This window comes from Flavobacterium sp. ZE23DGlu08 (assembly GCF_030505335.1).
Taxonomy (GTDB): Bacteria; Bacteroidota; Bacteroidia; order Flavobacteriales; family Flavobacteriaceae; genus Flavobacterium; species Flavobacterium algoritolerans.
In genome coordinates, this window is sequence record NZ_CP130045.1 from 2,191,517 (window position 1) to 2,249,187 (window position 57,671).

Here is a 57,671-nt window from a genome sequence, read left to right on the forward strand (position 1 = left end):
CTTCTAAAAAAGATTTTACTTCAAAAGACCGGAAAATTGCATTGTTTGCTTTAATAGCCATACACACTCAATTACTAGTTGGTTTTATTTTATATTTCGTCTCTCCTAACGGATTAGATATGATAAAAGCATTAGGAATGGGTGGGTTAACAACTGAAAGTAGGTTACTGGCTTTAGAACATCCTTTAATAAATATTATTGCAATTGTTTTAATCACTATAGGTTGGTCCAAGCATAAAAAATTATTAACTAGTGAATCAAAATTCAAAACTTTCTCTATTTTTTATGGTTTAGGATTAGTACTTATTTTAAGTAGGATTCCATGGAAAATTTGGTTTTAAAAACCAATTAAAGCTCTAGAAATAGGGCTTTTTTTATCTAGGTATGGTTTTTGTAAAATAGATTTAACTAATACGATATATATGAAAAAAGCAATAACATTATTTTTTTTACTTGCAATTATTAGCTTAGTCAGCAGCCAAAGTTCAATCATAGAAAAACAAAAAGCAGCAACTCAAAAAGATACCCTCAAGAAAGGTAAAGCAACTATTGAATTAGATGAAAACAAAATAGATTCTTTAATAACCTCATTAGGAAAATTTAAAATCTACAAAAAGGAAGCACATGCGTCTTATTATGCTGATAAATTTAATGGAAAACGGACTACAAGCGGTAGAAAATTTGATAATAATAAATATACTGCAGCACACAAAAAACTCCCTTTTGGCACAAAGGTAAAAGTGACTAATGAAAAGAATGGAAAATCCGTAATTGTGGAAATTACCGATAGAGGACCATTTGTAAAATCTAGAGAAATTGATCTTTCAAAACGAGCATTTATGGATATAGCCTCTAATAAAAGTAGTGGAGGAATGCAAGTGACAATAGCGGTATTAAGTAATTAAATCACCAATTTTTGTATGGATTAGTGCTTAAATAAGCATTATAATAGCGATTGATATTTGTCACTTCTTCACCTAGCCAACTTGGTTTCTCAAAAGTTTCCGTTTCAGAATCAAGCTCAATTTCAGCGACAATCAAGCCTTCATTTTCGCCATAAAATTCATCAACCTCAAAAATATGTTCGCCTCGTTTTATCTCAAAACGGGTTTTATCAATAACACCTTTCTCGCATAACAATAGTAATTCCTTTGCTTCAGCAACAGGAATTTCTTTTTCCCACTCAAAACGGGACATGCCGGAATCATTCGAAATACCTTTTATCGTCAAATATCCTTTGCTGCCTTTTATGCGTACTCGCACCGTACGTTCTGGTGCAGAACTCAAATACCCTTGCGCAATATGATTTTGTGCGAAAGCTTCAGCTTTGAATGAATCGTTTAAAACCAAAAATTTTCTTTCTATTTCAATCATTTTTTATAAATATTTTGGAGCTTTATCCAGCTATTCGTTTCAATTTCTCAATCATAAAACTTTTTTTCTATTTTTAAAAAAGAAGCTTCTTGGGTCGCTCTTTTTTAAAAAGAAAAATAGTTTTTTTCAATCGAAGATTTCCACTTCTATCTGGGCTAATCCAGAAACTCAAAGGTATCAAATATTTCTATTTCTCATGCTTTAATATCTTCCGTTAAGATTGTATAATCAAAAACAATAGTCTTAATTATACCATGAATTAGTTTTCGAGCGAATACATTTTAGTACCTTAATTGTGTATAAAGGATAGTTTGCATCTAGTTTAACAGTTATTTTATGAATAAGTTAATGGAAGTTATTGCGTCGATTTGTATTTTTACAAAAACCGAATGAATTTTAATATGCCAATTTTCAAAGTAAAATCTAAGCCAACACCTGCAACACTACTGATTAAGTTTTTTGGAGAAAGCCAATCCTGGCGTGAAACAGAGGATAACTTAGAACCTTTAATCGAATTAATCAGGCTGATTAGACCTTTGAAAATTAAAAATCTGGAAACGGTTGATTTACAGGAAATCATTTCTTTTTTCAACGAAAATGATTCTTGCAGAGAACAATTTTCAATCTATCTGAAAGAAATAGTAAAAGACAAAAAATTCAATAAAATACTTTCTGACGCAGCTATTCTGCAGGATGTAGACTTTATTTTTGAAGTCAAAAAAAGAATATTCGCTAAATTTTTACCCTACCAGCCTCAAAAAGATACTTTAGAATACATACTGAATCAGGTTTTCCATTTAGCCAATGATACCATTTGGATTAACAAAATTCCATCAAGTCAATTGGAAGAATTATACGGACTTTTAAAATTTAAATCAATTTATGAAAGTGTTGAACCGAATTCTGTTTTGTCGGAAGTATTAGTTGCAATGGATTTAATCACGCAACGCATTAGTGGCCGAGCCTTGGAAACGGATGTTATCAAAATGGTGCCAGAATTTGATGATTACGAAAGTCCTTTTACAGCTTTTGAAAAGGAATTATTCCTAATTGAAGACAGAATCAGAAATTCCGAAAACCATTTTATTAAGTCTGATGATTTATCCTATGCTCAGGTATTAGTTTTGCATAAGCAATGTGAAGACTTTGTGGAGAAAGCATTTCATAACAGTTCAAAATATGGCATTTCGCTTCGTGTAAATCAGAATTTATTAAAAATTAGACAGCAATTAGTTCGGCTTAAGTTTTTAATTTCGTTATTGATTATAGAAAAATGGACTGATAAAAAAAACAATGGAATTGCATTGGCTCTCCACTTAATTAAGTACAATTGCTATAAGAATAATGTCAGGAAGTTTATTGGCGAAAGCACCCAACTCATTTCCTATGAAATAACGCAACATACAGCTAAAACCGGTGAACATTATATTACTGAAAGCCGTAAGGAGTATTTTAAAATGTTTAGAACTGCTTTAGGAGGAGGATTTATAGTAGGGATTTTATGCATTATTAAAGTTTTGCTTTCTAAAGCTGATACCAGTTTTTTTGGGCATGCTTTTCTTTACAGCATGAATTATGCTTTTGGATTTATTGCCATTTATCTTTTAGGTTTTACGCTGGCGACAAAACAACCGGCCATGACAGCTTCAGCTTTAATAAAAGCATTGGAGGAAGGTGTTATAAAAAAAGGGAAAGATGCTGAAAAATATAAAGCTTTTGCTATTCTTTTTGCACGTGTATTTCGTTCTCAGTTTATCGCTTTTGTGGGGAATGTAATCATGGCTTTTCCGGTTTCGCTACTTGGAATCTGGGCTATTGATTATGCGTTTCAGTATAACATTGCTGCAACTAAATGGGAAGGGTTACTTATTGATTTGAGTCCTATTCACTCGTTAGCCATACTTCATGCAGCTATTGCCGGAGTGTTTTTATTTTTATCAGGAATCATCTCCGGAAGTATTGCAAACAGGGACAAACACAATCAAGTGTATTTCCGAATTACAGAACATCCTTTGCTGAAAAGGAGTTTTGGAAAAGAAAGAACGGTTAAATTAGCTAAATTATATAGAAAAAGATGGGCTGGGATTATTTCAAATTTCTGGTTTGGAATATTCATGGGAAGTACTGCCTCTATAGGTTTGTTTTTAGGATTGAATCTTGATATTCGACACATCACTTTTGGAAGCGGAAACTTGGCTTTGGCGCTTTATGGTGCGAATTATGCTGTGAGTAACTCTATGTTATTCTGGGGTATTTTTGGGATTGGTATTATAGGATTGGTTAACTTTATAGTAAGTTTTAGTCTTTCACTAGGGCTTGCATTTCGTTCTAGAGCTATTTCATTATTCGAATTGCGATTTGTCACAGTTTCCATTTGGAATCATTTCAAGTCAAGGCCCATTAGTTTCTTTTTTCCAACAGAAAAGAAAAATAAATCGGAAGTTGTAGAAAACTATTTACATGTGGAAGATCAAAAATAATTTTTAGCGTTACTAAATCATTCGAAAAAACAGTGCATATTCAACCAGTTTAGATGCAGGAATTAATTCCAAATAGAAAAATCATACACGTTGACATGGACGCTTTCTATGCTTCAGTAGAGCAAATGGATAATCCATTATTGCGTGGGAAGCCTATTGCTGTAGGTGGCTCAGAAAATCGTGGCGTTGTTGCTGCGGCAAGTTATGAAGCCAGAAAATTTGGAGTTCGAAGCGCTATTAGTGGCGTTATGGCCAAAAAAAATTGTCCGGAACTTATTTTTGTACGACCACGTTTTGACAGATACAAGGAAATTTCGAGTAAAATTCAAAAGATTTTTTATGAATATACGGACTTAGTTGAGCCATTGTCGCTTGACGAAGCGTATTTAGACGTAACCAATAATAAAAAAGGGAATCCCAGTGCTACGTTATTGGCACAGGAAATAAGACAGCGTATTTTTGACGAAGTGGGCTTGACAGCTTCGGCAGGAATATCAGTGAATAAGTTTGTGGCTAAAATTGCCAGTGATTACAACAAACCCAATGGTCAGAAAACCGTGAATCCGGATGAAGTTATTTCGTTCTTGGAAGAATTGCCTATTCGAAAATTTCATGGTGTTGGAAAAGTAACCACCGAAAAAATGTACCAACTGGGTATTTTTACGGGAGTGGAATTGAAAAGCAAAACATTGGAATTCCTGGAGAAGCATTTCGGGAAATCGGGAAGCTTTTATTACAATGTTGTAAGAGGAATTCATAACAGCGAAGTGAAATCAAACCGAATTACAAAATCAGTTGCTGCCGAACATACTTTTGACGTTAATCTGTCTTCAGAAATTTTCATGATTGAGAAATTAGAGGTTATTGCCGCTGCATTGGAAAAAAGATTAAAAAGATACAATGTAGCCGGTAAAACAATTACTTTAAAAATAAAATACAGTGATTTTACACAACAAACTCGAAGTAAAACGTTGCCTTATTTTATTTCAGATAAAGGTTTGATTGTAGAAATTGTAAAGGAGTTGTTGTATCAAGAACGCATGAAGGATTCTGTGCGATTACTTGGAATTTCACTCAGTAATTTAAACACTGAAGAGAAAAAGTTTGTTGTTGTGCAGTTAAAATTTGATTTTTGATAAGCTAATTCACTCGTTGAACAATGGTTAAAGTCTGGAATATGTTGTTTTCTTTTTATAAATAAAATTATATTTGGTTTTAAATACAAAAGGGTATGAATAATTTTAGACAATATGAAGAGGCTATTGCCAAGTATCACAACGGTTTAAGTGTAAAGACGGTTCCCGTTTCATCTTGGAATTTCCATAATGATTTTTTAGGATTGATGAAGAATATCTTTGTGGATTTAAGCAAGTTGCATGCGTTATCTTCTCAAAATAAATGGATTCAAAATAATTGGGATTTAAAAACTCGATTGAGGGAAGAGGTAATAATTTTGACAGATACTAAATTGAATATTGTTTTTGCATCGCATAATATGATAAAGATGAATGGTTATGTTGAAGCAGAAGTTTTAGGTAAAAACCCAAAGATTTTTCAAGGTGATGCAACCGATTTAACAGTTTCGAGCGAAATACGTACTGCTATATCGCTTCAAAAACCTTTTGAAAAAACGGTGATGAATTATAAAAAAAATGGAGATGTTTATGCCTGTTTGATAAAAGGATTTCCAGTCTTCAATACAAAAGGGCAATTAAGCCACTACATAGCTTTTGAGAAAGCGGCATAAAAGAGAAAACCTTTCCAATTTGGAAAGGTTTTCTCTTTTATAAACTTGTGATGATTTTAATTTTTACTGTTCAATTTAGACAGCAATCTTAAAAACTCGATATACAACCAAACTAGTGTAATCATTAATCCCATTGCGCCATACCATTCCATGTATTTTGGCATTTTCTGTTCGGCTCCTTTTTCTATTCGGTCAAAATCTAAAAACAAATTTAAAGCGGCAACCACAATAACAAAAATACTGATTCCAATGCTCATCATTGAGTTTCCATAATGCACGGGAACAAAGCTCGTAAACATAGAAAATACCCAAGATATAAGGTAATACGTTGCTATAGCAAGTGTCGCTGCCACAATAACCGATTTGAATTGCTCTGTTACTTTTACAATTTTATATTTATACAATCCCAAGCAAACCATAAAAGTAACAAAAGTTGCACCTACTGCCTGAATCACGATTCCAGGATACATTGCTTCAAATATTGCTGAAATTCCACCAATAAATAGTCCTTCGAACAGAGCATATCCCGGAGCTAAATATGGAGAGTATTGTGGTTTGAAAGCAGAAATAAGCACTAAAACTAATCCAACAATAGCACCGCCAATTGCAGGAACCATCGGATTCATTCCGTTGAAAGCCAACCACCAGATTACTGTTGCAGAAGCGGTAAGGAGTAAAAACAAGATTAAACTTTTATTGATGGTGCCAGACAAAGTCATCTCATCGTTATATTCAATGATAGTAGCTTGATGTACTTCGTCATTTTTTGAAACTGCAGTTGAAAAAGTTTTGTTGTTTAAAAATGGATTTTTAGAATTAAAACTCATAATTTGTAGGGTTATTTGTTGTTCAAATATAAATTTTATTTTGCAGATGATTGTTTAAATAGTCTTAAAATTTTTTCAAAGGAAAATCCTATTACATTGATTGATGCATAAAAAAATCCGTCTTATTTCGTTTTAAAACGAGACAAGACGGATAAGTATTTTAGGTAGTTTTAAACTATTCTATTTCGGATACTCTCAAGGTGTTAACCATTCCTTTATCTTTAATTGGCATTGCTGCTAAATTGATAAGGAAATCTCCTTTTTGTACAAAACCTTTTTGTTTTACAATTTCGTTTATGTCAGTTACGGTATCATCCGTGCTTACATCTTTAGAGTACATGAAAGATTTTACACCCCATAATAAATTAAGTTGTGTAAGGATTCTTTTATTAGAGGTAAAAACTAAAATATGTGCATTAGGTCTCCAAGCCGAAATTTGGAAAGCAGTATAACCACTATTTGTCAATGTACAGATAGCTTTTGCTTTGATAACGTTAGCCATAGTTGCAGCATGGTGACAAATTGTTTTAGTGATAAAACGTTTTGTTTTAATTTGTGGTGTGTTTTGTGGTACTTGAATTAGCGGAGAATCTTCTACTGCTTCAATGATTTGAGTCATTTTTTGGATAACTTGAACAGGATAATTTCCAGTAGCAGTTTCTCCAGAAAGCATTACAGCATCTGCACCATCCATAACTGAGTTCGCAACATCATTTACTTCTGCACGGGTTGGCGTCAAGCTTGTGATCATTGTTTCCATCATTTGCGTAGCAACGATAACAGGAATACGAGCTGTTTTAGCTCTACGAATCAATTCTTTTTGAACTAAAGGTACTTCGTGTGCAGGAAGTTCAACTCCTAAATCTCCACGAGCAACCATTAATGCATCACAATACGCAACAATTTTGTCAATATTTTCTAATGCTTCTGGCATTTCTATTTTGGCAACAATTGGAATTTTATATTCAGAATGTTGTGCAATTAATTCCTGTAAATCTTGTAAGTCTCTTGGTGTTTTCACAAAAGATAGTGCAATCCAATCAACGTTTTGTCCAATGGCAAAAATAGCATCTGCTATATCTTTCTCAGTCATTGCAGGAAGAGAAATTTTTGTATTAGGCAGATTTACTCCTTTTTTAGATTTCAATTCACCACCTTGAATCACTCTTGCTATAACTTCTGATTTTTTATCAGTTTCAACGATTTCAAAGATAAGTTTTCCATCATCAAGCAAAATTCTTTCTCCAGGATTTACATCATTTGGAAAGTTTTGGTATTTCATGAATACTTTCTTTGCTGTCCCAAGAATGTCTTCGGCAGTCGTAAATGTAATTAAATCACCATCATGTACTACTACACCTTCTTCCATAACTCCTACGCGAAGTTTAGGTCCTTGTAAATCACCTAGGATTGCAGTTGTATAGCCAAATTCTTCATTAAGACCTCGTATGATATTAATTTTTTCTTTTACATCATTGTAGTCAGCATGTGAAAAATTCACTCTAAATACATTTACACCGGCATCAATCATGTCTTTTATGATTTCTCTTGTACTACATGCGGGCCCAAGTGTGGCTACAATTTTTGTTTTTTTGTTTGTAAGCATTTGTATTAAAAAATTAAATTGTTTTTTGATTTTATTTGATTTGTATCTACTGTATAAACTGTTGATACGTTATCTATGGTATTTAATAGTATCTGTATTTTTGATACATTCATAGTATCCTCATTATTTTCTATTTTTAAAAAGTAATCTACTTTTTTAAATTCTGGAAGCAAAAAAACTTTTGTTGAAACTTCCATTGTTACATTTGAAAATAAATTTTGAGTACTTCCTTTTTTATATTGAATTACTTCATTTTTATTTTGAATCAAATTCCAAGAGATCTCTTTTTCGGCGTCATTATAATAGAATCTCGAAAAATTTGTTTCTCCTTCTTTTATATTAATTTGAATTTCATTTTTGCTTTTACTCAAATTTATAGGCAGCTTTTGATTAATAAAATAGGCCAATCTATAGTCTTCTAATGAAGTATGAATTGCGATGAGATAGTAATCTATTTCGTCAAATTCGCCAAGATCCAATTTATGAATTGCCATTTCATGAAAAAATAAGATGTAAATATAGTATTTCTATTGAAGCGTAGACCTCTCAAAATAAGATGTTTTTGTTAATTTATGAACGAAAACGTTATAGTTTTATGAAAATTGATATTATTTTCGGTCCATTTTTTCTTGAAATGCAAAATAAGCGCGTTGGGACGCTTTTTCTTCCGCCTTCTTCTTTGAGGTTGCTCTTGCTCTTGCAATCACTTTGTCATCAATACTTAGTTTTACGCCAAACAAACGTTGCCCGTCAATTGCGTTGTCTTCGAAAATATCATAATGAAATATTTTCTTTTCTTTTTGGCACCATTCTATTACCAAACTTTTATAACTAATTACTTTTCCTTCGAGTCTTGCGATATCTACGTAAGGAACAATAACTCTTTTTTGAATGAATTTTTCACAATAGATATAGCCTCTATCCAGGTAAATTGCTCCTACGAGTGATTCAAAGATATTGCCATGTATGTTTTCTCCAAAATGCTGTATCGGCACTTTGCTTTCAATATATTGTACTAAATTTAGGTCTTTTCCTAATTCGTTCAAATGTTCTCTGCTTACAATTTTTGAACGCATTTTGGTTAGGTAACCTTCATCTCCAGCAGGTGCTTTACTAAATAAATGTGCTGCAATTACAGAACTCAGCATCGCGTCACCTAAAAACTCTAATCGTTCGTAATTAATTGGATTTCCTAAAACATCCAAGCGATTTGAGGAGCGATGTGTGAAGGCTTTCTTGTAATAATCTAAGTTTATTGGGTTAAAACCCAAGATTTTCTGAATAGAATCAAAAAAAATCCCGTCTTCTGGAGAACGGGATTTTGAAAATATTTTTCTGATTATACGCATATATAACTATTAGATTTCTAATTTTTTTACCAATACACAAGCATTGTGACCGCCAAAACCAAAAGTATTACTCATAACAACATTCATTTCTCTTTTTTGAGCTTTGTTGAAAGTAAAATTTAATTTAGCATCAATGCTTTCATCATTTGTAAAATGATTTATTGTAGGTGGCACAATTCCATATTTCATGGAAAGAATAGAAGAAATTGTTTCAACAGCACCTGCTGCGCCAAGTAAATGACCCGTCATGGATTTAGTTGAATTTAGATTCATTGTATAAGCGTGATCGCCAAAAACATGAAGTATAGCTTTAGATTCTGCCATATCACCAAGTGGTGTTGATGTTCCGTGCATATTTACCCCGTCTACATCAGTTGGTTTTAAACCAGCGTCTCTCAAACAGTTCAACATTACGTTTTTAGCACCCAATCCATCAGGATGTGGAGCGGTTATATGATGAGCATCTGCTGACATACCACCACCACCAATTTCGCAATATATTTTTGCGCCACGAGCAATTGCATGTTCGTATTCTTCAAGAACAAGAGCACCAGCACCTTCTCCTAAAACAAATCCATCACGGTCTTTGTCCATAGGTCTAGAAGCTGTTTTTGGGTCGTCATTTCTTGTTGATAAAGCATGCATGGCATTAAATCCACCCATACCTGCTATAGTTACAGCCGCTTCAGATCCTCCAGTTACCATAGCATCTGCATGACCTAGTCGGATATAATTGAAAGCATCAATAATAGCATTTGTAGAAGAAGCACAAGCTGAAACAGTTGTAAAATTTGGTCCTCTAAAGCCATATTTTATTGAAATATGACCTCCAGCTATATCGGCAATCATTTTAGGAATGAAGAAAGGATTAAATTTTGGGGTACCGTCACCAGCAGCAAAATTAAGAACCTCTATTTGAAAAGTTTCTAATCCTCCAATTCCAGATCCCCATATTACACCAACTCTGTCTTTATCTAGTTTTTCAAAATTGAAACCGGCATCATTTACAGCTTCGTCTGATGATACCATTGCGTATTGTGCATAGCGGTCCATTTTTCTAGCCTCTTTTCTGTCTAAGAAATCTTCAGCATTAAAATTTTTCAATTCGCATGCAAATTGAGTTTTAAATTTTGAAGCGTCAAAATAAGTGATTGGAGCAGCTCCACTAACGCCGTTAATAAGTCCGTTCCAATACTCTTCAATGTTATTTCCAATGGGTGTAAGAGCGCCTAAACCTGTTACAACAACTCGTCTTAATACCATAAATTCTTTATTTTTGTTATCTTTAAACAAATAAAACCCATGCTTTCTTTACTGTATTACTATTACGAAAGAGCCATGGGTATTACAATAAATATAGTTTTGATTGAAATTCAATCTCGAATTTAATTTTAAAAAAAATAATAACACCCGTAAGCAAGATTGCAAACGGGTGTGTAATTTATTATTTTTTAGCTTCCTCGATGTAAGAGATTGCTTGACCTACAGTAGCGATGTTTTCTGCTTGATCGTCTGGAATTTGAATGTCAAATTCTTTTTCGAATTCCATAATAAGCTCAACAGTGTCTAATGAGTCAGCTCCTAAATCATTAGTGAAGCTTGCTTCTGTTACAACTTCGTTTTCGTCAACACCTAATTTGTCTACGATAATCGCTTTTACTCTTGATGCAATGTCTGACATAATCTTTAATTTTAGAATTTAATTTGTTGGCAAAAATAAAAAACTTTATTTTAAAACAACGAATAAGTTAATAAATGTGACATCTAATTTATGAAATTTATTTTAACAAAGCTGTCGCAATGTTATTTATTTTCAATTTTTATGCCTTTTTTTGTGCAATTAAAATAGGATAGGTTATGAAAAAAATTGTGGTTTTTGCTTCTGGATCGGGGACTAATGCTGAAAATATCATAAAGTATTTTACAAAAACAGAAATCGGAACTGTCGAAGCGGTGTTTACAAATAACCAAAGTGCTCAAGTGATTGAAAGAGCAAAAAACTATGGAGTTCCATCGGTTATTTTCTCAAAAGAAGAATTAATTGAGGGAATTGTATTACAAAAAATAAATGAAATCCAACCTGATATGATTGTTTTGGCAGGATTTTTATTAAAATTTCCTGAAAATATCATTACAGTCTACCCTCATAAGATCATAAATATTCATCCGGCATTACTGCCAAAATACGGTGGAAAAGGAATGTATGGTATGTATATTCATAGAGCAATTGTTGGGAATAAAGAAGTAGAAACTGGAATTACCATTCATTTCGTTAATGAAAATTATGATGAAGGGAATATTATTTTTCAAAAAAAGGTAGCCTTATCGGGTGATGAAACTCCAGAAGAAGTGGCCGGTAAAATACATGAATTAGAACAAAAATATTTCCCGGAAGTAATTGAGAGATTATTAGAAGGTAAGATGAGTTAGATTTTTCTGTTGTAAATAAAATAAAACATGTTCAATACTTAAAATTTTAGAAAAGCCTAAATCAATTATAGTTTATCTCTCTAACCAGTCTAAAATATCCAAAAATCTAAGAAATCTAAAATGGAACACGACGTACATATATATACTGATGGTGCTGCCAAGGGGAATCCTGGGAACGGTGGTTATGGTGTTGTTATGGAATGGGTAGGAAAACCGTATAAGAAAGAATTCTATGAGGGGTTTCGTCGTACGACTAATAATAGAATGGAACTGTTGGCGGTTATTGTAGGTCTCGAAAAATTAAAAAATCCAAACACTAGAGTTCTGGTTGTTTCGGATTCTAAATATGTGGTAGATTCAGTTGAGAAAAAATGGGTTTTAGGTTGGGAGAAAAAAGGATTTGTTGATAGGAAAAATTCCGACTTGTGGAAACGTTTTTTAGTGGTGTATAGAAAACATAAAGTTAATTTCAAATGGATAAAAGGACATAACAATCATGTCCAAAATGAAAGATGTGATGAATTAGCCGTTATGGCTTCGATGCAAAAGCAACTTTCAGTTGATGCTTTTTACGAAAAGGAAGAAGAAAAGTTGTTGTAAAACGATGTAATTCAGTGAAATAAATTGGCAAAACTTTACAATAAAGACCCTTTGCAACTTTACAAGTTATAAACTATCTTTGCGCCTTAATTCGAAACTCAGAAAATGAATAAATTATTGATTGTTGGAAGCGTTGCTTTTGATGCCATAGAAACGCCTTTTGGCAAAACTGATAAAATTTTAGGTGGAGCTGCACCTTATATAGGGCTTTCGGCTTCTTTTTTTAATTTACAATCTGCCATAGTTTCTGTAGTTGGCGATGATTTTCCACAAGAATATTTAGATTTATTAACAGCAAGAAATATTGACATTTCAGGACTTGAAGTTGTTAAAGGTGGGAAAACGTTTTTCTGGAGCGGTCTTTACCATAATGATTTAAATTCAAGAGATACATTGGCTACAGAACTTAATGTTTTGGGTGATTTTCAACCAAAAGTCCCTCAAAATTTTAAAAATGCTGATGTAGTGATGTTAGGTAACCTACATCCATTGGTACAAAGCAGTGTTTTGGATCAAATGGAAAGCAAACCAAAATTAGTAGTTTTAGACACTATGAATTTTTGGATGGATTGCGCTTTACCGGAATTACTTGATGTAATGAAACGTATTGATGTAATCACGATTAATGATGAAGAAGCAAGACAGCTTTCCGGAGAGTATTCTTTAGTAAAAGCAGCTGCTAAAATTCATGAAATGGGACCAGAATACGTGGTGATAAAAAAAGGAGAGCACGGAGCACTTTTGTTTCATAAAAAAGAAGTGTTTTTTGCGCCAGCATTACCATTAGAAGAAGTTTTTGATCCAACAGGAGCTGGAGATACTTTTGCAGGCGGATTTGCCGGATTTATAACGCAGAGTGAAAACATCTCTTTTGAGAACATGAAAAATGCCGTTATATACGGTTCGAATTTAGCTTCATTTAGCGTGGAGAAATTTGGAACAGAAAGGATGGTTAATTTAGATAAAGAGGAAGTTGTGTCCAGATTGCAACAATTCAAATCACTGACACAATTCGACATAGAATTATAATGCACTGAAACCTCGGAAACGAGGTTTTTTTGTTAAATAAAATTAGCAGGGAATTACATCTGATTTATCGATTTTTTTAAATCAGTTCAATTTATTTTTAGAATAACACAACAACACAAACAACCTTACAATGAGCGATGCTTTAAAACACGAGTGTGGTATAGCCTTAATTAGACTACTCAAACCGCTTGAATTTTATAAAGAGAAATACGGAACTGCTTTCTACGGAATACAAAAAATGTATCTTCTTATGGAAAAGCAGCACAATCGCGGGCAGGACGGAGCAGGTTTTGCAAGCATAAAATTAGATGTGGAGCCAGGAGAACGTTACATCAGTAGAGTACGTTCGAATCATGCACAACCTATTCAAGATGTTTTTGCCCAAATAAACGACAGAATAAATGAGGAAATGGCTTCTCATCCAGAATATGCTGACAATGTTGCTTTGCAAAAACAGAAGATTCCTTATTTAGGAGAATTGTTTTTAGGACACGTTCGTTATGGAACTTTTGGGAAAAACAGCATTGAAAGTGTTCATCCTTTTTTACGTCAAAATAACTGGATGCACAGAAACTTGATTTTGGCAGGAAACTTTAACATGACGAATGTTAAAGAACTTTTTCAAAGTTTAGTGGAACTAGGTCAGCATCCAAAAGAAATGGCGGATACAGTTACCGTAATGGAAAAAATTGGTCATTTTCTGGATGGTGCAGTAACTGATTTGTACCAAGAATGTAAAATTAATGGGTTGACAAAAAGAGAAGCTTCGCCAGTAATTGCTGAAAAGCTAGATGTTGCTAAAATTTTGACTCGTGCGTCTAAAAATTTAGATGGAGGTTATGCTATGGCAGGACTTCTGGGTCATGGTGATTCATTTGTATTTAGAGATCCGGCAGGAATTCGTCCCGCTTATTTTTATCAAGATGATGAAATAGTGGTAGTGGCTTCAGAAAGACCGGTAATCCAAACTGTTTTTAATGTTCCTTTCGAAAAAGTTCAAGAAATTGAACCTGGAAATGCATTAATCATCAAGAAAAACGGAACGGTTTCTATGCAGGAAATTCTTCCGCCAACGGTTAAAAAAGCATGTTCTTTTGAACGAATTTATTTCTCCAGAGGAAGTGATGCCGAAATATATCAAGAAAGAAAAAATTTAGGAAAACTTATTTTGCCTGCCGTTTTAGAGTCAATAGACGAAGATACAGACAATACCGTTTTCTCTTATATTCCAAATACAGCTGAAACTTCATTTTACGGATTGGTTGAAGCGGCACAAGATTTCTTGAATCAAAGAAAGAATAATTACATTCTTCAGAATAGAAATACCTTAACAAAGGAATCATTGCAAGAATTGCTTTCGGTGAAAATACGTACCGAAAAAGTAGCTATCAAAGATGCTAAATTAAGAACCTTTATTACAGAAGATAGTAGCCGTGATGATTTAGTGGCTCACGTATATGATGTGACGTATGGTGTTATAAAGCCAACGGATAATTTGGTAATTATAGATGATAGTATTGTTCGAGGTACTACCTTGAAAATGAGTATTATCAAAATGATGGATCGTTTGAATCCAAAGCGAATAGTTATCGTTTCATCAGCACCGCAAATACGCTACCCGGATTGTTACGGAATTGACATGGCTAAACTGGAAGGTTTAGTGGCTTTTAAAGCGGCATTAGAATTGCTTAAAGAAAGGAATTTATATCATATTGTTGATGAAGTATATCTGAAATGTAAAGCACAGGAAAACTTCAAAGACATCGAAGTTGTAAATTACGTAACTGCAATATATGCACCTTTTCAACCACAAGAGATTTCAGATAAAATAGCACAAATGTTGAGTTCTCCGGAGATAAAAGCCGAAGTGAAAATTATTTTTCAAACGGTAGAAGATTTGCATATTGCTTGTCCTAAAAATCTAGGAGATTGGTATTTTACCGGAGACTATCCAACACCTGGAGGTAACCGAGTAGTAAACCGAGCATTCATGAATTTCTATGAAGGAAAAGATGCTAGGGCATACTAATAATTGAGCCTATGGGTTTTTAATCGGTTTTCTAAGTTGTTCATCTAATTTATTTGGTGGCAACGAAGAACTAGCATAAATTTGAATCACCATAACATTAGTAGGTTAAGTTTATGGTAGATTTGGGGCAAAAAGGGTGGAAGAGATTCCACCTTTTTTATTGGAATAAAGTGAAAAAATGACATAACAAAAAGCGCCGATTTCTAAACGTAGAAATCGGCGCTTTTTGTTTTAAGATAAAAGAAATAAGAATAAAGACAACAGTAATTCTTGAAGTCTTTATTCTTTCATCTGACTCTCTTTTTATTTCTCTAAAGCGTATCTTCTTGCCACTTCAGTCCAGTTAATTACATTGAAAAAAGCTTCAATATAATCTGGTCTTCTGTTTTGATAATTTAAATAATAAGCATGTTCCCAAACATCCATTCCTAAAATTGGAGTTCCGCCACAGCCTACACCTGGCATTAATGGATTGTCTTGGTTTGGAGTACCGCAAACATCTACTTTTCCACCTTTATGAACACAAAGCCAAGCCCATCCAGAACCAAATTGTGTTGCTCCAGCTTTGCTGAAACTAGCTTTAAACTCTTCAAAAGTTCCAAAAGCAGCTTCAATCGCAGCCAGTAAATCTCCAGTTGGAAGTCCGCCACCGTTTGGTGTCATAACAGTCCAATACAAGTTGTGATTGTAAAAACCACCACCGTTGTTACGAACTGGCATGTTTTTCATATCAAGATTAATCAAAATATTTTCAATCGTCTTACCTTCCATATCCGTCCCTGCAATTGCAGCGTTCACGTTGGTAATGTAAGCGTTGTGATGTTTCGTATGATGAATTTCCATCGTGCGCGCATCAATATAAGGTTCTAATGCGTCGTACGCATAAGGTAATTGTGGTAATTCAAAAGCCATAATATGATTGTTTAATGATTTATAAATATTTATTCAAATTTAAACATTAAACTTTGGAAACGGAAATTCTATTTCGTTATAATTTCATTAAATTAATTGATAGTGTGCTCTTTGGGATTGTAACAGACTTGTTTTCAGGAGCTCTTTCCTGCTTTTCGTTATAATCTTTTTATCCGCCGAAAAGGCGCATAAAAAGGATTCCCACTTTAATCAGGGCTAAAAACGGCTGTGCTTTAAATTACCATTCTGTTTTAATTACCAGTTTTGTAGCCAAAATGTCCAAATTATGATTGCGCCATTGCCATACAAACAATACTAATTTTTGAACCGGGAATTTTTAGTAAAGCTCTGGAACAAGCTTCCAGTGTTGATCCTGTTGTGATAACATCATCTATTAAAAGGAAATGTTTGTTGTGGTCTTTTTCAGTAAAGGAAACATCAAAAGTGCTTTCAATTCCTTCTGTTCTTCCTAATAAATTTTTCTTGGATTGCGTTTTTGAATACACATTCCGAATCAAAAGCGAATCATTATAATCGATATTTAAACTGGAAGAAAGTGCAGTTCCAAAGGCAGTCACTTGATTGTATCCTCTTTCTTTTAGTTTTCTTAGGTGCAATGGAACCGGAATAATTTCATCTACAGACTCTAATAATTCGATTGTTTTTAAATCTTCGGCGTACCATTCGCCAAGAATTGCCCCTATTTCCTCATGTCCTTTGTATTTTAAATTATGGATGAGCTCCTGTACAATTCCCTTTTTATGAAAATAAAATAATGCTGAAGTATGGATTACAGGAATTTGTCCATAAAACTTTTTGAAAGCATCATTCTCTGGATTCAAGTGGTGGTTCGTCAATGGAATATCGTGTCTGCAAACCGTACAAATTACATTTTCATTAGACAATAAAAACGAGCTGCAACCGGAACAGACTTTTGGAAAAAAGAGATTAATAATGCTTTCAAACATGTAATCAGGGATTTATTTATAAAAATAGACAAATCAATGCTTCAATCTTTAACAATTTTCTTTTTTTTAAGTTCACTTTTTATATTTTTGCATCATTATGGCAAAACAAGAAGATTTATTTAAGAATGTAGTTTCGCACGCAAAAGAATACGGATTTATTTTTCCGTCAAGCGAAATATACGATGGTTTAAGTGCAGTCTATGATTATGCACAAAACGGAGTAGAATTAAAAAAGAACATACGCGAATATTGGTGGAAAGCAATGGTTCAAATGAACGATAACATTGTTGGTCTTGACGCGGCAATTTTGATGCATCCAACGACTTGGAAAGCATCGGGTCACGTAGATGCTTTCAATGATCCATTGATTGATAACAAAGATTCAAAAAGAAGATATAGAGCCGATGTTTTGATTGAAGATTATGCCGAAAAGCTAAATCAGAAAGCAATCAAAGAAATCGAAAAAGCCAGAGCTCGTTTTGGAGATGCGTTCAACGAACAGGAATTTGTAACAACAAATGCCCGTGTGATGGAGTACAAAGCCAAAGAAAGAGAAATTCTGGAAAGAATGGCTCGCTCTCTTGGTAACGAAGATTTGGAAGATGTAAAAGCATTAATTGAAGAATTAGAAATTGCTTGCCCGGAATCAGGTTCAAGAAACTGGACCGAAGTACGTCAATTTAATTTGATGTTTGGAACAAAACTTGGAGCTTCAGCGGATTCTGCAATGGATTTATATTTACGTCCGGAAACAGCTCAAGGTATTTTTGTTAACTTCTTGAATGTTCAAAAATCAGGAAGAATGAAAGTTCCTTTTGGAATTGCACAAACTGGAAAAGCCTTCAGAAATGAGATTGTTGCGAGACAATTTATTTTCCGAATGCGTGAGTTTGAACAAATGGAAATGCAATTTTTTGTACGTCCAGGCGATGAAATGAGATGGTACGAACATTGGAAAACAGCTAGACTTAATTGGCACTTGTCACTTGGTTTAGGAAAAGAAAATTACCGTTTTCACGATCACGAAAAATTAGCACATTATGCGAATGCAGCTGCTGATATTGAGTTTAATTTCCCTTTTGGGTTCAAAGAATTGGAAGGAATTCACTCAAGAACTGATTTTGATTTGAAAGCACATGAACAATTTTCAGGTAGAAAATTACAATATTTTGATGCCGAATTGAATCAGAATTACGTTCCTTATGTAGTGGAAACTTCAGTAGGATTGGATAGAATGTTTTTGGCTGTTTTTGCTACTTCATTAAAAGAAGAAACTTTAGAAGATGGATCTACAAGAACAGTACTGAAATTACCAGCAGTTTTAGCGCCAACAAAAGCAGCAATTTTACCATTGGTAAAAAAAGATGGATTGCCAGAAATAGCACATAAAATCATTGATGATTTGCGTTGGGATTTCAATGTTTCGTATGATGAAAAAGATGCGGTAGGAAGACGTTATAGAAGGCAAGATGCACTAGGAACTCCGTTTTGTATTACAGTCGATCATCAAACAATAGAAGATCAAACGGTAACAATTCGTCATAGAGATACGATGAAACAAGATCGTGTAAATATTAGTGATTTGAAATCAATAATAGAGAATGAAGTTTCGATGAAAAATTGGTTGATGAAAATGTAATTAAAAATTTTTTATATAAGAAAAGCTTTCCGAATAGGAAGGCTTTTTGTTTTTAGGATAGTATCAAATGATTTTTTTGATACGCAATTAATTAGAATAAACGGAGTTATTAGTTTCTTTTGCGCTATAGATTTGCGCTCTTTATCGGATTTATTTGCACTTCATCTTAACATGTCAACATTTGTTAAGAACATATTAACAACATATATGGAAAAAAGGTTAAATGCTTATTTTTAGAATGTTAAATAAGCATTTTTTGTTTAATTAGTTTCCCAAAACTACCATTGTTACTTAATAATTTGAAGTATGTTTTACTTTGGACGTATAATGTAATGCCTAACAATTCCACGAAAAACCATTGATGAATTATTCGTACATTATTATTGACGACGATCAAGAAAGTGTTTTGAAAACTAAAGCCATAGCTGATAGTTTTTCAGAACTTGATTTTGTAGCATCGGCTAATAATTATGAAGAGGGTTTGAATCTAATATTAGAACATACTCCACAAATAGTTTTTCTGGAAATTGACCCAGTTAATCCGGCTAGTAATTTGTCGTTGACTCTAATTAATGAGTTATACAGGTATTTGAACGTGATTCCTAAAATTATCATCACAACGGCTAGGAAAGATTTAGCTTTTGATGCTATAAAATATGAGGTTTTCGATTATTTAATAAAACCACTGACACGAATCGATGTTGTAAAATCAGTTTTAAAATTAAATAAATCAATTGTTCCGAAAGAAATTTTTTTAGAGCAGTCATCAGTTGCTGATAGAGAACCGGAAGTTTTTCCCAGACAAGAAACACCAAATCAAGATCAATCTCTAATCCTGTGTGTCAAATCCTATGGTGATTACAGATATATTGATGCTAAAGATATTTGTTATTTCCAAGCCGATAATAATTCTACGGATATATATCTAAATAATGGTGAGATGATAACTGCTTTCAAAACATTGAAGCATTTTGAAGGCGTCTTATCGTTTCCTTTTATTAGAATTCATAACAGTTATATAGTCAATCGTAATTATATTTCTAGGATTCATAGTGGGAATTCAGTGTGTTATATTAAGAACAGTGCTGTGAAACTTCCTTTCTCCAAATCATATAAAGTAAATATCGACCTAATTATTTCTGATTTTTCCAATGGAAATTATCTGGAAATTTAAAAAATAGTCATTCACTTTAATTTGACAGTCATTCACTATCAAACGGCTACATTCTACCATAAACGCCTTTTTTTGTAGGAATTTTTGAAGTTGTCTCTGTAGTTTTACAAAAGAATCCAATGTAAATGTGGTTCCAAGATAAGACAAAACAAAACAACAACATAAAAACCCCAAATTATGAAAAAAGCAATCTTAACAATCGGATTATTCTCTTTAGTAATGATATTAACATCTTTTACAACACCAGAGACTACTAATGTGTCCAAAGCAGAGAATAACGCAACAGTTGATTTAGTTGGTGGAGGATCAGCAGGAGGAAATAAAAAAGTAGACCTAGTTGGTGGAGGATCAGCAGGAGGAAATAAAAAAGTTGATTTAGTTGGTGGAGGATCAGCAGGAGGAAATAAAAAAGTAGACCTAGTTGGTGGAGGATCAGCAGGGGGTAACAAGAAAGTTGACTAATAAAATATTTTAAAATAAAAAAAAGGTTGTCATTTTATGACAGCCTTTTTTTATGTCAATAGTTTTAGTATTTTTGGTAAAAATGAACTATTGAAATTTTTTCGTAACATATTTTTATTAATACTGTTTCCCTTTTTTAGTTGTACTAACAGAGATGGTTTAAATCCAGCTGATAATTCATCTGAAGATAGTCTTTCTATTTATCTAACTTTAGCTAATGATTTTAATTTGCCTAAAATGGAAAGGCAAAAGTATAACCAAAAGGCATTTTTAATTATTAGTGATAAACCCAACGATTCAATAAATAGAGCTAATCTTTTCAAAATAGCTAATCGCTATTATAATATGGATAATTGGGAAGATTACAAAAAAACAGTGAAAGTAGTTTTAGAAAGATCAAAAACTATAAACGACACAGTAAATATTTTAAAATCTTTCATCTATTTAGGTGATTATTATGGGGCGCAAGGAGAATCAGATACCGCTTTTATGTATTATTTTAAAGCTGAAAAGATTTATTTAAATCGACAAGATAATTATAATCTAGCTAGAACTCGCTTGAATAAGGCATTACTGAAGTATAATGAAAGTGATTTTTTAGGGACAGAAATAGAAGTTTTTAAAGCTTTAAGCGCTATAAAGGGTGAAAAAGCTAATGATTTAATATATGAATCTTATAATCTTTTAGGATTAATATATAATGAGCAGGGTGATTATGATAAAGCAATTGGTTATCAAAATAAGGCATTGGCTAGTATAGATAATAAAGTTATCCCATTAGTGTTTCAGTCAAAAGCTACGTCATTAAATAATATAGGGTTTGTTTATCAGAATTTGAATAAACATAAAGAAGCAAAAGCATATTTTATTCAAGGCTTAGAACAAAAGGACTTAATTACCGACAAACCTTCTTTATATGCTATATTGTTAGATAATTTGGCATATTCAAAATTTAAATTGAAAGAATCTGAGGGACTTCCTGAGTTGTTTTATAAATCACTTAAAATAAGAGATAGTTTACAGTTGACCGCAGGTGTAATTTTGAATAAAATTCATTTATCGGAATATTTTGCTTCCAAAAAAGATACCGTACAGGCAATCCGTTATTCAGATGAAGCATTAATGCTATCTCGTAAAACTAAAAATTATAGAAATGTTTTAGGAGCTCTAAAGCAATTAGCAGCTATAGAACCCAAAAAAGCATCATCTTATACGAAGGAGTATATTCATATAAATGATAGTCTCCAAAAGGTAGAGCGAAAAATTAGGGATAAATTCACCCGCATTGAATATGAAACAGATGAAATAAAGAGTGAGAATACAAGTTTAACAACCCAAAATAGGAATTTAGTTTTTATCTTCAGTGGATTAGCAATGTTAGGGTTGTTTACTTTTGTAATCAAAACTCAAAAAGCAAAAAATAGAGAGTTGTTATTCAAACAACAGCAGCAAAAAGCAAATGAGGAAATCTATAATTTAATGATTTCACAACAGAATACTATTGAAGGGATTAGAATTAAGGAGAAAAAAAGAGTCGCTCGTGAATTACACGATGGAGTTTTAGGAAGGATGTTTGGTGTTCGAATTAACTTAGACAGCTTAAATAAAATTGATGATGGAACTGCTGTTGAAAAAAGAAATAACTACTTAACAGAGTTGAAAAGTATTGAGCAGGATATTCGTGAAATTTCTCATGATTTAAATAGAGAAAAATCAGAATTAATTAATAACTTCGTTGCTATTGTTGACAATTTGTTTGAGGATCAAAAAAAGACATTTAAATCAAAATTAGTTTCAATTATTGATTCAGGTATTAAATGGGAATTAGTAAGTAATTCAGTCAAAATTAATTTATATCGAATTCTTCAGGAAGTACTTCAAAATGTCAATAAATATGCTATAGCAGATAATATTAAAATTGAACTTAAAAAAGAAGAAGATCATCTGATTTTAATGATGAGTGATGATGGAGTCGGTTTCAATGTTAAGACAGCTAAGAAAGGAATTGGCTTGCAAAATATACTTTTTCGAACTAATGAATGTGACGGAGTTGTTGATATAAAATCAAAAAAAGGAGAAGGCACAATTATAACAATTACAGTCCCAATAGAATAAATATAAAAAACTTATACAGAAATGATAATTGACCAATCAACAAAAAAAAATAATATATTAATCGTTGATGACCACCCTTTTATTATAGAAGGATACAAAAATGCAATTACTAGATATAATCCTGATGAGTTTGAGTTTTTCATAACACAAGCTAAAGACTGTGAATCGGCTTATGGTATTATTACAAATCCTGATGCTTTGTTGTTTGACATTGCCTTTTTAGATATTAGTATGCCTCCTTATGAAGAAAAAAATATTTATTCAGGGGAGGATTTGGCAAGATTAATATCGGAATTTATGCCAAACTGTAAAATAATTTTGCTTACAATGTATACAGAATTATTAAAAATAAAAACCATCATCAAAACTATAAATCCTAATGGATTGGTCATAAAAAATGATTTAACATTTGATGAATTACTTTTCGCTTTTGATAAAGTTATAAAAAATGAAAAATATTATAGTCAGTCTGTTCTAAAAATGTTATCTCAATCGGAAGAAGATAGTATAGAAATTGATCAATTTGACAAAGAAATTTTATTTCATATTTCAAAGGGAACGAAACTGAGTGATATCCCGCAATATATTCCAATTTCATTAGGAGCAATTGAGAGGCGAAAAATAAAATTAAAAGAATTATTAAAAATAGAAGAAGGTAGTGATATCGACTTAGTCCGAGAAGCTAAAAGCAAAGGATTACTTTTTTAATTTCTTAAACAAAAAAACGACACTTAATTGGTGTCGTTTTTTGTTTTATTTAAAGAAATTTTATTGTGTCAAAGCATCCCAGCCACGGGCTTTTAAAGCAATTTTTGTGTTAGCTCGAGTTACTAAATGAATGCCTTCACTTTCTTGTGTCATGTGACCAATAATAGTGAAATTTGGATTTGCTTTGATTTTTTCAAAATCTTCCATGGCAATAGTGAAGAGTAACTCGTAATCTTCTCCGCCATTTATGGCAACCGTTGTACTGTCAATATTAAATTCTTCACAAACATTAATAAATGTTGGATCGATTGGTAATTTGTCCTCATATAAATTACAACCCACTTTAGACTGCTTGCATAAATGCATAATTTCCGATGACAATCCATCTGAAATATCAATCATTGAAGTTGGTTTTATTTCTAAAGCGTGTAATAAAGTGCGGACATCTTTGCGTGCTTCCGGCTTCAATTGACGTTCAATTAAATAGGTATACGCGTCTAAATCTGGTTGTGAATTTGGGTTCACCTGAAAAACTTGCTTTTCTCTTTCTAAAACTTGCAATCCCATATAAGCAGCTCCAATATCGCCAGTAACCACTAATAAATCAGTTTGTTTAGCGCCATTTCTATACACGATTTCCTCTTCATCAGCTTCTCCAATAGCAGTTATACTGATGATTAATCCTTTTTGTGATGAGGTAGTGTCGCCACCTATAACATCTACATTATATTCACGCGCTGCATGCGTAATTCCTGCAAATAATTCATCTAATGCTTCCAAAGGAAAACGATTTGATACAGCAACAGAAACCGTGATTTGCGTTGGTTTGGCATTCATGGCACAAATGTCAGAAACATTGACTACGACTGCTTTATAGCCTAAATGTTTTAAGGGCATGTAAGCCAAATCAAAATGTACGCCTTCAATCAACAAATCTGTAGAAACAACTACTTTTTTATCTTTGAAATCCAAAACGGCAGCATCGTCCCCAATTCCTTTTAAAGTCGAAGGTTGGTTGATTTCAAAGTTTTTTGTCAAATGGTCTATCAATCCAAATTCTCCTAATTGAGCAATACTTGTTCGTTGTGGGTTTTTATCTTCAATCATTATTTTAATTGTTTTTGAGGTTGCAAATATACGAAGAAATATTCGCCTTGATTTGTACCAATTTTTATGAATTTTATCCGACCTTTAGAGTAGTAAAATTTGTGAAAGATGAAATCATTTGATATAGTTACGCTTACAGTTAATCCTGCTTTAGATAAAAGCACGCATTTTAAAGGCTTAGTCCCGGAACAAAAAATACGATGTGATGAACCACGTTATGATGCGGGAGGAGGAGGAATCAATGTTTCTAAGGCAATCTCCCGTCTAGGAGGGTCATCTTTAGCGGTATTTACTTCAGGTGGACCAATGGGTAAAATGCTTGAGGAATTGGTTAGTAAAGAATCTGTTGAATTTAAAGCAATCGAAGTCAAAACTTGGACAAGAGAAAGTTTTGTCGCTGTGGATGATAATACCAATTCACAATACCGATTTGGATTTACAGGCGGAAAAATTTCAGAAGAAGAAAGCAAAAGAATATTAGAAACCATAGCTAATTTTGATCTAAAATTTCTAGTAGCCAGTGGAAGTTTGAATGACGGTTTGTCAATAGATTTTTATCAAAAAATTGCTGAAATAGCCAAAAAATCAAATGCTAAGTTAATTGTGGATACCTCTGGTGAATCATTAAAAAAAGCATTAGAAATTGGTGTTTATATGATCAAACCCAATGTTGGAGAATTGGCAAAATTAATAGGTGTGGAACGATTGGAACTGGAGGAGGTAAACGAAGCCGCAAAACAAATCATTGCAAAAGGCGGAGCCGAAATCGTAGTTGTTTCACTTGGTCCGCAAGGCGCAGTTTTGGTTACCAAAGACTCCTATGATTTTGTACCAGCTCCCAACGTTGCCAAAAAAAGCACAGTAGGTGCCGGTGACAGTATGGTAGGCGGAATGGTTTGGGCGCTTTCGCAAAATAAAAGCCTGAAAGAAGTTATTCGTTGGGGCGTTGCCTGTGGATCGGCAGCAACAATGAATGAAGGAACCCAATTGTTTAAGTCCGAAGATGCAGAACGATTGTTCGAATGGTTGAAGAATAAATAAAAACAAAAAAACCTGACAATTTTTACATCGTCAGGTTTTCTCTTTATTCTTTCTTCTATTCTCTAAAAAAATTAATCATTCAACTTCAAAACAGCCATAAACGCTTCTTGTGGAATCTCAACATTTCCAACTAGTCTCATACGTTTTTTACCCTTTTTCTGTTTTTCCAATAATTTACGTTTACGCGAAATATCTCCACCGTAACATTTTGCGGTAACGTCTTTACGTAACGCTTTTATCGTTTCACGAGAGATTACTTTTACCCCAATTGCTGCTTGTACAGGAATATCAAATTGCTGACGTGGTATTAATTCTTTCAACTTCTCACACATTTTTTTTCCAATAGAATACGCATTGTCGGCATGCATTAAGGATGACAAAGCATCAACAATCGTCGCGTTCAATAAGATATCCACTTTAACCAAATTAGAAGTTCGCATTCCAATAGGCGTATAATCAAAGGAAGCATATCCTTTAGAAACTGTTTTCAAACGGTCGTAAAAATCAAATACAATCTCGGCCAACGGCATGTCAAAAGTCAACTCTACACGTTCTGTAGTCAAATATGTTTGATTGGTAATCAATCCACGTTTTTCGATACACAAACTCATTACATTTCCAACATAATCAGATTTAGTAATGATTGTTGCTTTGATAAAAGGTTCTTCAACATGGTCTAAACGAGAAGGCTCCGGCAAGTCCGAAGGATTGTTTACGATAAGCGGTGTTGTAGGATCTTTTTTGGTGTAAGCCAAATACGAAACGTTTGGAACTGTAGTGATTACAGTCATGTTGAATTCTCTCTCCAAACGTTCTTGAATGATTTCCATGTGTAACATTCCTAAAAATCCGCAACGGAAACCAAATCCCAAAGCTGCTGAACTTTCCGGTAAAAACACTAATGATGCATCATTCAACTGCAGTTTTTCCATAGAGTTTCTCAACTCTTCGTAATCTTCAGTATCCACAGGATAAATTCCCGCAAAAACCATTGGTTTCACATCTTCAAAACCAGTAATTATATTTGTAGTCGGGTTTTTCGCATCTGTTAGCGTATCACCTACTTTTACTTCTTTCGCTTCTTTAATTCCAGAAATTAAATACCCAACATCACCAGCTGAAATTACTTGTTTCGGAACTTGATTTAGTTTCAAGGTACCAATTTCGTCTGCAAAATATTCGTTTCCGGTAGCCATGAATTTTATCTTCTGACCTTTTTTAATCTGTCCATTTTTCACACGAAAAATAACTTCGATTCCTCGAAACGGATTGTAGTGCGAGTCAAAAATCAACGCTTGTAAAGGCTCGTCAACATTTCCTGATGGAGGAGGAATTCTTTCAATAATGGCTGCCAAAATATTTTCTACACCCAAACCAGTTTTACCTGATGCATGAATAATTTCCTCTAATTTGCATCCCAATAAGTCCACTATATCATCGCTTACTTCTTCAGGATTGGCACTTGGTAAATCTACTTTATTCAAAACAGGAATAATTTCCAAGTCATTTTCAAGAGCCAAATATAAATTCGAAATCGTTTGTGCCTGGATACTTTGCGCTGCATCTACAATCAAAAGCGCGCCTTCACAAGCTGCAATCGAACGAGAAACTTCATACGAAAAATCCACGTGTCCCGGAGTATCAATCAAATTCAGGATGTATTCTTGTCCTTTATATGTGTATTCCATCTGAATCGCGTGACTCTTAATCGTAATCCCACGTTCACGTTCCAAGTCCATGTTGTCAAGCAATTGCGCCTTTTCTTCACGAGCGGTAACAGTTTGTGTTGCGCCAAGTAATCGGTCAGCAAGCGTACTTTTTCCGTGATCAATATGTGCAATAATGCAAAAATTCCTAATATGTTTCATGTTCTAAATAATATCAAATTTATTTGGGTTTACCCTGAATTTATTTCAGGGCGTGACCACAAGGGTCGGGCTTTTCGCTACAATCTTTTCCTTTTTAAAGAAAAAAGGAAAAGGATTTTCACTGCTATCCCTCACGCAATCGCCAAACAGCGACAATTAATCTGCAAATATAAGCTAAATTCAACAGTTTCAAAGTCCCGAATTCGCAAACTAATCGGTTTAATACTAAGTCTTTCTTCTTTCTTCTTTTATCCTTTCATCTAAAAAACGTAATTTTGCACCAAAATAAATGAAGATGGTCAAGATTGGCAACATAATATTACCCGAATTCCCTTTACTTCTCGCGCCTATGGAAGATGTGAGCGATCCGCCTTTCCGCAGATTGTGTAAAGCTCATGGTGCCGATTTGATGTATTCGGAATTTATTTCTTCCGAAGGATTAATTCGTGACGCCATCAAAAGCCGAATGAAATTAGACATCTTCGATTACGAACGCCCTGTAGGAATCCAAATTTTTGGTGGTGACGAAGAAGCAATGGCCATGTCCTCCAAAATTGTTTCCGCAGTAAACCCAGATTTAATAGATATTAATTTTGGTTGTCCCGTTAAGAAAGTCGTTTGCAAAGGCGCTGGTGCCGGTGTTTTGAAAGATGTAGATTTAATGATTCGTTTGACTCAGGCTGTTATAGATAGTACCCATTTGCCGGTTACGGTAAAAACGCGTTTAGGTTGGGACGATAATTCCATTAATATTGATGAGGTTGCTGAGCGTTTGCAAGACATTGGCGTAGCCGCTTTAAGCATCCACGCCAGAACCCGTGCCCAAATGTATAAAGGTCATTCCGACTGGTCGCACATTGCCCGAGTAAAAAACAATCCTAGAATCACAATGCCAATTTTTGGAAACGGCGATATCGATTCTCCGGAAAAAGCATTACAATACAAAAATGAATATGGCATTGACGGAATCATGATTGGTCGTGCAGCTATTGGTTACCCTTGGATTTTTAATGAAATCAAACATTACTTCAAAACTGGAGAACATTTGCCAAAACCCACCGTTGTCGATAGAGTTGAAGCGGTGCGCAACCACCTCACTTGGGCAATGGAATGGAAAGGAGAAAGACTAGGAATTGTTGAAACGCGTCCTCATTACACCAATTATTTTAAAGGAATTCATTCTTTTAAACCCTACAAACAAAAATTAGTAACGCTGGATCGTCCTGAAGAATTATTTGCTGCTTTGAATGAGATTGAAGAGGCATATGCAGGATACGAGGTTGTTTAAAATAAAAAAGGGCTTAACAATTTGTTAAGCCCTTTTTGTTATACTTCTATACGTTTCCACTTCCCCCTTTTGTAAAGAACGATACTTGCTAAAGTAATTGCGGTTTCGGCTATAGGAATCGCTATAAAAACACCTGTTGGTCCCATTTTATAATATTTGGATAATAAATAAGCCAATGGAATTTGGAACAACCAGAATCCGAAAAAATTAATCATTGTTGGAGTCCAGGTATCACCGGCTCCATTGAATGTATTAATTAACACCATTCCTATTCCATAAAAAACATATCCCAAACACATGGTTTGTAATGCTTCAACGGCAATCTTTTGAATAATAAGATCATTTGTAAAAAATGAAATCAGGGAACTGGCAAAAAACAATGTGATAACTGTAATAATTGCCATAAAAATTACATTGTATTTTGCGGTCGTAAAAACGGATTTTTCGGCACGTTCAATTTTTTTGGCACCTAAATTTTGACCCACCAAAGTTGCAGCAGCATTACTTAATCCCCAAGCAGGAAGAATAAAAAACATCATGATGCGCAATGCCGTTTGATATCCCGCCGAACCATGATCTCCACCCGTTGTGGCGACTAATTGAGCCAAAAATATCCAACTGCAGGAAGCAATTACAAATTGTAATACTCCAGGAGCAGCGATTTTTACCAATGCTTTTATTTGTTCCAAATCTGGAATGAAATAAGAAGGTATAATTTTCAATATTCCCCTGCCATTAAATAAATGATACAATTGGTACAAAACACCAATACTTCTGCCTATAGTTGTTGCCATTGCTGCACCCATTAATCCAAAAGCAGGAATAGGTCCAAATCCATTAATTAATATGGGACATAAAATAATGTTGCAAATATTAGCCAACCAAAGACTTTTCATGGCAATGGCAGCATTTCCTGCACCACGGAATATTCCGTTAATAAGAAATAAAAGCATGATGCATAAACTTCCGCCCATCATAATTCGAGTGAAGTTTAGCCCATATTCAGCAGCTTCAATAGAGGCTCCCATAAATAACAAAATATCTTTGGCATAAATAAAACCAAAAATGCTGATTATTGTGTTGATAACAAATGCAATAATAATGGCTTGCATTCCGGATTTTGCAGCAGCAACAGGATCTTTTTCGCCAATTCTACGAGCAACAACCGCAGTAGCAGCCATACTAATTCCGATAGCAATAGAATAAACAATCGTGATTACCGATTCGGTTAAACCAACCGCTTGAATAGCATAACTGCTTTGCTCTAAATGACCAACAAAATATAAATCGACTAAAGCAAAAACGGATTCCATAAGCATTTCCAATACCATCGGAATGGCTAGAAGAATTACTCCTTTTTTGATGCTTCCAGACGTGTAATCAAAAGATTCATCTCCTTTGATAGCTTGTTTTAATGTTGCAAAAATTCGAGAAAATAAGTTTTTTTCTATTGTTGTTTCTGTCATGATAAATTAGGATTAATAAGATGAAAAGTCCAGACGTATTAGCTGGACCTAAAAGTAAATAAAGTGGCCCTAATTATTTAGAAATAAAGAAGGACTAGACAGAAACTATCATAGCGTTTAGATTTTAAGAAAGGTAAATGTAAATATTCTTTTTAATTAAAAAAATTAATCCAACAACTTCTTGCTCACGCGACTACTTGCAATTAAGGAAGCAATAAAGCCTAGTGCAACGATAGTTCCCATGACGATTAGTACGTTTTCGAGAGAAAAAATTACTGGATACGCCAGTGTAGGAGTAATCATGACCAACTGAAAATATTCTTGTAACAACACAATAATAATTCCTAAAACCAAGCCAATAATTCCGCCGAAAACACTCAATAAAGTGCCTTGAAGCAGGAATATTTTTCGTAAATCCTTGATTTCGGTTCCAAGATTAAAAAGGGTTTTTAGGTTTCCTTTTTTGTCTAAAATCATCATAATTAACGCGCCAATCAAGTTAAAAAGTGCCACAACTATCACCAAAGTAAAGATTAAATACACGGCAATATTTTCGGTATTCAACATTTTATAGAGCGATTCGTTGAGTTGCGCCCTGTTTTTTACGGTGATTTTATTGTTGAAAATAGTTTGAAGTTGTTCTGTAATTACACTTTCGTCAGCATCGGTTTTTGTCTTGATTTCAATCCCGGAAACCTGATTGGTTTTGTATTCCAATAATTCCTGCGCTAAACCTAAATCAGCAAAAACATATTTCGAATCTAAATCTTCGCTAATGGCATAAATCCCAACAGGAATTAGATCCGTTTTGTTAAAAGCTTCTTCTGGATTTTCGATAGCGCCTTTTCCTGGCTTTGGAACTAAAACTTCTAATTGACGATTAAAATCCAGTAATCCCATGGAGAATTTTTGGGAAATTCCGTAGCCCACAACCACTTGATACGTATTTGGTTTCAACCATTGTCCATTGAAAAGTTTTGTTTCTATGGCATTTACTTTACTGAAATTAGAATCAACACCTTTCAAGTAGGTAACTTCCTGTTTTCCGTCAAAAGTGAATAAAACACGCTCTTCAATAATTTTAGTATACGAAACCAAACCGTCAATTTTCTTGATTTGGCTTTCTTGATTTGGAGAAATCAAAAAGGATTTTCCCAGAGTACTGCTTATTTTTAGGTCGGGGTCAATCTCATTCGTAAACGAAAGACTAAAAACTTTCAACCCGCTAAAAACAGATAAAACCACAAACAAAGCCATTGCGCCAACAATAATTCCCATGCTGGCAATGCGATTGATAATATTGATAGCATTATTTTTACTATTGCTACGAATGTAGCGTTTGGCTATGTAAAGGGGGAAATTCAAATTTTATTGAAATCTGCGTTTGTCCAAAAGATCTCTGTTTTCGATAGGATTATCTCTGTTGGCTAAGGCGTTGTCAATTTTTTCAATGTAATCCAAAGAGTCGTCAATAAAGAAAACCAAATTTGGAACTTTTCTTAATTGTAAGCGAACACGTTGTGATAAATCATGCTTAATGTTTTTAGCATTGGACTTCACCGCCTCTAAAATCTCTTTTGCTTTGTCCTGAGGGAAAACGCTTAAATGCACTGTCGCTACTGATAAATCTGTAGTCACAGTAACCTTGGATACCGAAATGATTAAATTAGCCAATCCGTTTTTTCTCACTTCACCTTGCAGAATATCAACCAAATCTTTTTGGATAACCCCACCTATTTTTTTCTGTCTATTTGTTTCCATGCTGCAAAAATACTACTTTTAAGTTTTATCCCGAAGTTTCGGGGCAAATTTTAAAAGTAACCTATTAATACGTGTGTTTTTAGAAGCTATTTCCTGCTGTTCACTATATCTTTTTATAAAGTGAAGAAAAATCACCTTATAAAAAGGATGCCGTTTCCATCAGGGCTAGGAGATATGAGAAATTAGGACGCTAATTCTAAATCAGAAATCTAAAATCGTTAATCAGAAATCTAAAATCTTAATGCAAAGACCTTCATTCTCCATATACGACGCATCGGCAGGCTCCGGAAAAACCTATGCGCTTGTCAAAGAATACCTAAAAATTATCCTTGTCGCGCCAAAAAATGATGCCTACCGAAACATTCTCGCCATTACGTTTACCAACAAAGCGGTTCACGAAATGAAAAGCCGAATCGTAGGCAGTTTATCCGAATTTGCTAAAGACGAACCCAGCGAGAAAGCGCAGAATTTAATGCAGGATTTGGTGAATGGAAAACGAAAAGAAAATAATCCTGAAGAATGGAGCGAAGAACCAATAGGACTTTCGATTATTGAAATCAAAACGAAATCCCAACAAATCATTAAGCACATTATTCATAATTATGCCGCTTTTGATATTTCGACCATTGATAAATTTACGCATAAAGTGATTCGGGCTTTTGCGCATGATTTGAATTTGCCCATGACTTTTGAAGTCACTTTGGATACCGAAAATTTATTGATAGAAGCCGTCGATGCTATTATTGCTCAAGCTGGAGAAGATGAAACATTAACAAAATTGTTAATTGATTTCACGATGGAAAAAACCGATGATGATAAATCTTGGGATATTTCTCGGGAAATTCTCGAAACGGGTCGATTGGTTTTAAACGAAAATAACAGAAACGAAATCACCCATTTTCAAGATAAATCCATCACTGAATTTGTCGAAATAAAAAACAAACTTTCCGAAGCCTGCAAACACTTAGAAAAGCAAACTATTATTTTTGCAGAAGAAGCGCTAACGGTAATTGATAAAAACGGAATTGATGTAAAATCTTTTTCCAGAGGGACTTTTCCAAATCATATTACTAGTATTCAACAAGGGAAATTCAATCCCAAGAATAAAACTTTTCATGAGTTTGATGATATTGCAATCAATAAAACGGCAAAAGATCGAGCGATTATTGAAAATCTTATTCCTGAATTTTTGTTAATTCTTACTAAAGTTTACACAGCTTTCGAAAAGATAAATTTCTATAAAGCGTTCCTGAAAAACATTACGCCATTATCATTACTAAATACCGTAAGTAATGAATTAACCAAAATTCAGGAAGAGCAAAATGTACTTTCTATTTCAGAATTTAATGCGATTATCCATCGCGAAATTCAAAATCAGCCGGCACCTTTTATATATGAACGATTGGGCGAGCGCTACCGTCATTTTTTTATTGATGAATTTCAGGATACTTCCGAAATGCAATGGCAAAACCTGATTCCGCTGATTGATAATGCGCTTTCGGGTCAGGATGATTTTGGAGTAAAAGGAACTTTGATGATTGTTGGCGATCCAAAACAATCTATTTACAGATGGCGTGGCGGGAAAGCAGAACAATTTATCGAGTTGAGTAAAGACCAAAATCCGTTCAATAACCCAGACAAAAGACTCGAACATTTAGATAAAAATTACCGCTCTTATTCACAAATAATCGAATTTAACAATGATTTTTTCAAATTGATTTCGAACGAATTCGAACATTTGGATTATAAAGATTTGTATGAAAATCACAGTCATCAAAAAACGAATGACAAAACCGGTGGATACGTAAATATTTCTTTCATTCCAAAAGTAGAAACTTCGGAAGATGAAGAAACGTTGGACAAAACCGATTTGTATGTTTTAGCGACATTAAATACGATTCAAAAAGTACTGCAACAAGGCTTTCAATACAAAGATATTGTGATTCTTACTCGGAAACGAAGTCAAGGAATTGCGATTGCGAATTATTTGACCGAGCAACGGATTCCACTTTTGTCATCGGAAACTTTGATGATTCAAAATGCCACCGAAGTTCGATTGATTATTCATTTATTGAAATACCTGAAAAACAGTTCTGATTTGGAATCCAAAGCAAATTTTCTTCAATATTTAGCGCAGAACAGTCAGGATAAATTACCTATTCATGATTTTATCGCTCAAGGAATGGCGTTGTTTCAAGAAGCTGATTTCGAAAATTGGTTGATGAGTTTCGATGTTTCGCTTTCGTTTCAAAACATTAGAAAAAAATCATTGTATGAAGCGGTGGAGACAATAATAACAAAGTTCCTGAACCCAAAAATTAGTAATGCCTACGTTCAATATTTCCTGGATATTGTTCTGGAGCGAGATATTCGCAATCAAGCAGGAATTTCGGATTTCTTGAATTTCTGGGATAAAAATGCGGAGAAATTCAGTATTCCGTCTCCAGAAGGTACTAATGCAGTTCGGATTATGACGATTCATAAATCGAAAGGATTGGAATTTCCGGTTGTTATTTTTCCTTTTGCAGAAGAAGATTATAGTCTAAAGCCAAAAGATAAATTATGGCTCAACGCGGAGGAACAAGATTTTGGTTTGCCAAAAGTATTGATTGACAATAGTAAAGCGGTGGAAGGATTTGGAGTCGAAGCTGCGGAGGTTTATAATCAAAAAAAGCAGGAAGAATTATTAGATAACATCAATGTTTTATACGTTGCTTTGACAAGAGCTGAGGAGCAATTATATGTGATTTCGAATATGAATTTATCCAGTAAAGGAGAAATTCCAAAGAATAATATGTGTAGTTTTTTTATTAATTATTTGGATAATAAAGTTGGGTTTGATGAAAATAAATTGGAATATGAATTTGGAAATCCAGCGAAATTATCTTCAGTAAAACAACACATCGACACTTCAAAAACGATTCCTTTGGTTTCTGAAATTCTGAATCCAAAGAATATAAAAATTGCGCAACGAGAAGCATTAATGTGGGGAACGCATCAGCAGGAAGCTATAGAATACGGAAATGTGATTCATGAGATTTTATCTTTTGTCAAAACGAAAAATGATGTTGATTTGGCAATTACAAAGTCTATTGAAAATGGATTGATCACTTTTGCTCAAAAAGAAATAGTTTTTAATACGATTCAAGAAATTGTCAATCACAGTGAATTAGGAATTTGTTTTGCCGAAGGAAATGAAGTTTTGAATGAACAAACTATTATTCAAAAAGAAGGTAAAACCATTAAACCGGACCGAATGGTTTTAACAAAAAACAAAGAAGTGTTATTGCTGGATTATAAAACAGGAACACATAATGTGAAATACCAACAGCAATTGGAAAATTATCAAACAGCAATTGAGTTAATGGGATATAAAGTGATAAAAAAAGCACTTATATATATAGGAAAAGAAATCGATGTAGTAAATTTGTAGCTTGAGATATTTATAAACATAAAACGAATTAATAAACACTAACTAATGTACGGAAAAATAAAAGAACATCTTCAAGCAGAATTACAAACTATTGAAGATAATGGAATTTTCAAAAAAGAAAGAATTATCACTTCGCCTCAAGGAGCAGAAATCACTATTTCTACAGGAGAAACTGTTCTGAATTTTTGTGCTAATAATTATCTTGGATTGTCATCACATCCAGAAGTAATTCAGGCTGCAAAAGATGCTTTGGATACACATGGTTTCGGAATGTCATCGGTGCGTTTTATATGCGGAACTCAGGATATTCACAAAACATTGGAAAGAAAGATTTCTGAATTTTATGGTACTGAAGATACTATTCTTTACGCGGCAGCTTTTGATGCTAACGGCGGAGTTTTCGAACCTTTATTAGGGGAAAACGATGCGATAATTTCAGATAGTTTGAATCATGCTTCTATCATAGATGGTGTTCGTTTGTGTAAAGCTGCTCGATATCGTTATGAAAATAGCAATATGGAAGATTTGGAGCAACAATTAATAAAGGCTACTGATGCAGGAACTCGTTTCAAGTTGATTGTAACAGATGGTGTTTTCTCTATGGATGGTGTCGTAGCTCCTTTGGATAAAATCTGTGATTTAGCAGATAAATACGATGCGATGGTTATGGTAGATGAATGTCATGCTGCCGGATTCATTGGTGCAACCGGAAAAGGAACGCTCGAGGCAAAAGGTGTAATGGGTAGAGTAGATATTATTACCGGAACATTAGGCAAAGCACTTGGTGGCGCTATGGGTGGTTATACGACTGCCAAAAAAGAAATTATCGAAATATTGCGTCAACGTTCCAGACCGTATTTGTTTTCTAATTCTTTGGCGCCAGCAATTGTTGGAGCTTCTATTAAAGTTTTTGAATTATTAGAAAAGGATACTTCATTGCGTGATAGATTGGAATCGAATACTAACTATTTCAAAGAAGGAATGAAAAAAGCTGGTTTTGATATTATTGATGGGGACTCTGCTATAGTTCCGGTTATGCTATATGATGCAAAATTGTCACAAAAAATGGCAGAGGAGCTTTTGAAAAAAGGGATTTACGTTATTGGTTTCTTTTTTCCAGTAGTTCCTAAAGATAAAGCGAGAATTAGAGTACAGTTATCTGCAGCACACACAAAATTACACCTAGATAAGGCTATCAGTGCTTTTGTTGAAGTTGGTAGAATGCTAAATGTTATAGAATTTTGATTTGAAGTTATATAATTTCCACTTTTGACAGTTTTTATGGGTTTTTTTTAACATTTAGTTTTGTAGTTAAAAATTTACGCATTACTTTTGTTTATAATTAACTAAATTGTAATTAAAAAAATTAAGTATGAAACATCTTAACAAACTTTTAGTTGCTGTAATGATGGTGATGGGATTAAGTTCTCAAGCACAAGACAGTAACAATCCATGGGCAATCTCTTTTGGAGTTAATGCCGTAGACACTAAAACTAGTGCTGGTGGAGGACATAATTGGCTAGATCAACATTTTTCTCAACCATTCGCAATTAAAGACAATTGGAATATTCTTCCTTCTGTGTCTTATTTAAGTGTATCTAGATACGTAGGAGATAATTTCTCTTTTGGACTTTCTGGATCTGTGAATAAAATTGACAAATATGTGAGATTTGCTCCAACTGCAGTAGGTCATGATTCTCGTGGATATGTAGTTTCTAACCCAGGTGATTTAATGTACTATGGTGTTGATGCAACTATCAAATATAGTTTCATGAATTTAATTAGTTCTAAAGTTATTGATCCGTCTCTATCTGTTGGTGGAGGTTATACTTTCTTTGGTGATAGTAGCTACGGAACTTTAAACCCAGGAGCTGGATTAACTTTTTGGTTTACTGAAAATGTTGGTTTAGAACTTGCTACAAAATATAAAAAATCTTTTGGAGATAGAGAAGATGCAGCTGGAGTTCCAGATGCACCATCACATTTTCAACATTCAGCTGGACTTATCTTCAAATTCGGAGGTAAAGATACAGATGGTGATGGAATTTATGATAAAGATGATGCTTGTCCAGAAGTTGCTGGTTTAAAAGAATTCAACGGATGTCCTGATACAGATGGAGATGGAATTCAAGACAGTGCTGATGCTTGTCCAGAAGTTGCTGGTTTAGCTGCATTGAACGGATGTCCTGATACTGACGGAGATGGAATTGCTGATAAAGATGATGCTTGTCCAGAAGTTGCTGGTTTAGCTGCATTGAAAGGTTGTCCTGATACTGACGGAGACGGAGTAGCTGATAAAGATGACAAATGTCCAACTGTTGCAGGTCCTAAAGAAAACGCAGGTTGTCCTTGGCCAGATACTGATGGAGATGGTGTTTTAGACAAAGATGATAAATGTCCAGAAGTAAGAGGTACTGTTGCTAATCAAGGTTGTCCAGAAGTTTCTGAAGAAGTTATGAAAACTTTAAACAACTATGGCAAAATTATCTTGTTTGATTCTGGTAAAGCTACTTTCCAAAAAGGTACTTACACAGTTTTACAATCAATCACTTCAATCTTAAAAGAATATCCTTATTCAAGATTTATGATCGAAGGTCACTGTGATAGTGATGGTAGTAATGAACTTAACCAAACTTTATCTGAGAACAGAGCTGCTGCAGTTAAAAATTATTTAATTGAAAACGGAATTGCTGCTGATAGACTTAGATCTACAGGTTTTGGTGAAACTAAACCAATTGCAACTAACAAAACTGCAAAAGGAAAAGCAATGAACAGAAGAGTTGAAATATCTTTGATTAAAGAATAATTTCTTTCTAAAATATTTATTAAAACGCCCCGATTTATCGGGGCGTTTTTTTATTTTTATAGAATGACAAATACTTCTTTTTTAGATAAAATAGCCACAGTTTTAATTGAAAATTATTTAGGCAATCTTTCCAATGCGATTGTAGTTTTACCAAACAAACGAGCTAAAATATTTCTGATTGAAGCGTTAAAAAATCAAGTTTCAACTAATATACTTTCTCCCGAGATTATAAGTATCGAGGATTTTGTGCAAAACATTGCGGGAATCCGAACCATAGATCCTATTGAGCTATTATTTGAATTCTACGAAGTCTACTTATCTATTACCGATAAAGCTAATCAACAAACGTTTGAATTGTTTGCCAATTGGGCAAAAACGCTGTTACAAGATTTTAATGAAATTGACCGCTATTTATTAGAACCATCACATGTTCTTTCGTATTTGAAAGATATCGAGGATATTAAAAAATGGGGAATTGAAGTCGAAAATAAAACGGTATTATTAGAGAAATATATCGATTTTTGGAAATTACTACCCAATTATTATCAATCACTTTATACACATTTGCTAAACAAAGGAATTGGATATCAAGGCTTGATTTATCGTGAAGCAGTTAATAATCTAAATCATTTTTCGAATTCGTTACAAGGTAAACAATTCCTGTTTGCCGGTTTTAATGCATTAAATGCAGCCGAAGAAAAAATAATCCAGCACCTTATCGCTTCTGATCAGGCCAAAATATATTGGGACGTAGATCAAACATTTCTCAATGATCCGTATCACGATGCAGGGCTGTTTGTGCGACGTTTCAAAGAAAGTTGGAAACATTATAAACTACATCCGTTTGAATGGATTGTAAATGATTTTTCGCAGACTAAAAACATACAGGTTATTGGAACGCCAAAAACAATTGGTCAGGCCAAAATAGCCGGAAGTATTATTGAGAATGTCATTAATAAAAATCCCAACGGGAAGTTGGATAAAGTGGCTGTGGTTTTAGGCGAGGAAAATCTTCTGGTGCCGCTTTTATATTCGTTACCGTCAAGCGTTGGAGCTTTGAATATCACGATGGGGTATTCAAGCAAGAACAATCCAGCCCAGATTTTGATCGCCAAATTATTCAAAATGCACACGAATGCGTTGTCCAGAAATGCTAAAAGCTATGTCTTATATTACAAAGATGTATTGGATATTTTGACGCATCCTTTGGTGGAGCCGTATGCGAAAGCCAGCGCGCTTGTCCATACTATCAATCAAAATAATTATACTTTTATTACGCATCATAAATTGATGGAATTGAATGTAATTCCAAGCGAGTTGTTTCTCTTGTTATTCCAAAAATGGGAAAATGGTTCGATTCCGGTATTAGAGACTATTTCTAAATTATTGCAAACCATAAAAGAAAATTTAAGTAACGACAACGAAGAAGAAAAAATCACAAAGGCTTTTGTTTTTGCCATTTTCAAAGTCATCAATAAACTGATTAATTACTATTCCAAGCACGAACATATCGATAAAATAGAAACGCTTTATGCCATTTACAAACAAGTAATTGATTTAGCCGAAGTTTCTTTTGAAGGAGAACCTTTGAATGGTTTGCAAATTATGGGAGTCTTAGAAAGCCGTGTTTTGGATTTTGACACCGTTATTGTAACTTCAATGAATGAAGGGAAATTTCCGGCGGGAAAATCACAAAATTCGTTTATTCCGTATGATGTGAAACGTGAATTGGGGTTGCCAACTTTCAAGGAAAAAGATGCCATTTATACCTATCATTTTTATCATTTGTTGCAACGTGCCAAAAATATTTATTTACTGTATAATACTGAAAGTGAAGGTTTGGATGCGGGTGAAAAAAGTCGATTCATAACCCAACTCGAAGTCGAAAAGCAAAAAAATCATACATTGACACACGAAATTTATAATGCTGTTTTACCCGAAACAGCATATCAACCGATGGTGATTCCAAAATCGGAAAGTGTAATGTTGCGATTGAAAGAAATTGCAGAAAAAGGGTTTTCTCCATCGGCATTGACGAGTTATATCCGGAATCCAATTCAGTTTTATTTCCAGAAGATTTTACGCATCAGCGAAGTCGAAGAAGTCGAGGAAAATATTGCCTTGAATACGTTGGGAACCATTATCCACGAAACTTTGAAAGTTTTGTATGAACCTTTCATTGGCAAATTTATTTCGGAAAGTGATATTTTAAATTGTTTCAAACAAATTGACGCTGAGGTTTTGAAGCAATTCAAATTGGTGTATAAAGAAGGCGAAATCAAAAAAGGTCGAAATTTATTGGCGTTTGAAGTTGCTAAACGAAATGTTTCGAATTTCTTAAAAGTAGAACTGGAAAGTATAAAGAACGGAGATGCAATAAAAATTCTAGCGTTAGAACAAACTTTCGAGCGACCATTACATCATCCTAATTTGCCTTTTCCGGTATTGATAAAAGGAAATGTGGACCGAATTGAAGAGCGCAACGGAATTATTCGAATCATTGATTATAAAACAGGAAAAGTAGAAAAAGCAAGTGTCACATTGAAATCTTGGAAAGGATTAACCGAAGACATTAAAAGCGATAAAATCATTCAGGTGCTCGCGTATGCTTATATGTATGAACATGAGGCAAAAGGAAAGCCAATTGAAGCAGGAATTATTTCTTTTAAGAATTTAAAGGCAGGTTTTCTTCCGTTTAATTTTAAAGAAGACAAAGAAATAAATTCGATTATAAATGAAGAAATTTTGAGTAATTATTTAGAGCAAATGGTTCTTTTATTGAGCGAAATTTTAGACGAGAATATTCCTTTTGAAGAGAAAATAATTTAAACAGAGTTCCCAATCAGAAAATTAGCCAACATCTTTGAGTTTTACAAAAGTACATTGACGATAAACGTGTCAATAAGTGTTTTGGCATGGGTTTTTGGAGGGTTTGAAACCTTCAAATACGTGCTTATTATTTTTGGTTTCTTCATCAGTATTTTGATAAAAGAAGTGAATGCTAAAAATGAATACCTGTTTTATTACAACAACGGAATCTCAAAACTGCATTTATTCATCTATGGTTTTCTAATGAATTTTGTTTTTTCGTTGATGCTGATTTTAGTCATTAATTTAGTAATCAAACTCGTATGACTAAAAATATTTTAGAAGTAGACAGTGTTCAAAAACAATATGATGGAAAAATCATAGTTTCCGATGTGTATTTGAAATGCGAAACGGCTGATATCATTGGTGTTTTAGGAAGAAATGGTTCCGGAAAATCTACTTTGTTGAAAATCATTTTCGGAATTGTAACTGCCGATTTTAAATTTGTTCGAGTTGATGGCGTCGTGAAATCAAAAACTAGAGATTTACTAAATGAAATTAGTTATTTGCCTCAAGATAATTTTATTCCAAATTCATTTTCGATAAAAAAGACAATCTTATTGTCGATTGCCAAAGAGAAATTACAGGATTTCTATGCTGATGAAATGATTCAATCGATGTTAGATAAAAAAATAAAACATTTATCCGGCGGAGAATTACGGTATTTAGTGATTAAATTAATCCTGAATAATGCGTCAAAATTTGTTTTGTTGGACGAGCCTTACAATGGTTTATCGCCCATAATGATTGAAAAAATAAATGAATTAATTACAGAAATGTCCAGTGTAAAAGGTATTATTATCACGGATCATAATTATGAAAATGTGATTAAGGTTTCCACAAAACTAGCGTTGATGAAAGAAGGAAAAATGCACCACTTGAAAGACAAAAGCGAATTGGTTGAAAAAGGGTATTTGAAATCAGGAATGATTTAGATGCTTTTGAAAAAAGCCAACAATACAATCAATAATTGGTCCTGGTTTTCAATATGACTCATGTGTCCGTCCGGAAAAGTCACCAGTTTTACTGCAGTGTTTTCTATCTGTTCTTTGGTTTCTTCGTAATTTAAAACAGGATCTTTTTCTCCAAGAATTAATAATTTAGGATAGGGTGTAAGATGCAACAACACTTCCCGATCTTGTCGTATTTTCATTCCTTCCAGTGACGCAACGATTCCTTGAAGCGGTGTTTTTAAAGCTTCTTTTTTTACGCTTTCAATTTCGGATGAAAGTCGTTCTCTGTTGGATTCACTGAATAAGTTTGCAATAGAAAGTGAAACAAAATTCATAAAAGATTGTTTTACCGCTTTAATAGCTCGATCCCGATTTGTTTTTCGTTCCTCGCTGTCGGCTCTAGCGGTCGAGTTTAATAAAACCAATCCTTTTATGGTGTCAGGATATAATTCGGCGAAAGCCAAAGCCACATAACCACCCATAGAATGTCCGACAAAAATGGCTTTCCGGATGCGTAATTCCGATAAAACGGCGTGAACCGCATCGGCATTATCTTCCATCGTTTGAACGTAACTCAAACATTCCGTTTCTCCATGTCCCAATAAATCAATCGTGATAACGCGGTTTTTTTTAGCAAACTCCGGAATATAAAAATCCCACATGCCTTTGTTTTCCAAGAAACCATGAAGTAAGACAATAGCGGTTCCTTTCCCGGTATCGGAATAGGAGATGTTGGTATTTTTAAAGAGAATTTGTTTCAAAATGAAAATTTAGTCTACAAAAGTAACATTTTATTTTTTTAACCATTTAAGAAATATAAGGTCATGTAAGCAATTCATGAATGCACTTGTATTAAAAATAGTATATTTGAGAAAAGCATTTATAAATATGAACAGACTTGTGATTATTGGAAACGGATTTGATTTGGCTCATGGATTGCCGACTTCTTATAAAGATTTTATGAATGATTATTGGAGAAATGTCATACAAGTTTTTGAAAATAAGGATAATTATGAGGACAATCTTTTTTCATTAAAATTAAATATGGTAAGTATAGGAATTGAAGGTCGTAACGAATTTTATAAAGATGTTAAGTGTTATAAAACGTTAAAGCAGTTTGCTGAAAGAAATAAAAAATACTGTATTAAAGAATTTAAGAATAAATTTTTCCTCTATTTAAGTGATGTTGCTATGGTAGAAAATTGGGTTGATATTGAAAATACTTATTATTGTATTTTAAAGGAAAGTGTTAAAGGAGGCTTATCTAAATATAATTATCCTTGGGATGTTTCTAGACTGAATAAAGAATTTGAAGAAGTAAAAATTCTACTTGAAAAATATTTAGTGGATGAAGTAGTGAATAAATATAATTTAGATTTCACAAAAAATCCAAATACTAATTGGCTGAAAATTTACAATTTTCTAAAGCCTATTTCTTTATTAAGTAATGAAGAAAATATTTTAAAGGAATTTATAAGTATTGATGATGTTAATGAAATAAAAGAACATTTTGAAAAAGAACGAAAAGAAGAATTGGTAAATAATTTGTATTTTTTAAATTTTAATTATACTCCAATTACAAGTATTTATCGTGAATTATTAGGTAAAGATGATAAAATAGAAACAAGGATGAATTTTATTCACGGAAGTTTAGGAAATGTTTCAGAAAATAAAATCAATTTTGGTTTTGGGGATGAAATGGATGATGAATATAAGTCGATTGAAAATTTGAATAATAATGAGTATTTAAAGAATTTTAAATCTTTTCAATATCTTCAAAATTCAAATTATAATGATTTGTTACGATATATTGATAATGATAAATTTCAGGTTTTCATAATTGGACATTCTTGTGGATTATCAGATAGAACCTTATTAAACACTATTTTTGAACATAATAATTGCAGATCAATAAAGGTTTTTTACCATCAAAAAGAGAATGGAACTGATAACTACACTGAAATAATTCAAAATATATCAAGACATTTTAACAAGAAGAAATTAATGAGAGAAAAGATTGTAAACAAAACACTTTGTCAACATTTACCACAAATTCAACTTCCCTTAAAATAAAACGGCCTCCATTTCTGAAAGCCATTTTAATTATTTAAAATCGTTTATCTCCATCGAGCAAACTTCCTAATCCGCCTAACAAACTGCCTTCGTCGCGACTGTTCCCGCCGGCTCTTGGAGCAGATGCGATGATTCTGTCGGCTAGTCGGCTGAAAGGCAAAGATTGTACATAAGCTGTTCCCGGTCCGCGAAGCGTGGCGTAAAACAAACCTTCGCCTCCAAAAATAGAATTCTTGATTCCGCCAATAAACTCAATATCATAATCAACATCTTTGGTAAAACCTACGATACAACCAGTATCCACTTTTAGGATTTCGCCTGCGGCTAATTCTTTTTTGGCCAATGTTCCGCCGGTATGTACAAACGCCATTCCGTCGCCTTCTATTTTTTGCATGATAAAACCTTCGCCACCAAACAATCCGCGACCGAGTTTTTTAGAGAATTCAATTCCCACAGAAACGCCTTTGGCAGCACAAAGGAAGGAATCTTTCTGGCAAATGAATTTACCGCCAAATTGTGTTAAGTCAATTGGGATTATTTTTCCTGGATAAGGCGATGCAAAGGAAACTTTGCTTTTGGTATTGTTTTGATTGATGAACGCCGTCATAAAAAGACTTTCGCCGGTTAAAACTCTTTTTCCGGCACTTAAAAGTTTGCCGAACAGTCCGTTTTCCTGTCCGGAACCATCTCCAAAAATGGTTTCCATTTGGATATTATTGTCCATCATCATAAAACTTCCCGCTTCGGCAATTACTATTTCCTGTGGGTCTAATTCTATTTCCACATATTGCATTTCCTCGCCGTAAATGTGGTAGTCTATTTCGTGTGCTTGCATGATTTCTGTGTTTTAAGTTTTTATTTAAAAGTTTTTACCATTAAGAAATTAAGTTTCATTAAGAATCAGAGCTTAATTTTTCTTAATTTCTTTTTGATTCAAATTACATATTGAATATGTTTTAAAAAATAGTTGTTGTTTTAAATAAGTCGGAAGGGTGATTATAAAGTTACAGTTTTACCATGAATTTTGGAATTCGTGTTTTGGAATTATAGATTTTCTCGTTGTAGCGCGCAAGGGATAATAGCGGAAAGCCCACAGTCTTGTCTTTTTGGACGAGACGAGGACTTATAGCGGATAGCCCGACGCAGCTGGAGTTTACGGAAGCTGGGTTGCGCCCAAAAAAAAATCGGTTCACATTGCTGTAAACCGATTTAGTTGTATGTATTTAAGGAATTAACTGTTCATTAATTCTTCGATTTCGTCCACTTCAATTGGGATGTTGCGCATCATGTTGAATGGTTCACCGCTTTCCTGAACGATAATGTTGTCCTCCAGACGGATTCCGAAACCTTCGGCAGGAATGTAAATTCCAGGCTCTACGGTGAACACCATATTGGCTTGCATTGGCTCGGTCAAGATTCCGTAATCGTGCGTGTCCAATCCCATGTGGTGGGAAGTTCCGTGCATGAAATATTTTTTATAAGCGGGCCATTCCGGGTTTTCGTTTTGCACATCGGCTTTGTCAATAAGACCTAAACCTAGTAGTTCTGAAGTCATTAATTTCCCCACTTCGATATGGTATTGTTTCCAAAGTGTTCCTGTAGTCAGCATTTTGGTCGCTTCGTTTTTTACATTTAAAACGGCATTGTACACTTCTTTTTGTCTTTTGGTGTACTTTCCTGAAACCGGAATGGTACGCGTCATATCACTGGAATAATTAGCATATTCAGCTGCAACATCCAGTAAAATCAAATCGCCAGCTTTGCATTGTTGGTTATTTTCGATGTAGTGCAACACATTGGCATTGTTTCCGGAAGCGATAATTGGCGTGTAAGCAAAACCTCTGGAACGGTTGCGAATGAATTCGTGAATCAGCTCGGCTTCGATTTCGTATTCGGTCACGTTTGGTTTCACGAAAGACAATAATCTTCTAAAACCAAGTTCCGTAATATTACAGGCTTTTTGGATTAAGTCCAATTCTTCGGTTTCTTTTACAGAGCGAAGACGTTGCAATATCGGATTACTTTTTGCGACAGTATGTGCCGGATATTTCTCTTTCCACCATTTTACAAAACGGGCTTCACGCGTTTCAGTTTCTACAGTGGCACGGTAATGCTCGTTTGTATTGATGTAAATTGTTTCAGCGTGCGTCATCATTTCGAATAAAACTTTTTCGAAATCCTGTAACCAATGTACGGTTCTGATTCCTGTTACTTCAAAAGCACGCTCTTTAGTCAGTTTTTCACCTTCCCAAATTGCAATGTGTTCGCTGGTTTCTTTTAAGAAAACCATTTCTCTTTGGTGCTCGTATGGCGCATCGGGGAAAAGCAATAAAATACTTTCTTCCTGATCTACTCCGCTTAAATAAAAGATATCGCGGTGTTGTGCAAATGGCAAAGTACTATCGGCAGAAACGGGATAAATATCATTAGAATTGAAGATGGCAACGCTTTTTGGCTTCATCTGAGCCATGAATTTTTCTCTATTTTTTATAAATAAATCTCGGTCAATTTGATGATATTTCATTTGTTGATTTTTATTGTTTTTTATTTGTCAAATGGAATTCGCATAAAGCTAAAATTGGTTTTTTATACCATTTTTTTCTGTGCTCATTTCATAACAATTCGTTTTTATACATTGAATATTCAAAAATACTAACTTTGAGAGAAACGGATGTTAATTACACTATAAAATTTTCAGATAACTATTTTTATGATTAATTTTCCAATTCAAATCAGTTTTTATGAAAAAAATAGTACTCTTTTCTGCCTTCATAGTCCAAAGTGTCTCTTGGGGACAAGTTTCTGCGGAAGCGATTCAGCAATCATTGGAAGCCAAAAAACAAATGGAAAATCAATCGCTTTTTCAGAATGTTGCTTTTGAAAATGTAGGTCCAACGGTGATGAGCGGTAGAGTGGTGGATGTGGATGTAAATCCGGAAAATCCAACCGAATTTTATGTGGGTTATGCTTCAGGTGGACTTTGGTACACGAATAATAATGGGATGAGTTTTTCGCCAGTTATGGATGCGGCGCCTACGCAAAATGTGGGTGATATCGCGGTAGACTGGAAACGAGGAACAATTTGGGTAGGAACTGGTGAGGTGAATTCGTCCCGATCCTCTTATGCCGGAATTGGAATTTTGAAATCCGAAGATAAAGGAAAGACTTGGCAAAATATGGGCTTGTACGACAGCCATCACATCAGCAGAATCCTTATCAATCCATCAAATCCAGATGAAGTTGTTGTGGGTGCAGTGGGTCATTTGTATTCTAAAAATGAAGAACGAGGAATTTATAAAACGACTAATGGCGGAAAAACGTGGAGTAAAACCCTTTATATCGACGATGAAACCGGGATTATTGATGTGGCTGTTTCGCCAAAAAACTTCAAGGTTCAATTTGCGGCTTCTTGGAGCAAAGATAGAAAAGCTTGGGATTTTATTGGGAGTGGCGCCACTTCAGGAATTTATAAAAGTGAGGATGCTGGATTGACTTGGAAACTTTACACGAATGCTGAAAGTGGATTTCCTGTTGGCGAAGGCGTTGGCCGTATTGGTTTAGCGGTGTATGATGATGCAAATGTATATGCCATTTTAGATAACCAATTCAAAAGACCGTTGCAATCCAAAAAAAGCAATTCGTTACCGATTGCGTTTTCAATGCCGGGAGACGAATTCTTGAAATTACCAAATAAAAGTCTGAATTCTATTTTAAAGAATTACGGATTGACCGAAAAATACAGAGCCGAAAATATCAAGCATTGGGTTGAAAACGGGTATTTGCAACCAAACGAAGCTGCAAAAGTAGTTCTGGACGCAATAAATAGTTTGGCCGAAACAGAAGTTATTGGTGCCGAAGTATACAAATCAGGTGACGGAGGAAAAAATTGGACAAAGACACACCAAGATTTTATTGATGATTTCTTTTATTCGTACGGGTATTATTTCAGTGTTATATCTGTTGATCCAAACGATGTGAATAAAATTTATTTGTCAGGTGTACCCATTATAAAATCAACTGATGGCGGGAAAACATTCACCTCCATAAGCGAAGAGAATGTTCACGCGGATCATCACGTGGTTTGGGTGAATCCAAATAAATCTGGGCATTTAATTAATGGAAATGACGGTGGTTTGAACATTTCGTATGATGATGGAGCACATTGGGTGAAAAGTAATTCACATTCCGTAAGTCAGTTTTATGCAGTGAATGTAGATGAGCAAGAACCGTATAATATCTATGGTGGGATGCAGGATAATGGCGTTTGGGTTGGGCCAAGTACTTATAAATATTCATCAGAATGGTACCAAACCGGAAAATATCCATACGAAAATTTGATGGGTGGAGACGGAATGCAAACTCAAATTGACAAAAGAAATCCAAGTATTGTTTACACAGGTTTCCAATTTGGAAATTATTACAGAATTGATCGTGCAAAAAACAAACGTGATTATATTTCTCCAAAGCCAAAAAAGGACGAAAAACCATTTCGATTCAATTGGCAAACGCCTATTTTATTGTCTTCGCACAACCAAGATATTTTATACATGGGATCTAATTTCTTGCACCGTTCGATGAATCAAGGACAAACTTGGACTGCTATTTCGCCTGATTTGACGCAAGGAGCTAAAGAAGGAAATGTAGCTTTTGGAACAATCGCCGCCATCAGCGAAAGTCAATTGCAGTTTGGTTTGCTCTACACGGGAAGTGATGATGGATTGATTCATGTTTCGAAAGACGGCGGTGCGACTTGGAATAAAATTTCGGGAGATTTACCTCAAAACCGATGGGTTTCCAGAGTAGTGGCTTCGGCACACAAGAAAGAAAGAGTGTATGCGACTTTAAACGGATATCGAAATGATGATTTCACCAGTTATGTGTATGTGTCAGATGATTTTGGGCAAACCTGGAAAAATATAGCCAATAATCTGCCTGCAAGTCCAGTGAATGTAATTGTGGAAGATAATGTCAACGAGAATGTTTTGTACGTGGGAACGGACAACGGATTGTATGTTTCGTTAAACAAAGGAACAAGCTGGGATGATTTTTCTAGTGGAATTCCAAACGTGGCCGTTCACGATGCAGTGATTCAAAAGAAAGCAAAAGATTTAGTGGTGGGAACTCACGGTCGTTCAGTGTACAAAGTTAATTTGGAACAAGTGGAACAATTGAATGATAAAGTAATAGCGGAAAATCTTCATGTTTTTGAGCTTAAAAAGATAAAAAAATCAAGAGAATGGGGCAACAGTTGGAGTTCTTGGGCTAAGGCTTCAGAACCAAAAGCAGAGGTTTGGTTTTATTCGAATGAAAATGCAGAAGTGCTTTTGCAAATTGAAAACAGCTTGAAAGAAGTGGTTTATTCTCAGAAGGTAAAAGCTGTAAAAGGACTGAATAAACACATTTATGATCTTTCAATGACTAAAACGGCAGCAGATAATTGGAAAAATAAAGACAAAAAACTAAAATTGGAAGCAGCCAAAAACGGTAAATATTACCTTCCAATTTCAATCAATAAAATAAGTATTCAAAAAGGAAAAGAGAAAGTGGTTACTGATCTTGAAATTATAGAATCAAAATAAACGGTCCTTTTATTTTAAAAACAAAAAACACGATTTCAGATGAAATCGTGTTTTTTTATGGTTGCAGTTTTTCTAAAATTGAGCTACTTCTGTAGAATCTTTCATCGCAGTAGTAGAAGATTTTCCTATTGTTACGGTATTTTGTACTGCATCAAAATAGGATGTCCCTACGAAACCTTGGTGTTTTACGGCTTTGAAACCGTGTTTTTGTAAAGCAAATTCTCTTTCCTGCAATTCAGAATAACCTGCCATTCCTCTTTCTTTGTATGCTTTAGACAATTCGAACATGCTAGTGTTCAACGCGTGGAATCCGGCCAATGTGATGAATTGGAATTTGTATCCCATTGCGGCAAGATCTTCGCGGAACGTTTCCATTTCAGCAACGGATAATTTTGCAGCCCAGTTGAAAGATGGCGAACAATTGTAAGCCAACATTTTTCCTGGGAATTTTGCGTGAATTCCTTCGGCAAATTTTCTTGCGTAATCAAGATCCGGGTTGCTGGTTTCCATCCAAATTAAATCAGCATAAGGCGCATAACTCAATCCTCTGTCAATTCCTTGCTCCACACCACAATTTACATAGAAAAAACCTTCTCCAGTTTTTTCACCCGTGATGAATTTAGCATCTCTAGGGTCAATATCGCTAGTTAATAAGTTAGCCGCATCAGCATCTGTACGAGCAACAATCAACGTTGGCGTTCCCATTACGTCAGCTGCTAAACGTGCTGCAATCAATTTGTTGATGGCTTCTTGTGTAGGAACCAAAACTTTCCCGCCTAAGTGTCCACATTTTTTAGCAGAACTCAATTGGTCTTCAAAGTGAACTCCGGCAGCCCCCGCTTCAATCATCGATTTCATTAATTCGAAAGCATTAAGGTTTCCTCCAAAACCGGCTTCGGCATCAGCAACAATAGGAACTAAGTATTGTTTTTTATCGGTTGTTCCGTTTACTACTTGTATTTGGTCTGCTCTCAAAAGGGCATTATTTATTCGTTTTACTACCAATGGAACACTGTTAGCAGGATATAAAGATTGGTCAGGATACATTTCGCCGGCTACATTTGCGTCAGCGGCAACTTGCCAACCGCTCAAATAAATAGCGTCTAATCCTGCTTCTACTTCTTGAATCGCTTGGTTTCCGGTAAGTGCGCCAAGTCCGGCTACAAAATCCTGAGAATTTAGTTTGTTCCATAAGTTATTCGCTCCAATTCTGGCTACACTGTGTTCTATTTGATAAGAACCTTGCAATTTTACCACTTCTTCAGCAGTGTAAGGTCGCTCAATGCCATTCCATCTTGGGTTCGTAATCCAGTCGGTAACTAATTCTTGAATTCTTGTTTCTGTAGTTTTCATTTTTCTTTTTTTTTGGTTGTTTGTTAATAGGTATTGCAATTGATTTTTTAAATGTATTTGTATCCTGGAATTGTCAAAAATTCGATAAAATTGTCGTTTACGACCAGAATGTCTAATAATTGTTCCGCCAGTCTGTATTTTTGTTTTTCATGATTTTCGTCTCCAACGAGTTTTCTGATTTTTTCAAACTCTTCCATCGCTAATCGATGATAGTAATTTGTATTTAATACTTTTTTATTGTCCAATACCACTCCGTTTTGTAGCCATTGCCACAATTGTGATCTTGAAATCTCAGCAGTAGCAGCGTCTTCCATTAAATTGTGTAATGCGGCAGCGCCTTGTCCGTTGAGCCATGAAGCGATATATAAAACTGAAATGCTGATGTTTTTTCGAACGCCTTCCTCTGTAATTGTTCCTTTTGGAGTTTCCAGCAAATCACTTTCGGTAACGTGTACGTCTTCTCTTTTTACATGAATCTGATTTTTGGTCGGCATGTTTTTATCGAATACCGTCATGGCGAGCGAAACCAAATCCGGATGTGCGACCCAAGTGCCGTCATGACCATTTTTAACCTCCCGTTCTTTATCGGCAATTACTTTGTCGAAAGCTATTTTGTTGGCTTCTTCGTTGTTTTTTATTGGAATTTGTGCTGCCATTCCGCCAATTGCATGAATATTTCGTTTATGACATCTTTGAATAACCAATTGGGAATACGCACTCATAAATGGCGAAGTCATCGTTACTTGATCTCTGTTTGGAACTAGGAAAGCCGGATTTTTTCTTAGTTTCTTGATGTATGAAAAGATGTAATCCCATCGTCCGCAATTAAGACCAACAATATGATCTTTCAATTCAAAAATGATTTCGTCCAATTGAAAACTGGCAGTTATGGTTTCGATTAAAACCGTGGCTTTGAATGTTCCGTTTTTCACGCCTAAATATTCCTGCGTGAATTCGAAAACTTCATTCCACCATCTTGCTTCCAGATAATGTTCCAGTTTTGGAATGTAAAAATACGGTGCCGTTCCATCCTCAATAAGTTGTTTGTGATTGTGAAAAGCATACAAACCAAAGTCAATTAAGGAACCTGAAGCTTGTTCTCCATCAATCAAAATATTTTTCTCAGGTAAATGCAAGCCTCTTGGTCGAACAATCAATACGGCAGTTTCGTTGTTCAGACTGTATTTTTTATTTTTCACAGTGTCTTGAAGAGTGATGGTTTTATTCACCGCATCTTTCAGGTTTTGCTGGCCTGTCATTAAGTTGCTCCAAGTAGGAGAAGTGCTGTCTTCAAAATCAGCCATGAACGTTTTTGCTCCTGAATTCAATGCATTGATAACCATTTTTCTATCGACCGGTCCGGTTATTTCGACTCTTCGGTCTAATAAATCCTCTGGAGTTTTTGCAGCTTCCCAATTACTTTCTCTGATGCTTTTTGTTTCAGAAGGAAATGTTGGTAACGCTCCTGCATCAAATAAATGCTGTTGATTTTTTCTTTCGGCTAATAGCAAAAGTCTTTTGTCATTGAATCTGTGATGCAATTCCGTTATTAAATCAATAGCGTTATCCGTCAAAATTGCTGGATAATGCTCTTTCGTTTCAGGTGAAAACTGTAACGATTTTTCGGTTGTTTCAATAATATCTTTCATGGTTAAAATGTTTTACACGACAATGTTACAAAAAGTTTTTTACAAAACAAGCGAACGTACGCTAAAAATGAAAAATATTTTTTTTGGCGAAAATATTTTTTTAGTATATCTTTGAGATATGAACATAGAAAAGGATTATATCAAGTTAATTTTTGGATTAAAACTGAAGCAGGCTCGTACCAATAAGAATCTGTCATTATTTGGTTTGGCAAAAATCACAGACCTTTCAAAATCGTATTTGAACGAAATAGAAAAAGGAAAAAAATATCCTAAAACGGATAAAATCATTCTGTTGTCTGAAAAACTGGATGTTTCTTATGACAATATGGTTTCGTTGAAACTGGATAATAATTTGGCACCTATTGGAGAAATCCTGAAATCTGGTATTCTAAAAGAGATTCCTCTGGAGATTTTCGGGATTCAGGAAAATGATCTTATCGATATTATTGCCAATGCTCCTGCAAAAGTCAATGCGTTTATCAGCACGATTATTGAGATTGCGCAACATTATAATTTGACAAGAGAGAGTTTCTTTTTGGCTTCGTTGCGTTCGTATCAAGAAGCGCATACAAACTATTTTGAAGATTTAGAGCAGAGAGTGTTGCAGTTTTCCAAAGCGTTTCATGTAAATATTGACACCAAGATTTCGATTGAAGAACTCACAGCGATATTAATTGAGGAATACGGGTATACGATAAAAGAACTCGTTTTTTCTGAGCAAGAACAATTGGGGGATTTGAGATCGATATTTGTACCAAAAAGCAAGACGCTATTGCTTTCATTAGATATTGACGAGCCTCAAAAGGCATTTATTCTAGCTAAAGAAATTGCGTATAATTACCTTGAGATTACCGAAAGGTTATATACGTTCAGTTGGATTAAGTTTGATAATTTTGACCAAGTCCTGAATAATTTTTATGCTTCCTATTTTGCCGGAGCGTTGCTTATTCCAAGGCAAAAACTGATAGACGAACTGAATTTATTTTTGTCAAAAACTGACCCGAAGCCTCAGGAAATGATTGCTTTGATGAGCGGATTTAATGTTTCGCCTGAATCGTTCTATCAAAGATTGACTAATATTTTACCAAAAGATTTTCAGTTGAAGAATCTCTTTTTCCTGCGATTGTCTCATCAGATAGGAACGGATACGTATCAAATAAAAAAGGAATTACACATTACCAATCAGCAGGAACCGCATGCGAATGAAATGAATGAACATTACTGCCGAAGATGGGTTTCTATACGTACTATTGAGGAGTCTTTGAGGCAAAAGAAAAATCATTTTTTTGATGCGCAAATTTCCAGTTATGAAAATAGTAAAAATGAATATCTTGTTTTTTCATCGGCAACGCCGGATCCGTTTAAAATAGATTGTATTCGTAGTATTTCGGTAGGGATATTGATTACACCGGGAATGAAGAAAAAATTCAAGTTTATCGAAAGTGATTCGATCAAGAGACAGGTTGTTGGGGTTACCTGCGAAACTTGTGCTGTTAAAAATTGTTTGGAAAGAGCTTCACCTCCAATTCATTTAGAACAAAAAATGCGCAATGAAAACACAGATTTAATTGTGCAGCAATACATGACAAAATTCAGTTAAACATATTCTGTATTTAAATAAAAAAGCACCGAAAGTTCAACTATGAATTATCGGTGCTTTTTTGTTTAAGTAAAAATTAATCAACCCATTTGTAATAACGAGCGCCAATTAAATTTGGAATTTCATTTTCAATTCGGTCCAAAGTCCATTCGTTTTTAGGCGTTTGAATGCTGGTTTTTTGCTCCTTTTTATGTAGTTTGTTGTAGGTGTCAAAATCAATTTCGAAGCTTTTTTCTATTGTTTCAAAAAGATTGACACCAGCAATTGCTAATTTCCAGTCCGGTTGAATCGTTCCTTCAAAAACTTTCGATTTTGAACCACTTCCGTAGGCCAGAAAGCCAAATTTACTGCCGCTTATTTCTTTTTCAGTATCGTAAAAATGAGCCAAAGTTGATAGTAATCCCATGAAAATAGAACCTGTGTATAAATTTCCAATTAATGAAGAAGCAATTTCTGCGGGCATTAATTTTTCGTTTACAAATTCCTTGTAGGCTTCTGATTTACTAATTTCTTTTAGTTTATTTTGGTATTCTGATGCGTCTTCATCACCGGAAACAATTGTATTGGATGCGTCCAAAGCATATATTTCAGATAGCATTCGGCGTCCCTGAAAAGCATAAGGCAAATGCATGACGATGCTTTTCCAGGAATCGTAAACAGTTTCGGTGGTGTTTTTTAATTTTTTGAATGAAAAATACGCATCTCTGGTTCTGTCCATGTAACATTGATTCGAATATTGTCCGTCAAAAACAGGTTGGTCTTTGTGAATTTCAACTTCACTTTCTAAGTTTTCAAACCATGGTTCGTTAGTTGAATTTCCAGTAATTGCTGTTTTCGAAATCGTTCGGTACGGTTTGAAAAAGTCAAAAACTCCTTTTGTGCTGGTTGCCCAATTGTTTTCGAAAGCAATGATTCTTGGATTTGCAGTAATCAACATTGCCAAAGCTCCGGCGCCTTGCGTGTATTCTCCGGTAGAGTTTAAATCGTATTTTGCAAAATCAGTTGTGACAACAATTGCTTTTTTTGTTGGATTCAATTGTATAAAATCAATACAGTTTTGCATGGCATCAACTCCGCCAATACAGGCAAATGTAAAATCAACCACATCGCATTCTGATAAAGTGTCTTCTCCAAATTTTTGTTCCATCAATGCAATCAAAAATGAGCTTATTGGTTTTGAGCTGTCAATAGCGCTTTCTGTTCCTATATAAATTCGGGTGATTTCATTGAGGTTGATGTTGTTGTCTGAGATTAATTTTGTTAATGCATTGGCGCCAAAAACAACTGTATCTTGATGTGTGTCCGGCAATGTCATTTTGATTAAACCCAGTCCTTTTTCTAGTTTTTCGGGTTCGATATTTCTGGCTTTTGCCAAAGTGTTTATAGGTAAATGTATTTTTGCAACATCAAAAGAGATGGCGTCAATTCCTGTTTTCATTCTTCAATTTTTAACGTGTAAAGTTAAAAACGCATTGTCTCGATACAATTATTTTAGGGACATAAAATCATCGTGCTGGGTGTTTTTATTGATTTGGAAATAAAGAACAATAAAAATTATTGAATTAGTAATTTCGAGCTGTTTGAGGACTGGTTTTCGGTCAATTTCGTGGCGTATTATTTAAGATTTTTTTCTTTTTTGTTTAACTGTTTTTCGGGCTGTTTTTGGATTTATGTTTGATATTTAAGGATTTCTTGATATTTTGTGTAAAACACTTTAAAATCATTATAAATAACAGCGAAAAGGTTGTAGTTACTGTCTAATTGCTTTATTTTTGTAGAATTTTTTAAAACAAATTATATAAATCTTATGGCAAAATCTGCATTATTGAAATCGTCAATAGCAAAAAAAGTAGCTATGGCACTTTCAGGACTTTTTTTGATGTTGTTTCTAGCACAGCATTTTTTTATCAATATGACATCGGTTTTTAGTTCCGATACTTTTAATTCGATTTCTCATTTTATGGGAAATAATCCATTAGTTCAATTCGTAATACAACCTATTTTGATTGTAGGAGTGGTTTTTCACTTTATCATGGGTTTTGTTTTGGATTTCAAAAACAGAAGTGCCAGACCAATTGCATATGCAAAGAACAACGGAGCGGCAAATTCTTCTTGGGCATCAAGAAACATGATTATTTCCGGTTCAGTTATTTTAGCATTTTTGGCATTGCATTTTTACGATTTTTGGGTTCCTGAAATGGTGTACAAATATGTAGATGTTAGTCCATTGGATGAAACAAGGTATTTTCATGAGCTAGTGGCCAAATTTGAAAGTCCAGTTCGTACAGGATTGTATATCTTGTCTTTTGTATTGTTAGCGGTACACTTAAACCATGGATTTAGTTCTTCTTTTCAATCAGTAGGATTTAATAATAAATATTCTAAAGGATTGAAAAATTTCGGATTAGGATTTGCTTATGTGGTTCCTTTCGGATTTATTTTTATTGCGCTTTTTCATCATTTCAATCATTAATATTCAATTATAATGGCATTAGATTCAAAAATTCCGAATGGTCCAATTGCGGACAAATGGACAAATTATAAAGATCATATTAATTTAGTAAACCCTGCTAACAAACGTAATTTAGATGTAATTATAGTTGGTACAGGTCTTGCTGGAGGTTCTGCTGCTGCAACTTTAGCAGAATTAGGATATAACGTAAAAGCTTTTTGCTTTCAAGATTCACCACGTCGTGCACACTCAATTGCTGCACAAGGGGGAATTAACGCTGCAAAAAATTATAAAGGAGACGGAGACTCTGTTCACAGATTGTTTTATGATACTGTAAAAGGTGGAGATTACCGTGCTCGTGAGGCTAACGTACACCGTTTGGCTGAAGTTTCGTCTAATATTATTGACCAATGTGTGGCACAAGGTGTTCCATTGGCTCGTGAATATGGAGGATTGTTAGACAATCGTTCTTTTGGAGGAACTTTGGTTTCTCGTACTTTTTATGCACAGGGACAAACAGGCCAACAATTGCTTTTGGGTGCTTACTCAGCAATGAACCGTCAAATAGGTCGTGGAAAAGTAAAAATGTACAACCGTCACGAAATGTTGGATTTAGTAGTCGTAAACGGAAAAGCAAGAGGAATTATCGCTCGTAACTTAGTTACCGGAGAAATAGAAAGACACTCTGCTCATGCTGTTGTTATTGCTTCTGGAGGATACGGAAACGTTTTCTTCTTGTCAACCAATGCAATGGGATCTAATGCTACTGCAGCTTGGAAAATCCACAAAAAAGGGGCTTTCTTCGCAAATCCTTGCTACACACAAATTCACCCAACTTGTATTCCAGTCTCTGGAGAACACCAATCGAAATTGACATTAATGTCAGAATCATTGCGTAATGATGGGCGTATCTGGGTTCCTGCAA

Annotated in this window: 47 protein-coding genes (2 of these 47 running past the window's edge); 27 read left to right on the forward strand and 20 right to left on the reverse strand. The window is 34.3% G+C overall.

What is annotated here, in order from left to right; genetic code table 11:
- Positions 1-341: the 3' portion of a hypothetical protein gene (locus tag Q1W72_RS09530; protein WP_302134924.1), read on the forward strand. It extends 94 nt beyond the left edge of the window; only the last 341 of its 435 coding nucleotides appear in the window; the start codon falls outside the window, past its left edge; the stop codon is at positions 339-341.
- Positions 342-422: 81 nt separating this feature from the next.
- A complete protein-coding gene (locus Q1W72_RS09535) occupies positions 423-905 on the forward strand; it encodes a septal ring lytic transglycosylase RlpA family protein (protein WP_302134926.1) in 483 nt (160 codons plus the stop codon).
- A 1-nt stretch (position 906) separates the two neighbouring features.
- Here Q1W72_RS09535 and Q1W72_RS09540 read toward each other — a convergent pair whose 3' ends face one another.
- Entirely contained in the window at positions 907-1,374 is a 468-nt protein-coding gene (locus Q1W72_RS09540) for a CYTH domain-containing protein (RefSeq protein ID WP_302134928.1), read from the reverse strand.
- A gap of 389 nt (positions 1,375-1,763) precedes the next feature.
- Here Q1W72_RS09540 and Q1W72_RS09545 point away from each other — a divergent pair, with 389 nt between their 5' ends.
- The 3 genes from Q1W72_RS09545 to Q1W72_RS09555 all read left to right on the forward strand — a co-directional run bounded on the left by Q1W72_RS09545 (position 1,764) and on the right by Q1W72_RS09555 (position 5,601).
- Positions 1,764-3,854 carry a recombinase gene (locus Q1W72_RS09545; protein WP_302134930.1) on the forward strand — a complete coding sequence of 697 codons (2,091 nt, stop codon included), beginning with the start codon at positions 1,764-1,766 and terminating at the stop codon, positions 3,852-3,854.
- Between the two features lie 53 nt (positions 3,855-3,907).
- Complete coding sequence (dinB, locus tag Q1W72_RS09550) at positions 3,908-4,990, forward strand: DNA polymerase IV (protein WP_302134931.1); 1,083 nt, start codon at positions 3,908-3,910, stop codon at positions 4,988-4,990.
- Positions 4,991-5,085: 95 nt separating this feature from the next.
- Positions 5,086-5,601 carry a PAS domain-containing protein gene (locus Q1W72_RS09555; protein ID WP_302134933.1) on the forward strand — a complete coding sequence of 172 codons (516 nt, stop codon included), beginning with the start codon at positions 5,086-5,088 and terminating at the stop codon, positions 5,599-5,601.
- 56 nt (positions 5,602-5,657) lie between these two features.
- Here the strand turns inward: Q1W72_RS09555 and Q1W72_RS09560 are convergent, their stop codons facing one another.
- The 6 genes from Q1W72_RS09560 to Q1W72_RS09585 all read right to left on the reverse strand — a co-directional run bounded on the left by Q1W72_RS09560 (position 5,658) and on the right by Q1W72_RS09585 (position 11,064).
- Complete coding sequence (locus tag Q1W72_RS09560) at positions 5,658-6,428, reverse strand: Bax inhibitor-1/YccA family protein (protein WP_302134935.1); 771 nt, start codon at positions 6,426-6,428, stop codon at positions 5,658-5,660.
- 175 nt (positions 6,429-6,603) lie between these two features.
- Positions 6,604-8,034: a pyruvate kinase gene (pyk, locus tag Q1W72_RS09565; RefSeq protein WP_121343008.1), complete on the reverse strand. Its 1,431-nt coding sequence runs from the start codon at positions 8,032-8,034 to the stop codon at positions 6,604-6,606.
- A 5-nt stretch (positions 8,035-8,039) separates the two neighbouring features.
- Positions 8,040-8,528, reverse strand: a complete 489-nt coding sequence (locus Q1W72_RS09570) for an IPExxxVDY family protein (RefSeq protein ID WP_121343007.1) — start codon at positions 8,526-8,528, stop codon at positions 8,040-8,042.
- Positions 8,529-8,642: 114 nt separating this feature from the next.
- Positions 8,643-9,383 carry a ribonuclease III family protein gene (locus tag Q1W72_RS09575; protein ID WP_099714130.1) on the reverse strand — a complete coding sequence of 247 codons (741 nt, stop codon included), beginning with the start codon at positions 9,381-9,383 and terminating at the stop codon, positions 8,643-8,645.
- A 9-nt stretch (positions 9,384-9,392) separates the two neighbouring features.
- On the reverse strand, positions 9,393-10,646 hold the full coding sequence (fabF, locus tag Q1W72_RS09580; protein WP_302134941.1) for a beta-ketoacyl-ACP synthase II: 1,254 nt from the start codon (positions 10,644-10,646) through the stop codon (positions 9,393-9,395).
- A gap of 181 nt (positions 10,647-10,827) precedes the next feature.
- Positions 10,828-11,064 (reverse strand): acyl carrier protein, encoded by a 237-nt coding sequence (locus Q1W72_RS09585; protein WP_007137004.1) that lies wholly within the window; start codon positions 11,062-11,064, stop codon positions 10,828-10,830.
- Positions 11,065-11,240: 176 nt separating this feature from the next.
- On the opposite strand from Q1W72_RS09585, the gene Q1W72_RS09590 reads away from it, so the two are divergent.
- The 4 genes from Q1W72_RS09590 (at position 11,241) to Q1W72_RS09605 (ending at position 15,471) form a co-directional block, all read left to right on the forward strand.
- Entirely contained in the window at positions 11,241-11,813 is a 573-nt protein-coding gene (locus Q1W72_RS09590; RefSeq protein ID WP_121343006.1) for a phosphoribosylglycinamide formyltransferase, read from the forward strand.
- 120 nt (positions 11,814-11,933) lie between these two features.
- Positions 11,934-12,413, forward strand: a complete 480-nt coding sequence (gene rnhA / locus Q1W72_RS09595; RefSeq protein ID WP_099714133.1) for a ribonuclease HI — start codon at positions 11,934-11,936, stop codon at positions 12,411-12,413.
- A gap of 105 nt (positions 12,414-12,518) precedes the next feature.
- Complete coding sequence (locus Q1W72_RS09600) at positions 12,519-13,442, forward strand: PfkB family carbohydrate kinase (RefSeq protein WP_099714134.1); 924 nt, start codon at positions 12,519-12,521, stop codon at positions 13,440-13,442.
- A gap of 130 nt (positions 13,443-13,572) precedes the next feature.
- On the forward strand, positions 13,573-15,471 hold the full coding sequence (locus tag Q1W72_RS09605; RefSeq protein ID WP_099714135.1) for an amidophosphoribosyltransferase: 1,899 nt from the start codon (positions 13,573-13,575) through the stop codon (positions 15,469-15,471).
- A 303-nt stretch (positions 15,472-15,774) separates the two neighbouring features.
- On the opposite strand, the gene Q1W72_RS09610 is transcribed toward Q1W72_RS09605, so the two are convergent.
- Both Q1W72_RS09610 and Q1W72_RS09615 read right to left on the reverse strand, forming a co-directional pair.
- The gene (locus Q1W72_RS09610; RefSeq protein ID WP_099714136.1) at positions 15,775-16,383 is read right to left on the reverse strand and encodes a superoxide dismutase; all 609 of its coding nucleotides are present in this window, start codon (positions 16,381-16,383) and stop codon (positions 15,775-15,777) included.
- 284 nt (positions 16,384-16,667) lie between these two features.
- A complete protein-coding gene (locus Q1W72_RS09615; RefSeq protein ID WP_302134949.1) occupies positions 16,668-17,351 on the reverse strand; it encodes a ComF family protein in 684 nt (227 codons plus the stop codon).
- 97 nt (positions 17,352-17,448) lie between these two features.
- Between Q1W72_RS09615 and Q1W72_RS09620 the strand changes: the two genes are divergently transcribed.
- The 5 genes from Q1W72_RS09620 (at position 17,449) to Q1W72_RS09640 (ending at position 23,449) form a co-directional block, all read left to right on the forward strand.
- A complete protein-coding gene (locus Q1W72_RS09620) occupies positions 17,449-18,990 on the forward strand; it encodes a glycine--tRNA ligase (protein WP_302134951.1) in 1,542 nt (513 codons plus the stop codon).
- Positions 18,991-19,351: 361 nt separating this feature from the next.
- A complete protein-coding gene (locus Q1W72_RS09625; protein ID WP_099714139.1) occupies positions 19,352-20,164 on the forward strand; it encodes a LytTR family DNA-binding domain-containing protein in 813 nt (270 codons plus the stop codon).
- Positions 20,165-20,341: 177 nt separating this feature from the next.
- Entirely contained in the window at positions 20,342-20,626 is a 285-nt protein-coding gene (locus Q1W72_RS09630) for a 3-oxoacyl-ACP reductase (protein WP_099714140.1), read from the forward strand.
- Positions 20,627-20,662: 36 nt separating this feature from the next.
- A complete protein-coding gene (locus tag Q1W72_RS09635; protein WP_099714141.1) occupies positions 20,663-22,741 on the forward strand; it encodes a tetratricopeptide repeat-containing sensor histidine kinase in 2,079 nt (692 codons plus the stop codon).
- Between the two features lie 21 nt (positions 22,742-22,762).
- On the forward strand, positions 22,763-23,449 hold the full coding sequence (locus Q1W72_RS09640; protein WP_099714142.1) for a response regulator: 687 nt from the start codon (positions 22,763-22,765) through the stop codon (positions 23,447-23,449).
- 60 nt (positions 23,450-23,509) lie between these two features.
- On the opposite strand, the gene thiL is transcribed toward Q1W72_RS09640, so the two are convergent.
- Positions 23,510-24,556: a thiamine-phosphate kinase gene (gene thiL, locus Q1W72_RS09645; protein WP_099714143.1), complete on the reverse strand. Its 1,047-nt coding sequence runs from the start codon at positions 24,554-24,556 to the stop codon at positions 23,510-23,512.
- A gap of 108 nt (positions 24,557-24,664) precedes the next feature.
- Between thiL and Q1W72_RS09650 the strand changes: the two genes are divergently transcribed.
- Positions 24,665-25,597, forward strand: coding sequence for a 1-phosphofructokinase family hexose kinase (locus Q1W72_RS09650; protein ID WP_099714144.1), 933 nt, complete (start codon positions 24,665-24,667; stop codon positions 25,595-25,597).
- Positions 25,598-25,668: 71 nt separating this feature from the next.
- On the opposite strand, the gene lepA is transcribed toward Q1W72_RS09650, so the two are convergent.
- Positions 25,669-27,465, reverse strand: coding sequence for a translation elongation factor 4 (gene lepA / locus Q1W72_RS09655; protein ID WP_099714145.1), 1,797 nt, complete (start codon positions 27,463-27,465; stop codon positions 25,669-25,671).
- A 295-nt stretch (positions 27,466-27,760) separates the two neighbouring features.
- Here lepA and dusB point away from each other — a divergent pair, with 295 nt between their 5' ends.
- Positions 27,761-28,753, forward strand: coding sequence for a tRNA dihydrouridine synthase DusB (dusB, locus tag Q1W72_RS09660; protein WP_099714146.1), 993 nt, complete (start codon positions 27,761-27,763; stop codon positions 28,751-28,753).
- 38 nt (positions 28,754-28,791) lie between these two features.
- Here dusB and Q1W72_RS09665 read toward each other — a convergent pair whose 3' ends face one another.
- From Q1W72_RS09665 to rbfA, 3 genes are all read right to left on the reverse strand, one after another.
- Positions 28,792-30,219 carry an MATE family efflux transporter gene (locus Q1W72_RS09665; RefSeq protein ID WP_099714147.1) on the reverse strand — a complete coding sequence of 476 codons (1,428 nt, stop codon included), beginning with the start codon at positions 30,217-30,219 and terminating at the stop codon, positions 28,792-28,794.
- Between the two features lie 165 nt (positions 30,220-30,384).
- Positions 30,385-31,584 (reverse strand): ABC transporter permease, encoded by a 1,200-nt coding sequence (locus tag Q1W72_RS09670; RefSeq protein ID WP_099714148.1) that lies wholly within the window; start codon positions 31,582-31,584, stop codon positions 30,385-30,387.
- 3 nt (positions 31,585-31,587) lie between these two features.
- Positions 31,588-31,980 carry a 30S ribosome-binding factor RbfA gene (gene rbfA, locus Q1W72_RS09675; protein WP_099714149.1) on the reverse strand — a complete coding sequence of 131 codons (393 nt, stop codon included), beginning with the start codon at positions 31,978-31,980 and terminating at the stop codon, positions 31,588-31,590.
- Between the two features lie 241 nt (positions 31,981-32,221).
- On the opposite strand from rbfA, the gene Q1W72_RS09680 reads away from it, so the two are divergent.
- The 6 genes from Q1W72_RS09680 (at position 32,222) to Q1W72_RS09705 (ending at position 42,022) form a co-directional block, all read left to right on the forward strand.
- Positions 32,222-35,413: an exodeoxyribonuclease V subunit beta gene (locus tag Q1W72_RS09680; protein WP_099714150.1), complete on the forward strand. Its 3,192-nt coding sequence runs from the start codon at positions 32,222-32,224 to the stop codon at positions 35,411-35,413.
- Positions 35,414-35,458: 45 nt separating this feature from the next.
- Positions 35,459-36,658 (forward strand): glycine C-acetyltransferase, encoded by a 1,200-nt coding sequence (gene kbl, locus Q1W72_RS09685; RefSeq protein ID WP_099714151.1) that lies wholly within the window; start codon positions 35,459-35,461, stop codon positions 36,656-36,658.
- A gap of 127 nt (positions 36,659-36,785) precedes the next feature.
- A complete protein-coding gene (locus Q1W72_RS09690) occupies positions 36,786-38,219 on the forward strand; it encodes an OmpA family protein (protein ID WP_302134965.1) in 1,434 nt (477 codons plus the stop codon).
- 63 nt (positions 38,220-38,282) lie between these two features.
- On the forward strand, positions 38,283-41,048 hold the full coding sequence (locus Q1W72_RS09695; protein ID WP_302134967.1) for a PD-(D/E)XK nuclease family protein: 2,766 nt from the start codon (positions 38,283-38,285) through the stop codon (positions 41,046-41,048).
- A gap of 66 nt (positions 41,049-41,114) precedes the next feature.
- On the forward strand, positions 41,115-41,354 hold the full coding sequence (locus Q1W72_RS09700; protein ID WP_099714154.1) for a hypothetical protein: 240 nt from the start codon (positions 41,115-41,117) through the stop codon (positions 41,352-41,354).
- Positions 41,351-42,022, forward strand: a complete 672-nt coding sequence (locus tag Q1W72_RS09705; protein WP_099714155.1) for an ATP-binding cassette domain-containing protein — start codon at positions 41,351-41,353, stop codon at positions 42,020-42,022. The genes Q1W72_RS09700 and Q1W72_RS09705 overlap by 4 nt, the downstream gene beginning before the upstream one ends.
- Here the strand turns inward: Q1W72_RS09705 and Q1W72_RS09710 are convergent.
- A complete protein-coding gene (locus tag Q1W72_RS09710; protein ID WP_099714156.1) occupies positions 42,019-42,801 on the reverse strand; it encodes an alpha/beta fold hydrolase in 783 nt (260 codons plus the stop codon). The genes Q1W72_RS09705 and Q1W72_RS09710 overlap by 4 nt on opposite strands.
- 106 nt (positions 42,802-42,907) lie before the next feature.
- Here Q1W72_RS09710 and Q1W72_RS09715 point away from each other — a divergent pair, with 106 nt between their 5' ends.
- Positions 42,908-44,113 carry an AbiH family protein gene (locus tag Q1W72_RS09715; protein WP_158234586.1) on the forward strand — a complete coding sequence of 402 codons (1,206 nt, stop codon included), beginning with the start codon at positions 42,908-42,910 and terminating at the stop codon, positions 44,111-44,113.
- 34 nt (positions 44,114-44,147) lie between these two features.
- On the opposite strand, the gene Q1W72_RS09720 is transcribed toward Q1W72_RS09715, so the two are convergent.
- Together Q1W72_RS09720 and Q1W72_RS09725 are read right to left on the reverse strand one after the other, a co-directional pair.
- Positions 44,148-44,948, reverse strand: coding sequence for a TIGR00266 family protein (locus tag Q1W72_RS09720; protein WP_302134972.1), 801 nt, complete (start codon positions 44,946-44,948; stop codon positions 44,148-44,150).
- A 396-nt stretch (positions 44,949-45,344) separates the two neighbouring features.
- A complete protein-coding gene (locus Q1W72_RS09725; RefSeq protein WP_099714159.1) occupies positions 45,345-46,637 on the reverse strand; it encodes an aminopeptidase P family protein in 1,293 nt (430 codons plus the stop codon).
- 217 nt (positions 46,638-46,854) lie between these two features.
- Between Q1W72_RS09725 and Q1W72_RS09730 the strand changes: the two genes are divergently transcribed.
- Complete coding sequence (locus tag Q1W72_RS09730; RefSeq protein ID WP_099714160.1) at positions 46,855-49,692, forward strand: glycosyl hydrolase; 2,838 nt, start codon at positions 46,855-46,857, stop codon at positions 49,690-49,692.
- A 72-nt stretch (positions 49,693-49,764) separates the two neighbouring features.
- Here Q1W72_RS09730 and aceA read toward each other — a convergent pair whose 3' ends face one another.
- Both aceA and aceB read right to left on the reverse strand, forming a co-directional pair.
- Positions 49,765-51,045 (reverse strand): isocitrate lyase, encoded by a 1,281-nt coding sequence (gene aceA / locus Q1W72_RS09735; protein ID WP_099714161.1) that lies wholly within the window; start codon positions 51,043-51,045, stop codon positions 49,765-49,767.
- Positions 51,046-51,092: 47 nt separating this feature from the next.
- Positions 51,093-52,694, reverse strand: coding sequence for a malate synthase A (gene aceB, locus Q1W72_RS09740; RefSeq protein WP_099714162.1), 1,602 nt, complete (start codon positions 52,692-52,694; stop codon positions 51,093-51,095).
- Between the two features lie 118 nt (positions 52,695-52,812).
- Between aceB and Q1W72_RS09745 the strand changes: the two genes are divergently transcribed.
- Positions 52,813-54,294, forward strand: coding sequence for a helix-turn-helix domain-containing protein (locus Q1W72_RS09745; protein WP_099714163.1), 1,482 nt, complete (start codon positions 52,813-52,815; stop codon positions 54,292-54,294).
- 76 nt (positions 54,295-54,370) lie between these two features.
- Here Q1W72_RS09745 and Q1W72_RS09750 read toward each other — a convergent pair whose 3' ends face one another.
- Positions 54,371-55,732, reverse strand: a complete 1,362-nt coding sequence (locus Q1W72_RS09750; RefSeq protein ID WP_099714164.1) for a hydroxymethylglutaryl-CoA synthase family protein — start codon at positions 55,730-55,732, stop codon at positions 54,371-54,373.
- A 369-nt stretch (positions 55,733-56,101) separates the two neighbouring features.
- Here Q1W72_RS09750 and Q1W72_RS09755 point away from each other — a divergent pair, with 369 nt between their 5' ends.
- Both Q1W72_RS09755 and Q1W72_RS09760 read left to right on the forward strand, forming a co-directional pair.
- Positions 56,102-56,767 carry a succinate dehydrogenase cytochrome b subunit gene (locus tag Q1W72_RS09755; protein WP_099714165.1) on the forward strand — a complete coding sequence of 222 codons (666 nt, stop codon included), beginning with the start codon at positions 56,102-56,104 and terminating at the stop codon, positions 56,765-56,767.
- A gap of 12 nt (positions 56,768-56,779) precedes the next feature.
- Positions 56,780-57,671: the beginning of a fumarate reductase/succinate dehydrogenase flavoprotein subunit gene (locus Q1W72_RS09760; RefSeq protein WP_099714166.1), read on the forward strand. 1,109 nt of this gene lie beyond the right edge of the window; the window shows 892 of its 2,001 coding nt (coding positions 1-892); it begins with the start codon at positions 56,780-56,782; the stop codon falls past the right edge of the window.

Coding starts and splice junctions, on each gene's coding strand:
- Q1W72_RS09535 (WP_302134926.1), top strand. CDS start 423: ATGAAAAAAGCAATAACATTATTTTTTTTACTTGCAATTATTAGCTTA.
- Q1W72_RS09540 (WP_302134928.1), bottom strand. CDS start 1,374: ATGATTGAAATAGAAAGAAAATTTTTGGTTTTAAACGATTCATTCAAA.
- Q1W72_RS09545 (WP_302134930.1), top strand. CDS start 1,764: ATGAATTTTAATATGCCAATTTTCAAAGTAAAATCTAAGCCAACACCT.
- dinB (WP_302134931.1), top strand. CDS start 3,908: ATGCAGGAATTAATTCCAAATAGAAAAATCATACACGTTGACATGGAC.
- Q1W72_RS09555 (WP_302134933.1), top strand. CDS start 5,086: ATGAATAATTTTAGACAATATGAAGAGGCTATTGCCAAGTATCACAAC.
- Q1W72_RS09560 (WP_302134935.1), bottom strand. CDS start 6,428: ATGAGTTTTAATTCTAAAAATCCATTTTTAAACAACAAAACTTTTTCA.
- pyk (WP_121343008.1), bottom strand. CDS start 8,034: ATGCTTACAAACAAAAAAACAAAAATTGTAGCCACACTTGGGCCCGCA.
- Q1W72_RS09570 (WP_121343007.1), bottom strand. CDS start 8,528: ATGGCAATTCATAAATTGGATCTTGGCGAATTTGACGAAATAGATTAC.
- Q1W72_RS09575 (WP_099714130.1), bottom strand. CDS start 9,383: ATGCGTATAATCAGAAAAATATTTTCAAAATCCCGTTCTCCAGAAGAC.
- fabF (WP_302134941.1), bottom strand. CDS start 10,646: ATGGTATTAAGACGAGTTGTTGTAACAGGTTTAGGCGCTCTTACACCC.
- Q1W72_RS09585 (WP_007137004.1), bottom strand. CDS start 11,064: ATGTCAGACATTGCATCAAGAGTAAAAGCGATTATCGTAGACAAATTA.
- Q1W72_RS09590 (WP_121343006.1), top strand. CDS start 11,241: ATGAAAAAAATTGTGGTTTTTGCTTCTGGATCGGGGACTAATGCTGAA.
- rnhA (WP_099714133.1), top strand. CDS start 11,934: ATGGAACACGACGTACATATATATACTGATGGTGCTGCCAAGGGGAAT.
- Q1W72_RS09600 (WP_099714134.1), top strand. CDS start 12,519: ATGAATAAATTATTGATTGTTGGAAGCGTTGCTTTTGATGCCATAGAA.
- Q1W72_RS09605 (WP_099714135.1), top strand. CDS start 13,573: ATGAGCGATGCTTTAAAACACGAGTGTGGTATAGCCTTAATTAGACTA.
- Q1W72_RS09610 (WP_099714136.1), bottom strand. CDS start 16,383: ATGGCTTTTGAATTACCACAATTACCTTATGCGTACGACGCATTAGAA.
- Q1W72_RS09615 (WP_302134949.1), bottom strand. CDS start 17,351: ATGTTTGAAAGCATTATTAATCTCTTTTTTCCAAAAGTCTGTTCCGGT.
- Q1W72_RS09620 (WP_302134951.1), top strand. CDS start 17,449: ATGGCAAAACAAGAAGATTTATTTAAGAATGTAGTTTCGCACGCAAAA.
- Q1W72_RS09625 (WP_099714139.1), top strand. CDS start 19,352: ATGAATTATTCGTACATTATTATTGACGACGATCAAGAAAGTGTTTTG.
- Q1W72_RS09630 (WP_099714140.1), top strand. CDS start 20,342: ATGAAAAAAGCAATCTTAACAATCGGATTATTCTCTTTAGTAATGATA.
- Q1W72_RS09635 (WP_099714141.1), top strand. CDS start 20,663: ATGACAGCCTTTTTTTATGTCAATAGTTTTAGTATTTTTGGTAAAAAT.
- Q1W72_RS09640 (WP_099714142.1), top strand. CDS start 22,763: ATGATAATTGACCAATCAACAAAAAAAAATAATATATTAATCGTTGAT.
- thiL (WP_099714143.1), bottom strand. CDS start 24,556: ATGATTGAAGATAAAAACCCACAACGAACAAGTATTGCTCAATTAGGA.
- Q1W72_RS09650 (WP_099714144.1), top strand. CDS start 24,665: ATGAAATCATTTGATATAGTTACGCTTACAGTTAATCCTGCTTTAGAT.
- lepA (WP_099714145.1), bottom strand. CDS start 27,465: ATGAAACATATTAGGAATTTTTGCATTATTGCACATATTGATCACGGA.
- dusB (WP_099714146.1), top strand. CDS start 27,761: ATGGTCAAGATTGGCAACATAATATTACCCGAATTCCCTTTACTTCTC.
- Q1W72_RS09665 (WP_099714147.1), bottom strand. CDS start 30,219: ATGACAGAAACAACAATAGAAAAAAACTTATTTTCTCGAATTTTTGCA.
- rbfA (WP_099714149.1), bottom strand. CDS start 31,980: ATGGAAACAAATAGACAGAAAAAAATAGGTGGGGTTATCCAAAAAGAT.
- Q1W72_RS09680 (WP_099714150.1), top strand. CDS start 32,222: ATGCAAAGACCTTCATTCTCCATATACGACGCATCGGCAGGCTCCGGA.
- kbl (WP_099714151.1), top strand. CDS start 35,459: ATGTACGGAAAAATAAAAGAACATCTTCAAGCAGAATTACAAACTATT.
- Q1W72_RS09690 (WP_302134965.1), top strand. CDS start 36,786: ATGAAACATCTTAACAAACTTTTAGTTGCTGTAATGATGGTGATGGGA.
- Q1W72_RS09695 (WP_302134967.1), top strand. CDS start 38,283: ATGACAAATACTTCTTTTTTAGATAAAATAGCCACAGTTTTAATTGAA.
- Q1W72_RS09705 (WP_099714155.1), top strand. CDS start 41,351: ATGACTAAAAATATTTTAGAAGTAGACAGTGTTCAAAAACAATATGAT.
- Q1W72_RS09720 (WP_302134972.1), bottom strand. CDS start 44,948: ATGCAAGCACACGAAATAGACTACCACATTTACGGCGAGGAAATGCAA.
- Q1W72_RS09725 (WP_099714159.1), bottom strand. CDS start 46,637: ATGAAATATCATCAAATTGACCGAGATTTATTTATAAAAAATAGAGAA.
- Q1W72_RS09730 (WP_099714160.1), top strand. CDS start 46,855: ATGAAAAAAATAGTACTCTTTTCTGCCTTCATAGTCCAAAGTGTCTCT.
- aceA (WP_099714161.1), bottom strand. CDS start 51,045: ATGAAAACTACAGAAACAAGAATTCAAGAATTAGTTACCGACTGGATT.
- aceB (WP_099714162.1), bottom strand. CDS start 52,694: ATGAAAGATATTATTGAAACAACCGAAAAATCGTTACAGTTTTCACCT.
- Q1W72_RS09745 (WP_099714163.1), top strand. CDS start 52,813: ATGAACATAGAAAAGGATTATATCAAGTTAATTTTTGGATTAAAACTG.
- Q1W72_RS09750 (WP_099714164.1), bottom strand. CDS start 55,732: ATGAAAACAGGAATTGACGCCATCTCTTTTGATGTTGCAAAAATACAT.
- Q1W72_RS09755 (WP_099714165.1), top strand. CDS start 56,102: ATGGCAAAATCTGCATTATTGAAATCGTCAATAGCAAAAAAAGTAGCT.